Source organism: Mycobacteriales bacterium (assembly GCA_030697205.1).
Lineage (GTDB): Bacteria > Actinomycetota > Actinomycetes > Mycobacteriales > SCTD01 > JAUYQP01.
In genome coordinates this window covers 57672-115342 of record JAUYQP010000049.1, presented here as the reverse complement: position 1 = coordinate 115342, position 57671 = coordinate 57672, and the positions used below count along the sequence as shown (strand labels likewise).

Genomic DNA, 57671 nt, shown 5'->3' with positions numbered 1-57671 from the left:
TCGACCTGCTCAAGAACGCCAACATCGCGGCCGGCGGCGTGCTACCGATGTGCCAGGACACCGGCACCGCGATCGTCATGGGCAAGCGCGGCATGTCGGTCCTCACCGACGGCCACGACGAGGAGCACCTGTCGCGCGGGATCTACGACGCCTACACGCAGCTGAACCTGCGGTACTCGCAGCTGGCGCCGCTGACGATGTGGGAGGAGAAGAACACCGGCAACAACCTCCCGGCGCAGATCGAGCTCTACGCGAGCGCGTATGCGTCGTACGACTTCCTGTTCATGGCCAAGGGCGGCGGCTCGGCCAACAAGAGCTACCTCTTCCAGGAGACCAAGGCGGTCCTCAACGAGCGGTCGATGATGGCGTTCCTGGAGGAGAAGATCAGGGCGCTGGGGACGGCCGCGTGCCCGCCGTACCACCTCGCGATCGTGGTCGGCGGGACGAGCGCGGAGCACGCGCTGAAGACCGCGAAGTACGCCTCGGCGCACTACCTCGACGCGCTGCCGACGAGCGGGTCGGCGGCGGGGCATGGCTTCCGCGACCTCGACCTCGAGCTCGCCGTCCATGAGATGACCGCGCGGCTCGGCATCGGCGCGCAGTTCGGCGGGAAGTACTTCTGCCACGACGTGCGGGTCGTGCGGCTGCCGCGGCACGGGGCGTCCTGCCCGGTCGCGATCGCCGTCTCGTGCAGCGCCGACCGGCAGGCCCGCGCCCGCATCGACCGCGACGGCGTGTGGCTGGAGCAGCTCGAGACCGAGCCGGCGCACTACCTGCCGGAGGTGACCGACGAGCACCTCGACGACGACGTGGTGCGCATCGACCTTCGGCAGCCGATGAACGAGATCCGGGCCACGCTCTCGCAGCTGCCCGTCAAGACGCGGCTGTCACTGTCCGGCCCGCTCGTCGTCGCGCGCGACATCGCCCACGCCAAGATCGCCACGCTGCTCGACGAGGGCCAGCCGATGCCGGACTACCTGAAGGACATGGCCGTCTACTACGCCGGGCCGGCGAAGACGCCCGAGGGGATGGCGTCCGGGTCCTTCGGGCCGACGACGGCGGGGCGGATGGACTCCTACGTCGACCGCTTCCAGGCGGCCGGCGGCTCCCTGGTGATGCTCGCGAAGGGCAACCGGTCGACGCAGGTCACCGACGCGTGCGCGAAGCACGGCGGCTTCTACCTCGGGTCGATCGGCGGTCCCGCGGCGCGGCTCGCGCAGGACTGCATCAAGAAGGTCGAGGTGCTGGAGTACCCCGAGCTCGGCATGGAGGCCGTCTGGCGGATCGAGGTCGAGGACTTCCCCGCCTTCGTGGTCGTCGACGACAAGGGCAACGACTTCTTCACCGGGCCGGCCGAGGCCGACGCGGGCCCGACACCGGTGACAATCGCCAGCCGCCGCCCGTCGTAGAGGCCCTTGCGTCCTAGGCCTTGGCGCGTGCGGCTCGCCAGCCGCTCTGACGTCATGCGGCAGCAGGAGCCCAGCCGCGTGAGCGGAACACGGCCTCCACCCCATCGAGCACGCGAGCCTCGTCGAGCCGCCAGGCAAGCAGTGGCACCCGCATCACGACCTTGCCCTCCGCGAGGGTGCCGAGGTCGCGCAAGGTGTCCGACAGCTGCATCCACGGCAGGTCGTGCTGGACTCCGTCGACCTCGAGGGTGAGGCCCCAGACGTCCCAGGCCAGGTCGAGGAAGACCGTGCCGTCGGGGCGGGAGCGCTTGACCTGACGGTCGGGGCGCGGGAGACCTCGTCGAGCGAGCGCGCGGCCGATGTCGAGCTCGCCGACGCTGCGAGCCCCCTCGGCGATGTCGGCCACGGCGCGCCAGAGGGCCGCGCGGAACCGATGTCGGCGTACCCGCTCGAGAGCTTCGGCCAGGTGCGCTGCTGTGCACCGGCCCTGCTGCACCGGCAGCACGAGGAAGAAGACCGCTTGGCGCTCCGTGACTGCCCACAGCGCCGCGAAGACCGCCGACACGGCGGGAGTGGTGCGCCTCAACCCGGTCGTGACGAGGTCCTGCTCGCGCAGCCGCCTCGTCTCGTGACGCACCACCCCCGGCAGCCGGCGACGCTCCGCGCCGTGGGGGACCGCGATGTGGATCGCGTCGTCGGTCAGGGCGTCGATGCCTTCGTGCTGGAGCGCGCTGACCCCCGACAAGGCGGCCCGCGGGCCTGACTCCAGGACGGCCACCCAGCGACGAGCCCCGACATCGAGCGGTCCGTTGTGCAGCGCCAGGGTCGATCGCCCGGTCCGCTGCCATCGCCCCGCCCTCAGCTCACGACGCACCACCCAGCGGGCCACGCCCGCGGCGTAGAGCTGCCGGCGATGCGCGATGAGGGCCTGGTCCTGCGCGATCCGGCGAGCGCGTCGCAGCGAGGACTCGAGGAGGAGGGACACGGACACGCCGACATAAGACACCCACCGAGCACCCCCTGCAGGCGCCCCTGTGGACGACGTGGCCGGCGCCCCGTCGCAACTGTGGACGACCCGGCCGTGCGCCCCGTGACGTCATAGCAGCTCAGGAGATGCCCCCGCTCAAGGGTTATGACGTAGCGACAGGGGAGGGGCAAGGAAGGGGTGGGAGGGGTGGGGGAGGATCAGGACCATGACGCAGATGCGCACGGAGCACGACACGATGGGTGAGGTGCAGGTCCCGGCGGACGCCCTGTGGGGGGCCTCCACACAGCGCGCGATCGACAACTTCCCCGTCAGCGGTCTGCGCCTCGAGCGCGCCCACCTCGAGGCACTCGCCCGGGTCAAGGCCGCCGCCGCCCGCACCAACGCCGAGCTGGCCGTCCTCGACGCCGAGACCGCCGCCGCCATCGCGACCGCTGCCGACGAGGTCGCGACCGGCGTCCACGACGCGCACTTCCCGGTCGACGTCTTCCAGACCGGCAGCGGCACCTCGAGCAACATGAACGCCAACGAGGTCATCGCCACCCTCGCCACCCGCGCGCTCGGCCGCCCCGTCCACCCCAACGACCACGTCAACGCGAGCCAGAGCAGCAACGACGTCTTCCCCACGAGCATCCACGTCGCCGCCGCGACCGCCCTCACCCGCGACCTGCTCCCGGCGCTCGCCCACCTCGAGGCCTCCCTGACCCGCAAGGCCGCGGAGCTCGCCGACGTCGTCAAGGCCGGCCGCACCCACCTCATGGACGCCACCCCGGTGACCCTGGGCCAGGAGATGAGCGGCTACGCCGCACAGATGAGGTACGCCGGGGAGCGCCTGTCCGGCGTACTCCCCCGGTTGTGCGAGCTGCCGCTCGGTGGGACGGCGGTCGGGACGGGGATCAACACCCCGCCCGGCTTCGCCGCCGGCGCGATCGCGGAGCTGGCGCGCGCGACCGGACTGCCGCTGACCGAGGCGCGCGACCACTTCGAGGCGCAGGGGGCGCGCGACGCGCTCGTCGAGACGATGGGCCAGCTCAAGGTGCTCGCGGTGAGCCTCACCAAGGTCTGCAACGACCTGCGCTGGATGGGCTCGGGGCCGCGGGCCGGGCTCGGCGAGGTGCACCTGCCGGACCTGCAGCCGGGCAGCAGCATCATGCCGGGCAAGGTCAACCCGGTCGTGCCCGAGGCCGTGCTCATGGTCTGCATGCAGGTCGTCGGCCACGACGCGACGGTGACGGCGGCGGGCGCCAGCGGGGCCTTCGAGCTCAACGTCGCGATGCCGGTGATGGCCCGCTGCCTGCTCGAGAGCCTGCGCCTGCTGAGCACCTCCACCCGACTGCTCGCCGACCGCTGCGTCGACGGGATCGTGGCCGACGTGGACCGCTGCTACGAGCTGGCCGCGGGCAGCCCGAGCATCGTGACGCCGCTGAACCGCTGGCTCGGGTACGAGGAGGCGGCGAAAGTCGCCAAGCAGGCCCTGGCCGAGCGGCGGACGATCCGCGAGACGGTGATCGCGCGTGGGCATGTGCCCGCGACCCTCACCGAGGCCGAGCTCGACGACGCCCTCGACCTGCTGCGCATGACCGGCCGGGCCTGACCCCCTCCCGACCGAGGGGTGCGTACGCCGGAAGGCCCGCTCCTTCCACCCAGCAGGAAGGAGCGGGCCCCCGGGGCTCGCGGGCGACCTCTCGGCCGCGCCTCACCCTGCAGAACGTGGTTCGTCCCCGATCCTCGCGCACCTCCTCAAGAGGAACCAAGGATTGTCAGATGCAGCGCCCCGCCTGCGCTGAGCAGGCGGGACCGCGCCGGGACCGGCTTACGCCCTATCTCTCCAGCAGGTCGGTGACCAGCGCCGCGATCGCGGAGCGCTCGGACCGGGTCAGCGTGACGTGGGCGAACAGCGGGTGCCCCTTGAGCGACTCGATGACCGCGGCCACGCCGTCGTGGCGGCCGACCCGCAGGTTGTCGCGCTGCGCGACGTCGTGGGTGAGCACGACCCGCGAGCCCTGGCCGAGCCGCGACAGGACGGTGAGCAGGACACCACGCTCGAGCGACTGCGCCTCGTCGACGATGACGAACGCGTCGTGCAGCGAGCGGCCGCGGATGTGGGTGAGCGGCAGGACCTCGAGCAGGCCGCGGGCGAGGACCTCTTCGACGACCTCGGGGGCGACGAGCGCGCCGAGGGTGTCGAAGACCGCCTGAGCCCAGGGGCCCATCTTCTCGGCGGAGTCGCCGGGGAGGTAGCCGAGCTCCTGGCCGCCGACGGCGTAGAGCGGCCGGAAGACGACGACCTTCTTGTGGGCGCGGCGCTCGAGCACCGACTCGAGGCCGGCGCACAGCGCGAGCGCCGACTTGCCGGTGCCGGCCCGGCCGCCGAGGGAGACGATGCCGACCTCGGGGTCGAGGAGCAGCTCGATCGCGATCCGCTGCTCGGCGGAGCGGCCGTGGACCCCGAACGCGTCGCGGTCGCCGCGGACCAGCCGGACGCTCTTGTCCGGGGCGACCCGGCCGAGGCCGGAGCCGCGCTCGGACAGCAGGACGAGGCCGGTGTGGGTGGGGAGCTCGCGGGCCTCGGCGAGGTCGAGCGAGCCGGTCTCGTAGAGGTGGTCGAGGTCGGCCGCGGCGACGGTCAGCTCCGTCATGCCGGTCCAGCCGGTGTCGACGGCGAGCTCCGCGCGGTACTCCTGCGCGACCAGCCCGATCGAGGCGGCCTTGACCCGCAGCGGCAGGTCCTTGGAGACGAGGACGACGTCGGCGCCCTCGGCGGCGAGGTTGGCGGCGACGGCGAGGATGCGGGTGTCGTTCTCGGCGACCCGGAAGCCGGCGGGCAGCACCGAGCTGTCAGTGTGGTTGAGCTCGACGCGCAGGGTGCCGTCACCGTTGGGCAGCGGCTGGTCGAGCCGGCCGTGCTCGATGCGCAGGTCGTCGAGCAGCCGCAGCGCCTGCCGGGCGAACCACCCGAGCTCCGGGTGGTCACGCTTGCCCTCGAGCTCGGTGATGACCACCAGGGGCAGCACCACCTCGTGCTCGGCGAAGCGGCCGATCGCCTGGGGGTCCGACAGCAGGACCGAGGTGTCGAGGACGTAGGTCGTGCGGTCGGCCGTCGTACCGGTCGTGGCGGTCTTCGAAGCGCGTGCGGTCACGTCACAGCCCCCAGCGGAGTGTCGACCGGGACCGGGCCACAGGGCCGGGTCGCGGCCCCTTCCGTGCGACTGCTCGCAACCGGGCCTCCCGAGCGGCCGGCGGAGTGCCTGCCGCTGACCTCGACGGTAGGCGCGCCCGACCGCGGGGGTGGGACCGACACGCGGGCATGACGGGTGACCGGCGTGAACATCGCGTGACGTCCGCTCGACCGGACCCGTCCACGCCAGGCCCGAGCGGACGTAAGAGCAGGGAGGGGTACGCCGGGAGCGGTTTCGTCGGCGTTGCGGGTCAGGTGCCGAAGCGGCGCTGGCGAGCGGCATAGGCGCGCAGGGCCCGCAGGAAGTCGACGTGGCGGAAGTCCGGCCAGTAGGCGTCGCAGAAGTAGAACTCCGAGTGCGCGCTCTGCCAGAGCAAAAAGCCCGACAGCCGCTGCTCGCCGCTGGTGCGGATGACGAGGTCGGGGTCGGGTTGGCCGCGGGTGTACAGGTGCTCGGCGATGTGCTCGACGTCGAGGACGTCGGCGACCTGTTCGAGGGTGGACCCGGCCGCGGCGTGGGCCTGCAGCATCGCGCGGACCGCGTCGGCGATCTCGCGGCGCCCGCCGTAGCCGATCGCGACGTTGACCTCGACGCCCGGTCGACCGGCCGTCCCGGCCGCCGACTCCTTGAGCCGCGCCGCGGTCTCGTCGGGCAGCAGGTCGAGGGCACCGACGACGTTGAGGGTCCAGCGGTTCTCGGGGCGGGCGAGGTCGCTGACGACGCCCTCGATGATGCGCAGCAGCTGGGCGAGCTCGCCCTCGGGGCGGTTGAGGTTGTCGGTCGACAGCAGCCACAGCGTGACCAGCTCGACGCCCGCCTCGTCACACCAGCCGAGCAGATCGGCGATCTTGTCCGCGCCGGCCTGGTGACCGGCCTTGGCGGTCGTGCCGACGGACTTCGCCCACCGCCGGTTGCCGTCGAGGATGACGCCGACGTGGCGCGGGACGGGGGCGCCCTGACGGGTCAGGGTGTCGGCGAGCCGTCGCTCGTAGACGCCGTAGACCACGTCGCGCAGACCCACGTCGCCTCCTCTCGCCGGACCGGCCCCGACAGTACCGACCAGGGACCCCTCCCCACGTGCCGCTCATGTGCGGGTGCTGTGTCAGCCCACGGGCCGGCGCAGCACCGAGGCGTCGTCGCTGGGGTCGTAGCACGCCCCGACGTCGGCGAACTCCTGCATGAGCTGCTCGAGGAACGCGAGCAGCTCGGGTACGCCCACAGCCGCGCGGACCCCGGTGCCACCGGTGCCCCACGCCTCGACGACCGCGCAGTGCTGCAGGTCCCAGGTGCCCGGGTCGCTGCCGAACCCACCCGACCAGTGCCGCACGACCTCGAGGCGCACCCGCAGCTCGCCGACGGCGGTGAGGTCGTCGGGGTCGCGCGAGCGGAAGGCGAACAGCTCGCGGTCGCGCGGCAGGTAGCGCGACAGCGACGCCCAGGTCGCGTCCGGGTCGACGGCGACATCGCGCGCCCACGCCCGCACCCCCGCCTCGACACTGCTGTCGGGGAAGCCTCCGACCGCGCGCCGCAGTCGCGCGGCACTCGCGGCGAGGAAGTAGCCGCAGCGCTCGCCGACCTCGCCGAAGGGCATGCCGTCGCGGGTGAGCCGCAGCGTCACCTCGTAGGGCACCCCGTCGCGGTCGCGCACCGGCACCGGGTGCACACCGAGCACCGAGTCGTCGGCGCACCGCAGCTCGGCCATGTCGTGATCATGCTGTGCTGCAACGGCTCGATCAACTCCTGCCGCAGGGATACCCTTCGCGACGTGCCCCGTCGTCGCGCAGGTGTGCTGCTCCCGCTGGAGCTCGACGTCCTCGACGCGCTGTGCGGCACCCCCGACCTGCACGGCTTCGCGCTCGCGCAGGAGCTCGCCGCTCACGGTGGCCGCACCCTGCTCGGTCACGGCACGCTCTACAAGGCGCTCGACCGGTTGGAGCGCGGCGACCTGGTGACGAGCGCCTGGGAGCAGGGCGATGCCGCGACCCTCGGCCGGCCGCTGCGACGGCTCTACCAGGTGAGCGCCGCGGGTCGGACCGCCCTCGCCGCTGCCCGCGCGGAGGCGCCAGCGACCGCACCCGCACGACAGCTGGCGACGTCGTGACGCTGAGCGAGGCCTGGTGCCGCACCTACACGTCACTCGTGCCCGAGCAGGAGGCCGGGCGACGGCAGGCCGAGGTCGCGAGCCACGTCCACGAGGCGCGGGCCCACGGCGTCTCCGTGCTACGGCTCACCGCCGAGACCGTCGTCGGCGCCGTGGCCGACCTGGTCTGGAGCGACCGCGCGCGGCGACGCGCCGGCGGGGCGCCGCTGCTCGTCGCACCACTGCTCGACGCGTCGGTCGGCGCCATCGTCGCGGGGGCGATCGTGGTGTTGGCCCTGGGCCTGTCGATGCTGCCGGGCGAGCCCTTCGGCCCGCACGACCCGACCGCGTGGATGGCGCTGGGCATCGCCCTGTCGGGCCACGTCGTCGCGCTCGTGCGCCGCGTCCGGGGCAGCCGCTCCCGACGAGGTCGTTGACAACCTGACCCTATCTTCCTATAACGGTGGGACACACCACCACCTGGGGGAGACATGCCAGCACCGAAGAAGACCTACGCCGTTCTCGGCACCCTGCTCGTCGCGTTCTGGTTCCTGGCTGGCATCGGCCAGGGCGAGAACGACAGCTCCACCGCGTCCGACGTGGGCTCCGCGTTCTGGCTGTGCTTCGGCCTGACGATCCTCGCCACCGTCGGCTTCAGCCTCGCCCTCGGCGTGCGCGCCCTGATCCGCAACCGCCGCACCGCCTGACAGGACAGCGAAGAGCCCGTCACCCCAGCGCGGGGTGACGGGCTCCTTTCGTCGTACGAGGGAGGTCCTACTTCTCGAGGCGCTCCACGAGGGCGGCGTGCTGCTCCACGAGCGCCTTCGGCATGTGGTCGCCGAACTGCTCGAAGTACTCCGGCAGCATGCCGGCCTCCTGCTTCCAGATCTCGGTGTCGACCGAGAGCAGGATGTCGAGGTCGCGGTCGTCGATCTCGAGGCCGTCGAGGTCGAGCTCGGCCTTGGCCGGGACGGTGCCGATCGCGGTCGCAACACCCTCGACGCGACCCTCGAGGCGGTCGACGATCCAGGACAGGACGCGGGAGTTCTCGCCGAAGCCGGGCCACAGCCACTTGCCGTCGGCGTCCTTGCGGAACCAGTTGACGGCGTAGATCTTGGGGAGCTTGTCGGCGTCGGTCGCCTGGCCGATCTCGAGCCAGTGTCCGGCGTAGTCGGCCATGTTGTAACCGCAGAACGGCAGCATCGCGAACGGGTCGCGACGCAGCTGGCCGATGGCGCCGGCGGCCGCGGCGGTGGTCTCGGAGGAGACCGTCATGCCCATGAAGACGCCGTGCTCCCAGTCGAAGGACTCGGTCACGAGCGGCACCGCGGTGGCGCGGCGGCCACCGAACAGGATCGCCGAGATCGGGACGCCCTTGGGGTCCTCCCACTCCGGGGCGATGGTCGGGCACTGACCGGCCGGGGTGGTGAAGCGGGCGTTGGGGTGGGCGGCCGGCGTCTCCGACGTCGGCGTCCAGTCGTTGCCCTTCCAGTCGGTGAGGTGCGCGGGCGCCTCCTCGGTGAGGCCCTCCCACCACACGTCGCCGTCGTCGGTGAGCGCGACGTTTGTGAAGATGGAATTGCCGTAGAAGGTCCGCACCGCGTTGGCGTTGGTGTCCTCGCCGGTGCCGGGCGCGACGCCGAAGAAGCCGGCCTCGGGGTTGATCGCGTAGAGGCGGCCGTCCTCGCCGAAGCGCATCCAGCAGATGTCGTCGCCGACGGTCTCGACGGTCCAGCCGGGGATGGTCGGCTGGAGCATCGCGAGGTTGGTCTTGCCACAAGCGCTCGGGAAGGCCGCGGTGATGTACTTGACGTCACCCTGCGGGGACGTGAGCTTGAGGATGAGCATGTGCTCGGCCATCCAGCCCTCGTCGCGGGCCATGACCGACGCGATGCGCAGCGCGAAGCACTTCTTGCCGAGCAGCGCGTTGCCGCCGTAGCCGGAGCCGTGGCTCCAGATCTCGCGGGTCTCGGGGTAGTGGACGATGTACTTGGTGTCGCTGCACGGCCACGGGACGTCGGTCTCGCCGGCGGCCAGTGGGGCGCCCACGGTGTGGACGGCCGGCACGAAGAAGCCCTCGTCACCGATCTCGTCGAGGGCGGCCTGGCCCATGCGGGTCATGATCTTCATGGAGACCACGACGTAGGGGCTGTCGGTGATCTCGACACCGAGCTGGCTGATCTTCGAGCCGAGCGGGCCCATGCAGAACGGGACGACGTACATCGTCCGGCCCGTCATCGAGCCGTCGAACAGCGGGCGGAGCGTCTCGCGCATCTCCGCGGGGGCCATCCAGTTGTTGGTGGGGCCCGCGTCCGCCTCCTTCTCGGAGCAGATGTAGGTGCGGTCCTCGACCCGGGCGACGTCGCTCGGGTCGGACGTCGCGTAGAAGCTGTTGGGGCGCTTGGCCTCGTCGAGCTTGACGAAGGTCCCGTTGTCGACGAGCAGCTGCGTCAGCCGCTGCCACTCCTCCTCGGAGCCGTCGGCCCACTCGACGCGGTCGGGCTTGGTGAGCTCGGCGACCTCCCGCACCCACGCCAGCAGCTTGGCGTTCTTGGTGGGGGCTGTGTCGAGCCCCGGGATCGTGGAAGCGGTGGTCATGGGATCCTCTCCATCGAGGGTGCGAGACGACGTCCGGGCGCGAGCCAGGCGCGATCCGATCAGTGTGCCGTGGACCTACCCGGTCGCGACACCCTCCCACCTTGTGAGATCGCGCACCGTTGCGCAACTCTCGCGAAGCAGGCGCATGATGGTGGTGGGGGCAGGACAGGAGGTACGACGTGGAGCGCACCGTTCCCGAGCGCCCGAGCGACCGTGCCGCCGACCGTCCCTCCCACCGGGCCTCCGACCGGGCCTCCGACCGGGCCCGTGACGTCGCCGAGCGGGCCTCCGAAGCCGCCCACGACGTCGCGGACCGGGCGACCGAGGTCGCCCATGACGTCGCCGAGCGGGCCCACGAGCTCGCCCACGACCTAGCCGTGGCGATCAAGCCGAGGCTGCGCGGGGTCCTGCACGAGGCGGCCTTCGCCATCTCTCTGGTGACCGGCACGGTGCTCATCTGCCTGGCCGACACCGGGCGGGAGCGCGCCGCGGTGAGCGTCTACGCCGCCTCGGTCGCGCTGCTGTTCGGGACGTCGGCGGCGTACCACCGCGGCTCCTGGAGCCCGCGGGCCCACGCCGTCATGGCTCGGCTCGACCACTCGATGATCTTCGTACTGATCGCGGGGACCTACACGCCCTTCGCGGTGCTGCTGCTCGACGGTGCGACCCGCTGGACCGTCCTCGGGGTGGTGTGGGGCGGAGCGCTGACCGGCATCCTGCTGCGCAACGCGCCGCACCGCCCACCGCAGTGGGTCTTCGTGCTGCTCTACCTCGCGCTGGGGTGGGTCGCGCTCGGCTTCCTGCCCGCGATCCTGCGCTCCGGAGGGGTCGCGGTGCTCGTGCTGCTGCTCGCCGGCGGGGCGCTCTACTCCGCGGGCGCGGTCGTCTACGCCACCCGCCGGCCCGACCCGTCACCGCGCTGGTTCGGCTTCCACGAGGTCTTCCACGCGCTGACGCTGGCCGCCTTCGCGACCCACTACGTCGCGGTGTCGTTCGCGACGTACTCGTCCTGATCCTCCCGGCGCCTCCGTAGACCCCCTCCCCTGTGTTGCGTCCTGCAGCGCGAGCGTCGAGGTACAACGCCGGCTGCAGGACGCAACCAGGGGGCGGGACGGGCTACTGCGGAGCGGCGCCGCGGACGCGCTGCACGGAGGTCGTCGCCTCACGCAGCTCCTCGAGCCAGTCCGCGCTGCGCCGGACGACCGGGCGCACGCACCAGGCGAGCGCCTCGGAGCGGCTGCGCCACCCCGCGTCGACGAGCGTGTCGAGCACCTGCCGCTCGGGCTGGCGCAGCCGCGTCATCGCCGGCACCGACAGCGTGAACACCTCGGGGATCACCACACCGCGCAGGACGTTGTCCAGGAGAGCCTGGTCAAGCTGTGCGCCGCCGCGCGGCGAGACGACAGGGAACTGCGGGTCCGACCGTGGTTGTCCGTCGTCGTCCGCAATGCGTGCATGGATGAGCACCGCCGCCGACTGCCCCAGCCGGTCCCCGATGCACCGGACAGTGCAGTGGAAGACGCGGACCCCTTCGGCTCTGATCCGTACCTGGACCAGGCCTGGGAGGCGGGCGATGGGCAGCCTCAGCCGTCGCCGTCGGAGCGGCCGACCGCGATGCCCTCCTCACCGCCGACCGCCGCCTCCTTCCCGACATCCTTCCGCTGACCTCGACGGAAACCGCGTTGACCGCGAGGTCCAGGTGGGAGCGCTGCGCCGGCTGCGGCCTCGTCGGTGGCGGCCCGGCCCTTCTCCAGGTCGAACGTGGGGAGGCGGCGATCGAGCGTCGGCGGGAGCCACCAGTTCGTCCGGCCGCAGAGCACCATCACGGCGGGGACGAGCATGCACCGCACGACGGTGGCGTCGAGCAGGATCGCGATGGTGAGTCCGAGCCCGAAGATCTTCAGCAGCGGGTCGTCGCTGAGGACGAAGCTGCTGAAGACGGCCATCATGATCAGCGCTGCGGAGGTGATGACCCGCCCGGTCCGCGCCAGTCCGGTGGTGACGGCCTCGCGGTTGTCGTCGCTGTCCAGCCATGCCTCTCGCACAGCGGAGAGCAGGAAGACCTGGTAGTCCATCGACAGGCCGAACAAGATGGCGAACATCATCAGCGGAACGAAGCTGATGATCGGGACGGGCTCCTCGAGCCCGACGAGGTCGAGTCCTACGCCCTTCTGGAAAACGCCGACGACGACGCCGAGCGCGGCGCCGATGGACAGCACGTTCATGACCGCGGCCTGCAGCGGGACCAGCAGAGAGCGGAACACCATGGCCAGCAGGACGCAGGACAGCAGCACGACCGCGCCGATGAACCACGGCAGCCGTTGGGCGACGCGGTCGGCGAGATCGACGAAGATCGCGGTCTGTCCACCGACGTGGACCTCGTCACCGGGCGCCGTGACGGTCGGCAGGACGTCTTCGCGCAGTCGATGGATCAGCGCCTCGGTGCCCGGGTCCTGGGGCGACGTCGTCGGGATGACGACGACGATCGCTGCGCGTCCGTCCGGCCCGACAAGAGGAGCCGCGACGCTGGCCACGCCGGGCAGCGCCGCGACGGCATCCGTGAGCCGGGCCAGACGCGGGTCGCTCCCCCGCGGGTCGGTTGAGGCCGCTGCTGCCTCGCCGTCGGCGGGCTCCGGTCCGGGTCGCGCCGGACTGGCCAGGTCGACCGCCAGGAGCAGAGGTCCGTTCGTCCCTGGGCCCAACCCGGCGGCGAGCAGGTCGTACGCCCGGCGCTCGGTAGTGCTCGTCGAGGCGCTGCCGCTGTCGGGCTGCCCGAGACGCAGGCTCAGCGCAGGCGCGGCGAGCCCGAGCATGATGGTCAAGCTCAGCACGACGGACACCCACGGGTGGCGGCCGACCCGCTGCGACCACCGCTGCCACCCAGCGCCCGTGCTGCGGCCCGTCCATGGGAGCCGCAGCCGGTCGATGCGTGTGCCGACCAGGCCGAGCAGAGCCGGCAGCAGGGTGATCGCCGCCAGGACAGCCAGAGCGACAACAAGGCTGGTGGCGTACCCGACCGCCGCGAGGATAGGGACGCCGGCGATGGCCAGGCCGCAGATGGCGATCATGACCGTGACGCCGGCGAACACGACCGCTGCGCCGGAGGTGGCGGTGGCGCGGGCGACCGCGTCCAGGACCGGCATCCCCGCGGCGAGCTGCGTCCGGTAGCGGGTGACGACGAACAGGGCGTAGTCGATCCCCACGCCGAGCCCGATCATCGTGGCGAGGCTCGGCGCCAGGGACGGGATGCCGAAGGCGGGTCCGAGCGCGCTGAGCGCAGCCAGTCCGATGCCCAGCCCCACGAGCGCCGTCACGAGCGGCAGCGACATCGCCACGGCGGAACCGAACGCGATCAGCAGGATCAGCGCGGCGGCCGTGAGCCCGACGACCTCCGCAGCGCCGGTCTCCGGCTTGCTGGCCGCGACAGCGACCGCTCCGCCGACCTCGGTCCGGATGCCCGCTTCCCGCGCGGCCGCCGCCGCCTCCAGGACCCGCTGGACGTCGTCAGGATCGACGTCGCCGGAGGCCTTGTCGAGAGCGAACGCGATCACCGCCGTCCTGCCGTCAGCGCTGATCCTGCCGCCGGCCCGCTGGTCCTCGGGCAGCGCGACCGAGGTGACGTCGGGCGCATCGTCGAGCCGCTCCGCGACGTCAACGATGGCGGCCCGCGGCCCAGGTGCTCGCAGATCGCCGTCGTCGGCGTGCAGGACCAGCAGACCCTCCACCCCGGCGCGGGCGGGAAAACGCTCGGCGAGCAGGTCGAGCGCCTGCTTGCTGCCCGAGCCCGGGACGGTGAAGTCATCGCTCGTGCTCGAGCCGACGGCCACCGCCAGGCCCACGACCAGCAGCAGCACCTGCACCCACACCAGGACCACCGGCCAGCCGTGCGCGGCGCACCAGCGACCGAGCCGCTCCAGCGGCGTCACCGCTGGTGCTGGAGATCGTCGGCTGCGACCTGCAGAGCGTCCGCCGCGACGCGCTCGAGCGAAGGCAGCGACTGCGCCACCGCAGCGGCATCACGCGCGCGCCTGGTCAGCGAAGCGGGTGACACAGCCGCGGCGCCGAGCTCACTCCACGCCGCGGAGCACCGGTCGTAGGCCTCCGCGGCGACCCGGACGGCGTGACTGCCGGTCCGGCTCGCGACGTCGTGGCAGGCCGCTGCCTGGAGCCGTCGGAAGAGCCCGCCGCCCGTCCCGGCCTTCTCGACGAAGACCGGCAGCGCGCGCAGCGCCGAGGTCAGGGTCTCGTCGTCCCACAGCTCGGACCAGCGGGCGACGTCGTCAGCGAACAGCTGGACGCCGTCGAGGCCGGTGCCCATCACCGAGCCGCCCGGCAGCAGCGTCGGATCGACCAGGTCGGGGCCGCCGCTGCGCAAAGAGAGGGCGGAGGCCGCGAACGCCTCGGCAGCGGTGGCGCCGAGGTCGGGCGGCTCGCTCGGCCACTCGACGACGAACGTCGCGTGGCGGGTGGGCATCGGGAACGCTCTGGAGCTGCGGGCGCGAGCGAGCGCGTCGTACGGCACCTGCTGCACGTCGTCGCGGTCGTTGTCGACGACGTACGCGATCTGCTCGTCGTCGTCGTAGCCGACGACCACGATGTCGTGCCGGCTCATCTGCAGCCGCACACGCAGATAGGGCAGCTCGGCGATGTCGGCCCAGACCATCACCGGCCGACCGGCGTCCAGCTCATCGCGCACCCACTGCCATCCGAGGACCGGGTCGTCCGTACGGCGCAGGTCGACCCTCGCACCCAGGCGCCCAAGCAGGTCGACCTCCAGGTCACCGCCGCGACCGACCAGGTACACGGGCGGGACGAGCCCCGGGACGCGCAGGTAGGAGAAGTCGAGCCCGCCTCCCAGGCCGAACACCAGCCCTTCGGCCGGTGGCCCGCCCCAGCCCAGCCCGGCCCAGTCCATCAGGTCGCGAAGAGCCCCGGAGCCGCAGTGACCGGCGCTGCGGTGCCGGTAGTCCAGCAGCACGTGACTCACGAGGCAGCCCCTCTGGAGAAGTGTCCCAGCTCCACCACGATGAACACCGCCTTCGCCTCGACCACCAACGCTCCGTCCTGGTCCACCCCTCGGCCCGAGACGAACAGCTTGCGACCCTCACGCCGGTCCAGGCCGGCCTCCAGCAGGTACGGCACTCCGAGGAGCACCGGCGCTAGGTACCCGACCTCCAGGTGCCGGGTGACCGCGAGGTCGCCGACGATGTACAGCACGAAGCCGAACAGGTCGTCCAGCACCGTGGCGACCGCGCCACCGTGTGCGATTCCGGGAGCGCCGACGTGTCGGGGGTCGAACACCTGGCGGGTCCGCACCCGGTCTCCGTCCCGCCAGACCTGCATGTGGTGACCGTGCGGGTTGTCCGGTCCGCAGCCCACGCACTGCGGGTGGTGTGCCGGTAGCCGGTCCCCCGGCTCTCCGGACACCGCAGAGGAGGCCGAGAAGCCCTGCGCCCACTGCTGCACGATCGGGTCAGACGCCATCACGACCGACCTCGCGCCGCCACGACGCCGGCCCAGGCGTCCAGCAGCTGCCGCTGTCGTTGCGGACGGACCGGGCTGAGCAGCGAGCCGACGCCTCGACCGAGCAGGAGGTCCAACGTCAACTGCACCAGCACCGGGTCGTCACTGACGTACTCCCGGCAGAGGCGGCGCAGCTCCCTCGTGAGCTGCTGCTCGACGGGCACCAGCGCCTCGTGGAGGGCGCTGTCCACGCGGGCGGCGACGTACAGCTCCAGCGTCGCGGCGTACAGCGGCCCCGACAAAGCCTCGGAGAGCAGGTCGAGCGCCCGGCGCGGGCGGGTGCTGTCGTCGGGCAGGCGGCCGGCCTTGTCCTGCACCCACTCCAGTCGGCGGGCTGCCAGGTGCTCCACCGCCGCGCCCATCAGGCGCTGGCGCGTGCCGTAGTGGTGCAGCTGCGCGCCGCGCGAGACTCCCGCCCGTTCGGCCACCGCAGAGGTCGTCGTGCCGCCGTAGCCCAGCTCGACCAGGCAGGCCACCGTGGCGTCCAGCAGCAGGCGCTGCGTCGTGGCTGAGCGCTCCGCCTGCGTCCGCCGCACCGTCTTCAGAGTCATCCGGTGAACATACAATCACGACGGCATGCATCCTCCGCTTGGCGCGCTATGTTGCCGTGGTCACACCGGCCGACGAGACAGGATTCTGCGCGTGCGCTTCACCGAGGAGCACTCCGCCTTCCGCAAGGTCGTGCGCGACGTGGTGGAGCGCGAGATCACGCCGCACGTCGACGACTGGGAGCGGGACGGCACGTTCCCCGCCCACGACCTGTTTCCCAAGCTGGGTGAGCTGGGACTGCTCGGGCTGGAGTACGACCCGGAGTACGGCGGCCAGGGTGCCGATCACCTCTACACCGTGATCCTGTGCGAGGAGCTCACCCGGGCGGGGGCGGCCGGCATCCCGATGGCCATCGGGGTGCAGACCTGCATGGCCACGCCGTCGCTGCACGAGTTCGGCAGCGACGACCTCAAGCGGCGCTACCTCGCGCCTGCCATCGCCGGCACGCAGGTCTGCTCGATCGCGGTCACCGAGGCCGGTGCCGGCTCCGATGTCGCCTCCATCCGCACCCGCGCGGTCCGGGACGGCGACGAGTGGGTCATCAACGGCAGCAAGCTCTACATCACCAACGGCACGCAGGCCGACTGGCTGTGCCTGCTGGCCCGGACCTCCGACGACGGTGGCTACCGCGGGATGTCGCAGATCGTCGTGGAGACCGCCACGCCCGGGCTCGCCGTCTCCCGCAAGCTGGACAAGCTGGGCAACCGCTCGTCCGACACCGCGGAGCTCTCATTCGTGGATGTCCGGGTGCCGGTGGCGAACACCATCGGCGTCGAGGGACGCGGCTTCCAGCAGCAGATGTCGCAGTTCGTCGTCGAGCGCATGTTCGCCGCATACGGGGTGCCCACGTCGGTCCGGAGGGCGCTGCGCCGGACCAGCGACTACCTCAAGGAGCGGGAGGTGTTCGGCAAGCCGCTGATGAGCAACCAGTACCTCGCCTTCCGCCTGGCCGAGCTCTCCGCGCAGGCCGACCTGCTGCAGGCACAGAACTACGCGTGCGCCGAGGCGTACATGGCCGGTGAGGACACCACCCGGCTGGCGACGGTGGCCAAGCTCGTCTCCGGCCGGCTGATCCGCGAGGTCGCCGACACCTGCCTGCAGTTCCACGGCGGCGTCGGCTACATGGAGGAGACCTGGACGTCGCGGTTCTTCCGCGACAGCCGCCTGCTGTCGATCGGCGGTGGCGCGGATGAGGTGATGCTCCAGGTGCTCGCCAAGCTCGACGGCTTCGACGCGTGACGGCGCCCGCCGAGAAGCGCGCGCTGTTGCACGCGCTGCTGGATGACCTGGCGGCGGAGTCCGCCGACCTCGACGAGCGTGTCGCGGGACTCGACGAGGCTGTCTGGTCGACGCCGACGCAGCGCGGACGTGCCGGCCACCAGCAGCGAGGCGCCGGTCCAGTCGATCGCGTGGTTCTGCCGCTCCAGGCGCAGGTGCAGGGCCGGCTGCACGACCACCATCGCCAGCAGGCCGATCGGCACGCTGATGACGAGCACCAGCGCCAGGAGGCGTTGTCGACCAGGCAGCCGCCGAGCAGCGGCCCGCCGATCGTGGCGACGCCGAAAGCCGATCCGATCAGGCCCTGGTAGCGGCCGCGCTCGCGCGGCGGGACGACATCGCCGATGATCGCCTGCGACAGCGCCATCAACCCGCCGACGCCAAGGCCCTGCAGGGCCCGGAAGGCGACCAGCTCGGTCATGTTCTGACTGAGGCCCGCCAGAGCAGAACCAACGACACACACACTGCTGCCTGCGGGCGCGCGTCGTCTGGACGACGCGCTGTCCGTCGTCGGTCAACGCCAGCAGGTGCGCGCGGCGGTCGGAGTGGTCCGGCCGGCGCTCCACCAGCCCGCGCTGCTCCAGTGCGGCCAGCTGACGGGAGACGGTGCTGCGTTCCAGTCGCACCACCTCGGCCAGCGTGGACAGTCGTTACGGGCCGTCCGCGCGCAGGCTGGAGAGCAGCGCCTACGACGTGCGCTCGTCGGCCGTCGCGGCGTCAGGTCGTTGCATGCTGCACACAAGCTGCTGTCGTCAGGGGATGTTCCGTGACCTGCATCACCCTCGTCGGGCCACGTGGCCGGCAGGAGAACGCTCTCTCACGTGGAAACAACAGGTGAACGTCCCGGCAACAGTCCCCGACTTCCGCAGGAGCCCCCACATGCGCGCCAGCCGCCGCACCATCCTCGGTCTGGTCACGGCGCTCGTGGCCGGCGCGGCCGCCGCGCCCGCTCTCGCCGCTCCGGAACCCACGATCCGCACCCAGGTCGTGCGCTCCTTCGACGGCACGCCGATCAAGAGCACGCTCTTCCTGCCGCCGGGGGCGTCCCGGACGTCGCCGGTCCCGGTGGTGCTGCGCACGCACGGCTGGGGAGGTGCCGGCGAGACCGCCGTGGGCACCGGCACGCTGTCCAAGCTCGTCGCCGCTGGCTACGCGGTGCTCACCTGGGACGCTCGCGGGTTCGGCGAGTCCGGTGGCGAGGTGCACGTCGACAAGCCAGAGTACGAGGGCCGCGACGTGACCGCCCTGCTGGACTGGCTGGCGCGGCGTCCGGAGATCAAGAAGAACGGCCCCGGTGACCCGCTCGCCGGCTTCTCGGGCATCTCCTACGCCGGCGGCATCCAGTTCTCCACCGCCGCGTTCGACGACAGGTTGGACGCGCTGGCTCCGGAGATCGCCTGGAACGACCTGCGCTACTCGCTGTTCAGTCACGGTCCCACGAAGCTGTGGTCGCAGCTGCTGTTCGTCGCCGGAGTCACCTCGGTGACCGGCGGTGTCCCTGGCGGCGCCGCAGGGGTCCAGACCGGCGGCTACTCCAGCGGCCTGGTCACCTCGGAGGTCACCGGGCTGCTGCAGAACGGGTTGACCCCGCAGGCGGACGAGTTCTTCGGCGGCTCCAGCTTCGGGGTCTACGGCAAGGACAACCCGGTGGCCGTGCCGACGCTGGTCATGCAGGGCAGCGTCGACACCCTGTTCAACCTCAACGAGGGCCTGGCCAACTACCGCCAGGTCGCGGCGACCGGCGCCCCGGCGAAGTTCATCGCCTTCTGCGGTGGGCACGTGAGCTGCCCGGCCAGCTACGCCAAGGCCGACGACCGCGCCCACCTGGACCGGGCCATCCTGACCTGGTTCGACCGCTACCTGCGCGGCAACAGCAAGGCCCGCACCGGAGCGGCCGTCGAGTACCGCACGAACCAGGGCGTCTTCCGTTCCCTGAAGCAGTGGCCGACGAGCGGTGGCCTCACCGCGACCGGCCGTGGCGCCGTCACCGCGCTCGGCGTCGTGCCCGGCGCGGTCACCGACCCGGCCGGCCTGCTGGCCTCCCCCGGCCGGGGCCTGGGCGCCCTGACCACCGCGCGGGTCGTCCCGGCCGGGCCGACGACCTTCAGCATCCCGATCACGAAGGCGGGCAAGCAGCCGCTGGAGGTCGTGGGCACCCCGTCGGCCTCTCTCTCGGTCACCGGTATGGGCGGCGCCGACCTGTTCCTGTCGCTGGTGGACAAGGAGTCCGGCGCGGTGCTCAACCTGCAGGACGTCGGGGTGCGGCTAACGGGCCTGTCGGCCGACCCGCAGGAGCTGACCGTCGACCTGCCCGCGGTGGCCTACACCCTGCCGGCCGGCCACACGTTGGAGCTGCAGGTCACCACCGACAGCACGGCGCACCTCACCCAGCGGCTCCCGGGCACTGCGGACGTGGCCGTGAGCCTGCGGGTCCCGACCGTCACCCCCGGCCGGGCGGTCGCGAAATAGGACTCTCCTGACGGAACCGTGGGTCTCTATGTCCGGCCGGGGAGGTCGGGGCGGTGGCCGCCGAGGCTGAGCATGGCGAGGGCGATGAGGGCGTCGGCGGAGTGGAAGCCGAACGCGACGCGGGTCAGGACCCGGATCTTGGTGTTGGTCGATTCGACGAGGGCGTTGGACAGGTCCTCGCGGATCGATGCTTCGATCTGGGGTCGGTGTCTGCGGATCTTGCGGCCGAGCTCGACGAAGGTCGGGATGCGGCAGCGGGCCGCCCAACTCAGCCACGTGTCGAGGGCTTCGATCCCGGCGTCGGGCCCGTCGCTGTGGCCCAGGACGAACACGGTCCGCAGGCCTTCCTTGAGCAGGTAGCCGCGGTGCAGCCGGGGGTCGGTGGTGGCGATCCAGTCGAGCTTGGTCTGCTGCGTCTCGGTGAGGTTCTCCGGGTTCTTCCACAGCGCGTAGCGGGCACCCTTGAGCGCCTTCGCGAGGTCGTGTCCGGGACGGGGTCCGGACGCTTGGGTGCCGTCCTTGCGAGGCCGGCCGGCGCGTCCCTTCGGTTCGGTTCTGGCGATCGCCCGGGCCTCGTTCCAGGCCTGCCGGCGCAGCACGTCCAGAGCCTCGGTCGCCCACGCCACGACATGGAAGGGATCAGCGCAGCGGATCGCCTGCGGTGCACGGACTTTGACTACGTCAGCGATCCACTCCGCTCCGTCGGCGGAGACGTGCGTGAGGAGCTTGCTGCGCTCCTGTCCGAGGTCGTCGAAGAACTTCCTGACCGTGGCCTTGTCGCGGCCGGCTGCGGCCCAGACCAGCCGCTTGCTGTCATGATCAATCACGACGGTGATGTAGCGGTGGCCCTTCTTGTAGCTGATCTCATCGATCCCGATCCGGCGCAACCCCTCGAGCCGGTCCACGCTCGCGTCGATGTCCGCGACAACGCGGGTGATGATCGCCCCGACGGTGCGCCACGCGATCCGCATCAACCGCGTCACGGCCGTCTTGGAGGTCTGCACCGCCAACCACGCGACCTGATCGTCGAAGAAGCGAGTATGACCGGCGTGATGCCGCGCCCACGGCACCGCCGCGACCAGCCCGCCATGGTCGCAGCCCGAGATCCGGGGCGCATCGGCCTCCAGTTCCGCCACGACCGTCCCGAGGTCCAGCGCCCGCCACCGGCGACGGCCCTCGCCTCGGTCATAGGCCGGGCAGCGACGACGGCACTGCGGACAGCGTCGCCGTTCCCGCTCATGCGGCTTCACGTGCGCCGTGATCACACCGGCTTGTTCGTCGTACTCGACCCGCTCGACCGTGGTCTTCTCGACCCCGAGCGGCCGAGCCCATACCGTTGCTGAACGCACGCCGTTCTCCCGCACTGTGGTTCTGGCCTTCGACAGCAAGAACCGTAGGCGGGGAACGGCGTGTCAGCGTCTCCGGCTCAGATCGCGACCCACGGAAGCGTCAGGGGAGCCGAAATCTGGATATTCACTCTTCCCTGATCCCGGAGGACCCTGTGCCCCCTCGCCGCTATCGCTCTCCCCTCGTCCTGGCGGCAGCCGTAGTCGTCGCCGTTCCCGGCGTCGGCTACGTCAACGCCTCTGCCGCCGACCCGAACGATCCCCGCCTGATCGGCCGCCTGTCGACGCTGTTCGACGAGGGGTTCGGCAAGAGCCCGCGCTGCGAGCTGGAGGCCGACGGCAACGTGAGCTGTCGACCGACCGCCGTCAGCACCGCCGTTCTTCCGGACGGCCGGGTCCTGTACTGGAACGGGATCGACAACACCGAGGGCAACGTCGACACCGCCGTGCTGCTCGAGGCCGGGCGCGTGCTGCGGGACTCGCAGGCCCGCTTGCTGGACCTGTCCGGCAAGGCGCCCGAGTTCACCGTGCTGGCGCCCGGCACCAACGGGGCCAACCCGGCGGGGGAGTACGAGGTCCCCCTGCTCGAGAACCCGGGCGGCACGATCGGCACCGGTCGGCCGGGCGACGGCCTCGTCGGCTCGATCGTCGGTCAGGTCCTGCCGACCGACCCGACCGCGCCGACCGCCGACAGCGCCGCGAACGACGACGACATGTTCTGCTCGGACCTGTCGCAGCTGCCGGACGGCACCATCCTCATCGCTGGCGGGACCGACTTCTACGGCACTGGGGCGATCGTGCCGGAGGACGTGGCCGGCGTGGGTGGCCTCGGTGTCGGCGAGCTCGAGGGGCTCCGCACCACCCGCATCTTCGACCCTGAGACCAGCGCCTTCCACACCGTCGACCCGATGAAGTACGGACGCTGGTACCCGACGCTGACGACGCTGCCGGACGGCGACGTCCTCACCGCCTCCGGCGTGACGCGGCTGGTCGCCAACAGCCGCTGCTCCCGGTGCGCCAGGTAGTGCGCCGCAGCGGCGGAAGGCAACTCAGGGCCATGGCCCGGTAGCACGGCGAGCTCGCCGAGCTCCTCCAGCCGACGAAGCGACATCAGGTAATCAGCGAGCACGCCGTCCGGATGCGCAACGACCGTGGTCCCCCGGCCGAGTGAGCATCCTGACGATAGGCGGGACAGGCGCTTGGGCGGGGCGCACCGGGGGTTCTGGTGGTACAGCGCGTTGATCTCCACGAACGGCAGCTGCGCCGGGCCGAGCGTGCCGGCCGGGGCGATCGCCGCGCCGGCCGTCAGTCCTGCGGAGGGATGCGGGGGCTTGTCGGTGGTGGCGGGCCGGTCTTGCGGTCGAGGTTCGCGACGTGCTGCTCGACCCGGGCCATCGTGGCCGACAGCGCAGCGAAGAAGGCGGGCAGGTCCTGCAGGACAGCGGTCGAGTCGTTCAGCCGCTCCAACGCGCCCGGAAGCGGTCCGGCGGTGTCGGCCAGCTGCTGCACCGGCTGCTGGAGCTCCTGCAGCGCCGCGAGATCCGCGCCAAGACTGTCCAGCCGCGCCTGCAGGCCAGCGAGGTCGTCGCCCAAGGCGGCGAGCTGGGCAGCACTGTCGGTCAGCGGGGCGACACCGGTGCGCAGCCGTTCGACGTCGCCGCGCAGCCGCTCGGCGAGCTGGTTGAGCTCGGCGAGCTGCGGGGACAGAGCTGTGAGGTCCTCGGTCACGGCGACCACGGGCGGGACGACACGCTGCACGTTGCCGTCGATGCGCTCCACCTGCTCCAACGTCTGTGGAGCCCGTTCGACCAGTCGCACGGCGTCGGGCAGGGCTGCGCCGGCGCGGGCCAGCTGCGGGACGTAGGGCAGCAGGAGGGCCAGCCCGACGAGCACGAGCAGCAGGACCGCCGCGACCAGGCCGAGCAGCGCGCGCGGGGCCCAGGCCGGCACCGATACGGGCGAGCTAGCAATGTTCGCTTCCCTGTCCTCGTTCATGCGGCGGTGAAGGACATCGCGTCGCTCCAGGCGGACCGGCGGCCGATCATCGCCCGGTACTTCATGATCTTGCCGGGGAGGTTGAGGGCCAGCGCGCCGACGAGGGCGTCGCCGCGTCGGTACAGCGCGACCCACCGCTCGTCGTCAAGGTCGCCGACCACGTGCACCTCGTCCGCGGCGGTGATGCCGACCATCTGGAGCTTGTCGGTGTACCAGTCGGACCAGAAGTACGGCACCGTGCTGTACGGGGTGGCGTTGCCCGGATCGAGCGCGTTGCGGGCGGCGGCGGCGCCCTGCTCGGCGGCCGAGGTCCAGTGCTCCAGCCGCATGACCCGGTCGAACTGCGGGTTGGTCCATCGCGCGACGTCGCCCGCCGCGTAGACACCTTCGGCCGCGCGCAGCGTCGCGTCGCACACGATCCCGTCATCGAGCTCGAGCCCGGAGTCCTGCAGCCACCCGGTCGTCGGGTCCGCGCCGATGCCCACGACGACGAGGTCCGCCGCCAGCACCTGCCCGTCGGTCAGCACCACCCGCTCGACGTGGCCGTCGCCCTCCAACGTGGCGACAGCGACCCCGCAGCGCAGCTCGGTGCCGTGCCGGGCGTGCAGGGCCGCGCAGGCCGGTGCCATGTGCTCGCCGACGGCGCGGACCAGCGGCATCGGGGCGGCTTCCAGGACGGTGACGGGCAGGTCGCGCTTGCGGGCGGCCGAGGCGACCTCGGAGCCGATGAACCCGCCGCCGACCACGACGGTGCGGCAGCCGGAGTCCATCGCGGACCGGATGGCCCGGGCGTCGTCGACGGTGCGCAGCGTGTGCACGCCCGGAAGCTGCTCGCCCGGCAGCTGCCGCGCCTGCGCCCCGGTCGCGATCACGAGCTGGGCGTAGCGCAGCCGCTTCCCGTCGGCGAGGACGACCTCGCGCGCCGAAGTGTCGAGCCCGGTCGCGGCGCTACCGAGGCGCAGCTCGACGTCGAGCTCGCGCAGTTGCTCGTCTGTCCGGTGTTGCGGGACGGGTGGCGGGTCGCCGGGGTCCAGGAAGGCCTTGGACAGCGGCGGCCGGTCGTAGGGCAGGTGCTCCTCGGCTCCGACCAGCACCAGAGGTCCGGTGTAGCCAGACTTGCGCGCCGCCTCGACGGCACGCAGCCCGGCCAGCGACGCACCGACAACGACGAACGCAGGCTGCTCGGTCACCGGGCGGTCAGTCCTCGATGCTCAGGGCGCTGGTCGGGCAGGCCGCAACGGCCTCCTCCATCAGCGCCCGCTGGTCCTCGGACGGGGTCGCGTTCAGCACGTTGAGCGCGCCGTCGTCGCCGACCTCGAAGACCTCCGGGGCGACGGACTCGCACATCCCCAGAGAGGAGCACTTGCTCTCGTCCAGCACGATCTTCATGACGGGTCCTCTCGCAGTCCGGGTTCAGCGGGCGGGTCAGCGGGCCGGGGTGAAGCGCACCGGCAGGTGGTTCACGCCGTGGAAGAAGGTGCTGTAGGTATAGGACGGCTCGCCGGACACCTCGATGTCGGGCAGCCGGGTGAGCAGCTCGCGCCAGATGGCGCGGAGCTGGGTGCGGGCGAGCTGGTTGCCCAGGCAGTGGTGGATGCCGCCGCCGCCGAAGGAGACGTGCGGGTTGGGGCTGCGCGAGAGGTCGAAGCGGTCGGGGGAGTCGAAGACCTCGGTGTCCCAGTTGGCGGAGGCGTAGAACATCACGACCTTGTCGCCCTGACTGATCTGCTGGCCGTTCAGCTCGCAGTCCCGCGCCGCGGTGCGCCGGAACGTCATGATCGGCGTGGCCCAGCGGACCATCTCCTCGACCGCTCCGGGCAGTCGCCCGTCGAGATCCTCCATCAACCACGCCCGCTGGTCCGGGAAGTCGGTCAGGGCCTTCATCGCGTGACTGGTGCTCTGCCGGGTGGTGTCGTTGCCGGCGATCGTCAGCAGCCCGAAGAACGAGACGATCTCGTCGTCGGTGAGCCGCTCGCCGTCCACCTCTGCCTGCACCAGGCTGGTCAGCAGGTCGTTGCCCGGGTGGGCGCGTCGGTGCTCGATGTGCTTGCCGGCCAGCTCGCGCAGGTAGAGCGTCGCCTCGAACAACCGGGTGAGCGGGTCCAGGTCCCCCATGAGCTCTGGGTCGTTCCAGCCACCGGCGTACTGCGACTCGTGCGACATCTTGGCGCGGTCGGCCTCGTCGTCGATGCCCAGCATGTCGCAGATGTTGTGCAGCGGGACCAGCGCGGCGCAGTCGGTCACGAAGTCGGCCTCGCCCTTGGAGGACAGGTCGTCCACGATGCGGCGGGCGTTCGCGGCGATCTGGTCGTTGATGCGGGCGACCTGCTTGGGCGTGAACGCCGAGCTGAGCAGCCGACGGATCTTGGTGTGCCGCGGCGGGTCCATCGCGATGAACCCCTGGCCGGCGTCCAGCAGCTCCTGCGGCATCGACTCCATCACGATGCCCTCGCCGGACAGGAAGTCGTCATGCCGCTTGGTGACCTCCACCAGATCGGCATGCCGGGTGACCGCCCAGAAGCCCCGGTCCTCCGGGTCCTCCATCAGCATGTCCTCGACCGGCGGGTGCCAGCTGACCGGGGCCTCGGCCCGCAGCACGGCGTAGGTCTGCTCCCGCTCGGTCGCGGTCTGGGTCCAGAACGCCTTGGAGGAAATGTCCCGGGCGTCGTACGGACGGCTCGTGCGCGGATGGTCGACGGTGGTCATGACGGCTCCAGAAGGTGGGGCAGGCGGCGGCACATACGTTGACATATATCAGCAGAATGTCAAGACTACGACTTGAAATCACACACTGTCACAAACGGACGTTCTCACAGATTCCGTCAACAGCGTGCCGTCACGACAGCAATCGCCAACGACGCGACAACAGGGCAGACTGACTGGATGACCGTCGAGCCGCTGCGGCTGAGCTTCCGCCGCCAGGTGCGGGAGCAGGCGCTGCACACCGCTCACGCACTCACCGTCGACAAGGGGTGGTCGCAGGTCCGGATGAGCGAGGTCGCCGCCCAGACCGGGGTGTCCCGGCCGACGCTGTACAAGGAGTTCGGCGACAAGCAGGGCCTCGGCGAAGCGCTCATCCTCCGCGAGACCGAGCGCTTCCTGACCGGCATCGCACAGGCGCTCGAGCAGCACCCGACGGACATCGCCGCCGGGGTCCTCGCCGCGGTGGAGTACATGCTGGCCGAGGCGGATGCCAGCCCGTTGCTGCGCGGGATCCTGACGTCCGCCCGAGCTGGCGACAACGATGCCTTGCCTCTGCTGACCACGCGCTCCGCGCCGATCCTGTCGGCCGCGACCGACACCCTCCTGGTGTGGTTTCGCGGCCACGTCCCTGAACTGGACGCAGAAGACCTCGCCGACAGCGCCGACGCCCTCGCCCGGCTCGCGGTCAGCCACCTCGTCCTTCCGGCGGAAGACCGCGCCGGGACCGCCCGCCGGCTCACACGAGTTGCTCTGCGCTGCCTGCGCCTCGACCCGCCCTGACCTGCGGGAGAGGCGCAAGCGGCGCGAGGCGGTCCTGCGTCTCACCCGGAGACGGGCAGCCGGGAGTAGCCGCGGATTGCTTCCTCTCCCCGCCTGACCCACACTCGGCTTGGACTTGCAGTCTGAACCAGAAGTCGGAGGGTGCCACGTGCGCACGGTCCCCACCCAGATGGAAGCCCGCCTTGTGCCGAGCCCTGGTCGGCGACCTCGGCGGGGTCGGGCGGATCCCGGAGATCGCGACAGCTCGCTCGCACCCAACGGCGATCCGCCTACCGCGGCTGCGGCGCTGTTCGGAGCCGTGACGATCAGCGGCCTGTCACGGTGAGCTCGTCCGGAGCAGGACCTCGTGCGGAAGGCGGAGGTTCGCTCGTCGGGGCTGTGCAACGCCAGGCGTGGGCAGCCGGTCGGCTGCCCCCGCTCGAGCAGGTGCGTCCAGACCTGTGGAGCATCCCGGTGCCGCTACCGAACAACCCGCTGCGGTACGTCCTGGTGTACGCCCTCGCTCACGACGACGGGCTGGCGCTCATCGATGCCGGCTGGGACACCGACACGGCCTGGGGCGCGCTGCTCGACGGGATCCGCACGACAGGTCACCAGATCAGCGACGTCACAGCCGTCGTCGCCACCCACGTGCATCCGGACCACTACGGCTTGGCGCACCGCGTTCGGAAGGCCTCCGGCGCCTGGGTCGCCCTGCACCCGGCCGACGCCGAACTGCTCGACGCCGACGCCGACGTCGGCCTGCCGGCACTGGTGGGCGCCGCTCGCGAGCTGTTCGCCAGCGCTGGCGCCCCAGACCTGGAGGTCTCACCTGCGCTCATCGCCAACGCACAGGACTACCTGACACCTGCCGAACCGCCCGATCGATTGCTGAGCGACGGCCAGCAGCTGACGTTCGGGGGGCGCAGCCTGACCGTCATCCACACTCCCGGACACACACCTGGGCACGTGTGCCTGCACGACCGTACGGACGAGCTGCTCTTCACCGGCGACCACGTCCTGCCGCGCATCACCAGCACGGTCGGATTGCACGGCAGCCCCGACCACGACGCGCTCGGGGAGTTCCTGGCCTCGCTCGCCCGCATCGCTGCGCTGGCCGAGAACGTCCGCGAAGTGCTCCCCGCCCACGAGCACCGGTTCACCGGCCTCGACCTCCGAGTGGCGGACCTCCTCGCGCACCATGAGGAACGCCTGACAGCCACCCACCGAGCCGTGGCCACCCATCCCGGCAGGAGCGCCTGGCAGGTGGCGCAGCACCTGGAGTGGTCCCGCCCCTGGGACGACATCGACCCGATCATGCAGCGGCTCGCAGCAGCTGAGACGCTCGCCCACCTGGTCCTGCTGCGACACCGTGGGCAGCTCCGCTCGACGGCCGGCCCAGCCCGGACGTGGAGCACCGCGAGTGCATCCCCCGGCGGCGGTCCCGCGACGTCAGCCCGACCAGCTCGCTCCTGAAAGGGGCTCGTCTGACGTCCATGTCGGCAGTTGCGGCCGGTGGCTGTCACAAGAAAGTACTGCCGGTGCAGCAGGAGACGGGGGCCCTCGGCGCGAAAAAGACAAATCATGATAAACCGCCCAGCCGCCGGGTCGACCGTTCTCCGCCTCTGCATCGCAGTCGGCCTCATCGCGGCCGGCGCGGCCGCGCTCCCCGCCGCTGCCGCGACCGGGGCCTGCGCGCCTGCCGAGCATTCTGGCGGCGAGTGGGCGACGTTCGGGGCCGACCTGTCGAACACGCGCACCCAGCCGGCGGAGACCACGATCGGCATAGCCGAGGTGCCACTGCTGACCCCGGTGTGGTCGTTCTCCACGGGAGGTGCGTCTCTCGGCTTCGGGGACCTCAACGGAACTCCCATCGTGTCGTCCGGCTGCGTCTACCTGAACACCGCAGCCGGCGATGTGATCGCCCTCAACGCCGACACCGGCGAGCTGGTCTGGCAGCACCACGAGGAGGTCCCCCTGGCCGGCCTCGGCGGCGACTTCGTCAGCTCGCCGGTCGCTGCGGACGGCCTCCTCGTGGCACTGGTCAACCGCGACAGCGGTCCCTACGCCATCGCCTTCGACCAGGTCACCGGTGCTGTGGCGTGGCGCAGCCGGCCGGTGGAGACGTCGCCGGGCTACTACACCAACGCCACTCCGGTGGTGCACGACGGGATCCTGGTCTTCGGCTTCTCCGCACCCGAGGGGAACCCGGCGTCGCGAGGCGGCTACGCGCTGCTCGACCTGCGCACCGGCCGGATCCTCGACCGGAGCTACGTCGTCCCGGACGCCGACTTCGCCGCGGGCTACGCCGGTGGCGGGGTGTGGACGGCACCCGCGATCGACGAGGAGCAGGGCTTCGCCTACATGGGCACGGCCAACCCCTACAGCAAGAAGATCGAGCACCCGAACACCAACGCGATCATCAAGGTCGACCTCAACCGCGGGCCGACCTTCGGCGACATCGTGGGGTCGTACAAGGGCAACATCGACCAGCTCTCGCCAGCGTTCCGTGATCTGATCGATCCGGTGTGCGACGCCGTCGGCGAGGAGCCCGCGCTGCAGCTGGTGGTGGGCAACAGCGCGCCGTGCCTGCAGCTGGACCTCGACTTCGGGGCGCCGCCCAACCTGTTCCGGGACAGCTCCGGTCGGCTGCTGATCGGCGACCTGCAGAAGTCCGGGATCTACCACGTCGCCGACGCCGACTCGATGGCGCCGGCCTGGCAGGCGGCATTCGGCGCATCGTGTCCCGCGTGCAACGCCGCAGCGACTGCCTTCGACGGCAGCTCGATCCTCGGTGTCGGGACCCCTGGCGGCGTCATGCTCTCACGGGGCCGTGACGACGGCGCGCTCGGCTGGGCCAGCCCCGTCGCGGACGGCGTCCACTACCAGTCGACAACGGTCGCCAACGGCGTCGCCTACACCGTCGACGGCAACGGCTTCGTCGACGCGTTCGATGCCTCCACCGGCCTGCCCCTGCTCCGCCGTCCGGTCCTCGCGGACTCCGGGCAGCCAGCCGTCGCCGTGACCAGCAGCGGAGTCGCCGTCGCCCGGAACACCGTCTACGTCGCAGCGGGCAACGCGCTGGTCGCCTACCAGCGCTGAACGGCTCGCGCCAGCGCTGCTGCCTGGCCGCTACCGGCGTTGCGGTTGCCGAGCTCGACGGCCGGCACCGTGCCGTCTGCTTTGGCGCGAGTTCACCAGGTGAGAGGGAGGGCGGAGTAGCCGCGGATGGGTCCGGACCGCAGCCGGGTTGCGTTGTCGAGGTCCACCTGCCAATCGGGGATCCGGCGGAGCAGACCCTCGAGTGCGATGCGGGCCTCCAGCCGGGCGAGGGAGGCACCGAGGCAGAAGTGGATCCCGCGCCCGAACGCGACCTGCCGGTCGCTGTGCCGCGTGATGTCGAAGGTGTCGGGGTCGGCGAACGCCCGGTCGTCGCGGTTGGCTGATCCGAACAGGAGCAGGACGGTGTCGCCGGCGTCCATCCGGGTGTCGTGCACCGTCACGTCTCGGGTCAGGGTCCGTGACAGGCCCTGGACCGGTGAGTCGTAGCGAAGGAGCTCTTCGACGGCAGGATCGATCATGGCGGGATCGGCGGCCATGGCCCGGCGCGCATCGGGGTGCTGGGCGAGCACGACGGCGGCGTTGCCGAGCAGGTTGGTCGTGGTCTCGTGCCCGGCGACGAGGAGTAGGAGGCAGAAGCCGAGCAGCTCCTCGTCGGTGAGCTGCTGGCCGTGCACGTCGGCGGCGACGAGCGCGGACAGCAGATCGTCCTGGGGTGCCCGTCGGCGTTCGTTCAGGAAGCCGGTGAAGTACTCGTACAGCGATGCCGCTGCAGCCAGACCTGGCCCGAAGGTGCCGTGGACCGGACTGGACTGCACCAGCGTCGAGGACCAACCCCGGAACTGCTCCCGGTCGTCCCGGGGGATGCCCAGCAGGTCTGCGATCACCATCGCTGGGAGTGGGCCGGCCAGCTGCGCCACGACGTCACCGGACCCTTCGCCGGTCAGGTCGTCGAGGAGCTCGTCGGCCAGGAAGCGGACCGACTGCTCCAGCCCGGCGATCCGCCGCGGGGTGAACGCGCGGCTGACGATCGTCCGCATCCCGGTGTGCCGCGGCGGGTCCATCATGATCATCATCGGCAGGAACAGGTCGGTCAGGTCCACCCCCGGCGGGGTCGGGAAGATCCCCTTCGCGGACGAGTACGTGCCCGGGTCGCGCAGGGCGGTGTCGACGTCGTCGTACCGACTCAGCACCCACGACCGCCCCGGCGCCGATCGGTAGACCGGCTGCTCCTCGCGCAAGGTCCGGTAGACCGGGTACGGGTCATCCTGGACATCGGAGTCGAACGGGTCGTACAGAGCGGTGTCAACTGCCATGCTGGCGTCCCAACTCAGCGAAGGTTTGTACTCGCAGTCTGAACACGACGAGCAGGGAGTGTCAATGCGTCCGGTGCCGGGACAGATCGCGGGGAAGCTGTCCGCCGCCGCGGAGCTGTTCGCCGACCGCGGGGTCGACCAGACCAAGATCGAAGACGTGGCCGCGGCCACCGGCGTGCCCAAGGCGACGCTCTACTACTACTTCGCGGGCAAGGAGGAGATCCTTGCCTTCCTGTTCCAGGACCTGCTGCGGCGCATCGCCGACGAGGTTGCCATCGGCGTCGAGAGTGAGGGCACAGCCGCTGAACGGTTGCGCCGTGTCGTCACGGCCCAGCTCGGCGTGATGGCCGAGCAGCCTGCCGTCTGCCGGGCGCTGACCGGGGAGCTGGGACGTGCCGGCCGGATGCCGGCGATCGCCGCTGCCATCAGGGACGCCTACCACGCACCCGTAGCGCACCTGCTCGCAGAGGGAGCCGCCGACGGATCCCTCGCTGCGGTCGCCGACGCCGACGCGGTGGCGCTGGTGCTGTTCGGCGCGGTGACGGTGACCGGCCTGGCCAAGCTCCTGTCCAAGGAGACGATGGCGGTCGACGACGCGGCCGGCGCCGTCATCGCCGTCCTGCTCGACGGGCTGCGCCCCCGCTGACACCCACCCCACCGGTCCTCCAGCCTGGACGCCCATATTGTACTTCTAGTACAATATGGGCGTCCAGCCGGTCGTCGCGAGGAGGTGGATGCGTGGCCACCAGCGAACGGTTGGCGGGGGCACTGCCTCGCCTGTCCGGGTTCGCGCAGCGACACGCCCGCTGGGTGGTGCTGGCCTGGGTAATGCTTGCTGTCGGCCTGGTAGCGGCCTCTCCGTCGCTGGCCAAGGTGAGCGTGCAGGACCAGGCCGTCTTCCTGCCGCAGGGGTCACCCTCCCAGCTGGCCACCGAGCAGCTGGGGCGGCTGTTCCCGCAGGACCCGTCTGTCAACTCCGCGGTCGTGGTCCTCGCCCGGCCCGGTGGGCTGACAGCCGCCGACCGCAGCTACGCCGCCGATCTCGGCCGCCGGCTGCGGACCGCGTCGCGCGCGCCTGACAGCGGGGTATCCCAGGTCCTCGCCGTCGGCGAGGACAGCCGGCTCGCATCGTCGCTGCGCTCCCCGGACGGTCAGGCCGAGCTCATCGTCGTCGGCTACCGAACCGGGGCCTTCGCCGACACGACGATCGAGTCGGTGCGCCAGCTGCGCCGCGAGCTGCGCGCGGCACCGGCCGGACTCACCCACCAGGTCACCGGCCTGGCCGGGGTGGGCGCCGACCAGGACAGCGCGTTGAAGACGACGTTCCTTCGGGTCGGAGTCGTCAGCGTCTTGCTGGTCGTGGCGATCCTGCTGCTCGTCTACCGCTCGGTGGTGGCGGCCGCCATCCCGCTGGTGACCATCGGCCTGGCCTTCCTCGTTGCCGAGTCAGCGGTCGCGCTGCTGGCCCAGGCCGGCCTGCAGGTGGCCAGCCTGGCCGCAACGTTCATGCTCGTGCTGGTCTTCGGCGCCGGCACCGACTACTGCCTGTTCCTGGTGTCCCGGTATCGCGCCGAGCTGTCCGAGTCCGAGACACCAACGGCAACCCTGCGCCGTACGACGGACGTCATGACGGGCGTCATCGTGGCCTCCGGCGCTGCCGTGGTGATCGGGTTCCTGGCCCAGTTCACCGCGAAGTTCGGCTTCTACCGGACGATGGGGCCCGCCATCGGACTGTCGGTCGTCATCACCGTGCTGGCCGCGCTGACGCTCACACCCGCGATCGTGCAGCTGGCCGGCCGGCATGCGTTCTGGCCGGCGCCGATGGACACCGTCCGGTCCGCCCGACCGGTCCCGCACCCCCGCTGGGAGCGCCTGGGCCGGCTGGTTCGACGCTGGCCGGCCGAGGCCGCCCTCGCCGCCGTCATCCCCATGGTCCTGCTGTCCGCCGGGATGGCCGCGATCCACACCTCGACCGATCTGCTCGCCGAGCTGCCTGCTGGCGCAGAAGCCAGGACCGGAGCGAGCACCGTCGCCCGGCACTTCCCCGCCGGTGCCTCCGCCCCGTTGTCGGTCATCGTGTCCGGTGCCGAGCCGATCAGCAGCGGCAGTCGGCTGTCGGCGGTGGACCGGCTCACCGACGCCCTGCGGGCCACCCCAGGCGTCGCGCAGGTGCGGTCAGCGACCCAACCCGCCGGCGAACCGCTGACCGGCCGTGCCTCACCCGGCGGGCCGAGCGGCGACCTGCGCGCCCTCGGGCTCGACCCGAACAAGGTGGACGTCACCCCGCTGTACAACGCGCTGGCCTCCGCGCGCGGGCTGCGGCTGACCGAGGACGTCCTCGCGCGTTATCCGCAGCTGGGCAAGACCGTGTCGCTGTTCAACGGCGCGGACGGGCAGTCGACCCGGTTGATCGTGCTTCTGGACGAAGCGCCGTTCGGGGAGGGGGCACAGCAGACCGCCCGGCGTCTGAGCGCCGTCACCGAGCAGACACTCGCCGGGTCGGCGCTCACCGGCGCGCAGGTCGCGGTCGCGGGTCCGGCCGCGGTGTTCGGTGACATCCAGAGGACCGCGACCCAGGACTTCCTGGGCATCGCCGTAGTCCTGAGCCTCGCCATCCTGCTCGTCCTGGCGTTCCTGCTCCGGTCACTGCTGCTGCCCGCACTGCTGGTCGGCACGGCGCTGCTGTCCTACACGGCGTCGCTGGGGGTGGCAGCGCTCGTCGGCCGGTTCGTCCTCGGCCAGGACGGCGTCGCGTTCTACCTACCGGCGTTCCTCATGGTCATCCTGGTTGCGCTCGGCTCGGACTACAACATCTTCATCACCAGCCGCATCCGCGAGGAACGCGACGCCGGCGCCACCATCACCGACGCGGCCGTCCGCGGGCTCATCGCCACCGGACCGGTCATCAGCAACGCCGGCCTGATCCTGGCCGGCACCTTCGCCGCGCTCGCGTTCGCACCCATCCCCACCCTCCAGCAGGTCGGCATCGCCGTCGCCTTCGGCGTTCTGCTCGACACCTTCGTCGTCCGCCCGCTGCTCGTGCCGGCCCTGGTCATCCTGCTCGGGCGGTGGGCGTTCTGGCCCGAGGGCAGCCCCGTGCGCGCCGGCCGCAGTTGGACACCACGTCGACTGCAGACCACGGGGGTCACGGCCCTGGCGGCGATCCTCGCTGCCACGTTCGGGCTCGTACTCGTGTCCGGCACTCCGGCGGGTGGGCTGCCGACGGTCGCCGCAACCCGACCGTCGGCGGGGGCCGTGACACCGACCCCCACGACGGCCGCACCGATCGCGCCAAGCGGCGGCACTGCAGGCCAGCCGACCCGCATCGACCCGTCGCCGACCGAAGCGGCCCTGGCCGCCCCGCGTTCCGCTACCACAGCACCGACGCGCACCACCGCTGCGTCAGGTCCATCGCCAGTCGGCCCGTCCCGTCCCACCCGCATCGCCGTGCCGGCCACCGGCGGATGGGTCTACGACGCGCGGGGCACCCGCAAGGTCGGTGCCGCGGGAAGCGAACAACCGTTCCAGGAGCAGGCCACTACCCAGGTCAGCCGGACCGGCGGCAGCGCGGACAATCCAGAGCTGCGACTGCGCACAGAGACCAACGGCGGGACCTCCCAGTACGACCGTCGGTACTCCGCCGCGCGGGTCCAGCTCCTCGCCACCGACATGTCCTCAGCCGGGCTGTCCTACGGCGGACAGTTCGACCCGCCCCAGGACCTCATTCGATGGCCGGTGCAGCAGGACGCCACCTGGAGCAGCGACTGGACACTCGGCAGCGTCCAAGGCCACACCGACACGACAGTGCTCGGCACGAAGAGCCTCACCGTCTCCGGCATGACCCACACCTGCTACGAGCTGCACTCCCGTTCCACCTACCGCGGTGATGCGCAGGGGACGCAGGACACCACGTCCTGCTGGATCGCCGAGCTCGGCATGGTCGGCACCGAACACCAGGTGTTCAAGGGCAGCTACAACGGCGTGCCCTTCGACAGCGACGTCACCACAACCCTGCAACGCACTCCCTGATCCCTCAGCACCTCGACGCGCAGCCGCCGAGGTCGGCCGGCCGGTCTCGAGAAGAAGGACGTCGGCGACGGAGAGGGCGTCGCGGTCGGTCGCCCTGAAGGGGACGACTGAGGTTGCCAGCCGCCGTTCCATCCCTCCGGGTCGCGCGGCTCAGGCGACGCGCCGGCCTTCGCGCTGCTCCGGAAGGCGATGCACGGGACAGGCCATCGAGCTCCCTGTGCCGGAGCTGATGGAACGCGTCGTGATCGGAGGGTGGCCGGGCCTCCTCGGCGTCGGTGAAGCGGAAGCCAGGGCGTGGCCCGGCGACTACGTGCAGCACATCAGCGAGGTGGACGTCCCTGCCATGGGCCCCCAGCGGAACCCCAGGAACGTCAGGCGCCTGCTGGAGTCCTTGGCCAGATCCGTTGGCCAGCCAGCCAAGCGCACCGAGCTGGAGCAGGACGTCGGGGGCGATCGTGGACCCGTTGCCCCCGAGACCCTGCACAACTACCTCGACGCCCTCGAGCGGCTCATCCTGACCGAGGCCAGCGAAGCCTGGCGTCCGCACATGCGCTCCCGCACCCGACTCCGCAGCGCGCCGGTCCGGTACTTCGTCAACCAACGTGGCGCTCAACACCCCGCGGCTCTCGGCATCGGCAGCGCCGAGCTGCTCGCGGACCTCGAGGCGGCTGTCTTCCACTTCGAGGCGATGGTCATACGCGACTTGGGGTCGACTCACAACCACTCGGAGGCATCGTCGAGTCCTGGCGCGACGCCAACGGCCGCGAGGTGGACGCCGTCGTCACGCTGCCCGGAGGACGGTGGGCGGCCTTCGAGGTCAAGCTCAACCCCCAGGCGACAGACGTCGCTGCCGCCTCCCTGCTGAAGTTCGCGTCGAGTGTGTACACCGCCCGTCACGGCGAATCGGCTGCACTCGCTGTGATCACGAGCACCGGCCATGCCGGGCGCCGGCCTGACGGAGTCCACGTCATCCCGATCACCTCACTCGGGCCTTGACCCATGTCGGCCAGCCTGTCAGGTGGCGTCCTGGGCCCAGGGGGAGCACCCAGACCGATGGCAGCCGCGCGGGAGAGGTGACCTGAGTCGCACCCGTTGCTCAACATCTGCCGACGACAGCCGATGGGGACCTCTCGTCGTAGGCGAGTCGCTTCCCCACCGTCAGAGGTCGTCGCCGTCATGAGTCGGTTCGTGGCAGTGCCGCAGCCGACCTGGGCGGTGCGACCGGAGCGGAGAAGCCCACGCCGAACCGGGGGCCGATGGCCGCCCCGGCACGGTCGACCCGTGACGCGCACGCGAGCATCCCGGCTCGAGCTGGCACGACGACTCATGGCCGTCTCCACCGTGCTGCTGGTGATCGCGGTCACGTGCGCTCACCTGACCGATCAGGTCGGTCCAGCCGTCGATGACCTGAGCCAGTTGCTCGCGGCACTGCTCGCCTCGGTCAGCTGTGCCTTGGCTGCCATGGCAGCGACCGGACGGCTGTGCTGGGGATGGGCCGCCTTGGCCGTCGCCTGTCTCTCCTGGACGATCGGGCAGGCGATCTGGTCCACGTACGAGCTCGTGCTGCAGAGTGAGACGCCCTTTCCCTCTGCCGCCGACATCGGGTTCCTGGGCTTCCCTGTCGGCGCCATGATCGCCCTGGCTGTCTTCCCGAGCGGCGCCTCCCAGACGGACCGGCGACGGATGGCCATGGACGGGTTGATGGTCGCGACCGCCATCGGACTCGTCTCCTGGACAACTGCGCTCGGAGCCGTGGTCCATGCAGGTGGCGACTCGCGGCTGTCGACGATCGTGTCGGTGTCCTACCCGCTGTCCGACCTGGCGCTGCTCGTCCTGTGCGTGCTCGTCATGTCGCGGTCGAGGTCTCACCGCGTACCGCTCGGCTGTGTCGCGGCCGGGCTGGCGCTGATGGCGCTCTCCGACAGCGGCTTCGCCTACCTCACGGCTCAGGGGACCTACGAGTCGGGCAACCCGGTCGCCCTGGGTTGGATCCTCGCCTTCAGCGTGCTGGCCCTCGCACCGCAGGCGCGAGGGGCGACCTGCAGCGCGGTCGAGGAGCACGCGGTCGCGGTCGCCGGCGCCGCACTGCCCTACGTCCCGCTCGCGACCGCGCTCAGCTTCATCGGCTGGAGGTACGCCAGCGGCCTTCGCCCCTCGACAGTCGAGGTGTCACTGACCGCGTTCCTCGTGGTGCTGGTGCTCTCCCGGCAGTTCCTGACCGTCCGTAACAACCAGCAGCTAGCCGTGGCACTCGCCGGCCGGGAGGCCGACCTGCGGTACCAGGCCTTCCACGACGGCTTGACCGGCCTCGCCAACCGGGCGCTCTACGTCGATCGGGTGACGCACGCCCTGGAGCTGCACCGCCGGGACAGGCGAAGCCTGGCCATCTGCTTCCTGGACCTGGACGGCTTCAAGGCCGTCAACGACGCCAGGGGCCACGCAGCTGGGGACGAGCTCCTCAAGCTGGTCGCCCAGCGCCTGTGGGGGGAGCTCTCCGAAGCGGACACCCTCGCCCGGCTGGGCGGGGACGAGTTCGCCGTGCTGCTCGAGGACGGGTCAGGGCCCGTCGATGTCGCGCGGTCGATGCTGGACAGCCTTCGCTCGCCCTTCGTGATCACTGGCCATGAGGTCTGCGTGCTGGCGAGTGCGGGCGTGGCCGTCGTCGAACCCCGTGACGACACCCCCACGGTCGACGAGCTGCTGACGCGCGCAGACGTGGCGATGTACGCCGTCAAGCGCCAGGGCAAGGCTGACGTCCTGCTGCACACCGCAGGCCTCCAGCTCGACGAGCTGGATGACCTGGACCTGGGGCGTTCCCTCTGCGCGGCACTGCAGGCACGGCAGCTCACCGTGGTGTTCCAGCCCATCGTCGACCTGGCCAGCCGTCAAGTTCACACCCTCGAGGCACTCGCCCGGTGGGAACCCGAGGGCAGATCCATCTCACCGGAGGTGTTCGTCCCCGTCGCCGAAAAGTGCCATCTCATCGGCCAGCTGTTCCAGTTCGTGCTCGAGACGACCTGCGAGCAGCTGGCGCGATGGACCGCCCTACCGGGTGGTTCGAAGGTGTGCGGAGCCGTGAACCTCAGTCCGACACAGCTGTCGACGCCCGGCCTCGTCGAGATGGTCGTCACGACGTTGCGACGGCACGGAATCCCGGGCGACCGTCTCGTGCTGGAGATCACCGAGACCGAGGTCCTGGCGGACACGGTCGTCAGCCATGCCGCGTGCGTCCGGCTCAGGCAGTTCGGGATCCGGCTGTCCGTCGACGACTTCGGGATCGGGCTGAGCTCCCTGGCTCGACTGAGGGACCTCCCGATCGACGAGGTCAAGATCGACCGATCGTTCGTGACCGGGGTGGACCAGGACGGCGGTAGCCGTCGCTTCGTCCGCGGGGTCCTCGCCTTCGCCGCCGAGATCGGCATCACGGTCGTGGCCGAAGGGGTCGAGCGCGAGACCGAGCGCAACGTGCTCGCGGAGCTCGGGTGCCACCGGGCCCAGGGCTACCTGTTCTCCCGACCGGTTGCGGCAGCGGCCGTCGACGCGCTCCTGCAGACCTTGCCGGCGCTCCCCACACCGCGGGGCGAGGCCGTCCGGCAGGTGCCTCGGTAGATCGCAGCGGCTGACGGGACATGCCGTCTCGGGTCCCGGGACCCCAGACGGCCGTCCGGGCCGTGGGACCACGGCTCGGGAAGGCCACGACCTGGCAGGCGGTTGGCCCGGGGGTGACCGCCCTGCACCCGCTGCTCGCCGCCCGCTGGAGCCCGCGCTCCTTCGACGCGACCCACGTCCTCACCGATGACGACGTCGGGGCGCTGCTGGAGGCGGCGCGCTGGGCGCCGAGCGCCAGCAACAGCCAGCCCTGGCGCTTCGCCGTGGCACATCGAGGTATGCCGGAGCACGCGGCCGTCGTCGACGCCCTCGTCGGCTGGAACCAGCAGTGGGCGCCGGCCGCGTCGGCGCTGCTCGTGGCCGCCGCGGTGACCGTCACCGACGAGGGCAAGCCCCTGCGCTGGGCGGCCTACGACACCGGGCAGGCCGTCGCGCACCTGTCGTTGCAGGCACAGGCGATGGGCCTGGCCGTCCACCAGATGGGCGGCTTCGACACCGAGGTGGTGACGCGCCTGCTCGGGACCGACCCGGCCGGCGCTCCCCAGGCCCTCGTGCCCCAGACCGTCGTGGCCGTCGGCCGCCACGACCCCACCGCAGTCCTGCCCGAGAAGCTCGCCGCCCGCGAGACCGCTCCGCGGGAGCGGCTCGACCCGGCGACGCTGCTGCGACCGGTCCGGTCCCAGTGGGCTCAGACCGTGGTGGCGATCCCACCGTCGACCGGGATGACCGCACCCGTGACGTAGGAGCCCGCGCGGCTCGCGAGGAAGACCGCGACGCCCGCCATGTCGTCGGGTCGGCCAATCCGTCCCAGCGGTGCCGCGGACGCGATGGCGTCACCAAAGACGTCGAGGGTGGCGGCCATCATCTTCGATTCAAAGGGCCCCGGGGCCACGGCGTTGACGGTGATCCGCTTGGGCCCGAGCTCCTTGGCGAGGACCTTGGTGAGCATGTGCACCGCAGCCTTGGACGAGGAGTAGGAGTACGTCGGCAGGGCCGGCACCCGCAGCCCGTCGATGGAGCCGATGTTGATGACGCGCGCCGGGTCGTCGTCGCTCGCGGCCGCCTCGAGCAGCGGCAGGAAGGCCCGGGTGAGGAAGAACGGCGACTTGAGGTTGAGGTCGATGACCTTGTCCCAGGCCGACTCCGGGAAGGTTGCGAGCGGCTCGCCCCAGGTCGCGCCGGCGTTGTTGACCAGCACGTCGACGCGGTCGGTGGCCGCGCCGACCTCGGCCGCGAGCCGCAGGCACTCGGCCTCCTGCGCGAGGTCGGCCGCGACGGCATGCACCTCGCCGTACGCCGAGAGCTCCTCGCGCGCCGCCTCGCAGGCGTCGGCCTTGCGCGAGCTGATCCACACGGTGGCGCCGGCCTGCAGGAGGCCGCGGGCGATCATCAGCCCGATGCCGCGGGTGCCGCCAGTGACGACGGCCTTCTTGCCGGTGAGGTCGAAGAGGTCCATGCGTCGACGCTAGCGCCGCGACTGAGGGCGGCCCCGGCGACCCGACAGGTGAGCAGCGTCACCCGGATCCGCCTTGCAGCGCGGCACGTCGTGCCACATGCTTGCAGCACACAAGCATCTGGGGGAAGTGGTGAGCGAGGCGCTCGACGAGGTGGCGCGGCAGATGGTCGACGTCGTGCGCGTGCTCAAGTCGTTGCACGAGGAGGCTACCCGCGAGATCGGGCTGCGCCTGGAGATGCCGGGCATGGGCGTGCTCGCCCAGGTCGAGCGCGGCGGCCCGGCCCGGCTGTCGGCCGTCGCCGACGAGCTGCGCCTCGACCTGTCGACCGTGAGCCGGCAGGTCGCGTCCCTCGAGCGGGCCGGGCTGCTCGCCCGCTCCCGCGACCCCCTCGACTCCCGCGCATCGCTGCTGGACCTCACCGCCACGGGCCGGCAGACCATCGACGCCGTCCGCGGCGCGCGGATCGCCGCGATGGCCCGTCGCCTGCCCGACTGGGACGAGGCAGAGCTGTCCGAGCTCGCCGGATTGCTCTCCCGCTTCACCCGCGACCTGCGCGCGGAGCTGCCCCTGGAGCTGTCCCGATGACCACCCGCACCGACGCGCCACCCGTGACACCGACCGGCTCCCCCACCCACCGCCAGGTCGTCGCGGTCATCTACGGCCTCATGCTCGGGATGCTGCTCGCGAGCCTCGACCAGACCGTCGTGTCCACCGCCATGCGCACCATCGCCGACGACCTCAACGGCCAGACCGCGCAGGCGTGGGCGACCACGGCGTACCTCATCGCCTCGACCATCTCGACGCCGCTCTACGGCAAGCTGTCGGACCTCTACGGCCGCAAGCCCCTCTACCTCTTTGCGATCGCGGTCTTCGTCGTCGGCTCGATGCTGTGCGGCACGTCGAGCTCCATCTACGAGCTCGCCGTCTGGCGCGGTGTCCAGGGGGTGGGCGCAGGAGGCCTGCTGTCACTGGCCTTCACGATCGTCGCCGACCTCGTCAAGCCCCGCGAGCGCGCCCGCTACCAGGCCCGCATCATGAGCGTCTTCGCCACCTCGAGCGTCCTCGGCCCGATCCTCGGCGGCTTCCTCGCCGGCCAGGACACCCTGCTCGGCACCGCCGGCTGGCGCTGGATCTTCTACGTCAACGTGCCGCTCGGCATCCTCGCCTTCGTCGTCATCACCAAGGTGCTGCACCTGCCGCACACCCGGCGCGAGCACCGCATCGACGCGGTCGGCGCCGGCCTGCTGTCGAGCGCGATCGTGCCGCTGCTGCTCGTCGCCGAGCAGGGGCGCACCTGGGGGTGGGGCTCACCACTGGTCGTGGGGCTGCTCGTGACGAGCATCGCGTCGCTCGTCGCGTTCGTGCCGTGGGAGCGCCGGATGGGCGAGGACGCCGTCCTGCCGCTGCGGGTCTTCTCCTACAAGACCTTCCGCGTCAGCACCGCGCTGTCGCTGCTCATCGGCACCGTGATGTTCGGCGGCCTGCTGCTCGTCCCGCTCTACCTGCAGATCGTGCGCGACGAGTCCCCGACGCGGGCCGGCCTGCTCATGCTGCCGCTCATGGCCGGCATGCTCACCACGTCGATGGCCGTCGGTCGCATCACCTCACGCACCGGCCGGATGCTGCGCTACCCGATCCCCGGCACGCTGCTCATCGGTGGTGCGCTGCTCGGACTGTCCTTCGTCGAGTACGACACGGCGCTATGGGTCCCGCTCACCTGCGTCGCCGTCCTCGGCTGCGGGCTCGGCCTGTCCATGCAGACCCTCGTCATCGGCGTGCAGAACGCCCTGCCCGCCAGCGACATCGGCGTCGCCACCTCGTCGGTGACCTTCTTCCGCTCGGTCGGCGGCACCCTCGGCGCGGCGATCAGCCTGTCGATCCTGTTCGGCACCGTCGTCGGCCGCATCCAGGACCGCGCCGTGCAGGCCGGCCTGCCGCAGGCCGTCGTCGACCGCTTCGGCGAGAGCTCCGCCCTCGACGACACCACCGTCATCGCCACCCTGCCCGACGCGGTGCGCACCGCCGTCCTGCAGGGCTTCACCGACTCGATGCAGACCGCGTTCCTCGTCGTGGCCTGCCTGATGGTGCCGGCGTTCCTGCTGTCGCTGCGCCTCGAGGTGACGCACCTGCGTGAGATGTCGGGGCTCGAGGCCCGCGAGGCCGAGCAGGCCCGCGCCGAGGCCGCCCACCTCTAGCTGGCTCCCGCTCACCGCGCGCCGCCCGCCCAGATGTGGCGATCACGCCGCGGGACCTCAGCGTGCGTGATCGCCACATCCCGGGAGTGACCGGCGGGCGTCGTGCCGATGTGGCGATCACGCCGCGGGACCTCAGCGCGCGTGATCGCCACAATCCCTTGGCGGCCGCGGGCAGACTGCTCTCGTGCCCGGTCCGCTGCAGGTGACGTCGAGCCTCGTCGTGCCCGAGTCCGAGCTGTCGTGGCGCTTCAGCCGGTCGAGGGGCCCGGGCGGTCAGTCGGTCAACACCAGCGACAGCAGGGCAGAGCTGTCGTACGACGTCGCGCGCTCGACCGCGCTGACCGACCTGCAGCGCACCCGCGCCCTGGCCCGCCTGGCGTCCCGGCTCGTCGACGGCGTCCTGACCGTGGCCGCGAGCGAGCAGCGCAGCCAGCTGCAGAACCGCGAGGCCGCCGAGCGCCGGCTGGCCCAGCTGCTGCGCGAGGCCGTCGCACCACCGCCGCGGGCGCGGCGCCCCACCAAGCCGACCCGGGGGTCGCAGGAGCGGCGGCTGCAGGAGAAGAAGCAGCGCGGCCAGGTCAAGCGGACCCGGCGCGCGACGGACGACTAGTCCGTCGTACTAGGGCGTGTCCTTGTCGCGGGAGCGCAGCCCGCGCGGGTCGTCGGGGAACTCCTCAGGGAGGTTCTTGATGCGCCCGCCCATGTTCTTGATGAGCAGCACGGTCACGACCAGCATCGCCAGCACGATGAACAGGGCGAAGGGCCCGGCGCTGACGGCGTCGGCGTCCAACGCGAAGGGGAGGGTCATGCCCCCACGCTCTCACGGACCCCGGCGAACAGGTCGTCCTCGGGCAGCTCGCTGTCGACCAGGCTGCGGGCGAGCTGGAAGTCCTCGAAGGGCCAGGTCTCCTGCTGCAGCTCGACGGGGACGGCGAACCAGCGCCCGGTCGGGTCGACCTGGGTCGCGTGCGCGATGAGCGCGGCGTCGCGGACCGGGAAGAAGGCGGCGCACGGCACCGAGGTCGTCAGCCGCTCCGCGTCGCCGGGCTTGTCCTCCCAGTTGACGAGCCACTCGGCGTAGGGCGAGCCCATCTTCGCGGCGAGCATCGCCTGGTGAAGGCGCTCCAGCCGGCTCTTGTGGAAGGTGAGGTTGTAGTAGAGCTTCAGCGGCTGCCAGGGCTCGCCCGCGTCGGGGAAGCGGTCGGGGTCACCGGCCGCCTCGAAGGCCGCGACCGACACCTCGTGGCAGCGGATGTGGTCGGGGTGCGGGTAGCCGCCGTTCTCGTCGTAGGTCGTCATCACGTGCGGGCGCTGCTCGCGCACGACGCGCACCAGCGCCTCGGTCTGCGCCTCGAGGTCGCCGGCCGCGAAGCAGCCCTCGGGCAGCGGCGGCAGGGGGTCGCCCTCGGGCAGGCCACTGTCGACGAAGCCGAGGAAGACCTGGCGCACGCCGAGGATCTCGCGGGCCCGCTCCATCTCGGCCGCGCGGATCGCGGTGATGTCGGCGAGCACCTCGGGGGTGTCCATCGCCGGGTTGAGCACCGACCCGCGCGAGCCGTCGGTGAGAGTCACGACGAGGACGTCGACGCCCTCAGTCGCGTAGCGCGCCATCGTGGCCGCGCCCTTGCTCGACTCGTCGTCCGGGTGCGCGTGCACGCACATCAGCCGCAGCTGCTCCTGACCCGCCGTCACGGCCGGCCCCTCTCTCCTGGGAACATGGACATGCCCACCACCAGGCAACCACCCACGCGATCGGAGTAGTCCCGTGACCACCCCCGGCGAGCCCCGCCGACCCGAGGGCAGGTACGACGAGCAGCGCCCCCCCAACCGCTGGTTCGTGATCACCGGTGCCGCGCTGTTCGGCGTCGGCGTGACGTTCGGCGTCGTGCGGCTCTACGACGACTTCGGCGGCCGGGTCGACGTGCAGGTGCAGCGGATGATCATCGCCGACCGCTCGGTGACGCTCGAGTTCGACGTCGTGAAGCAGACCGACCGCGCCGCCCAGTGCTACCTGCGCGCCCAGGACGTCGACCGCAACCTGCTCGGCGAGCTGCGGGTCCTCGTACCCGCCGGCGAGCGCACCACCCGGCTGACCGAGGTCGTCCAGACGACCGCGCGCGCCAACCTCGGCGAGGTGCTGCGCTGCCAGCTGCTGCCCGAGGGAACCACCACGCTGCCGCCCGCCCCGTAGCATCGAGGCGTTCCCACTCCCCCTATCCGGAGGCACCCCGTGAGCAGCGAGACCGGCACCCAGACCACCTGGCTCAGCCAGGAGGCCCACGCCCGGCTCACGGCCACGCTCGCCGAGATGACCGGGAGCCGCCGCGACGAGGTCGTCGCGAAGATCGAGGCGGCCCGCGAGGAGGGCGACCTCAAGGAGAACGGCGGCTACCACGCGGCCAAGGAGGAGCAGGGCAAGCTCGAGGCCCGCATCCGCCAGCTCACCGCGCTGCTGCGCGACATCCGGGTCGGCGAGACACCCTCCGGCGAGCGGGTCGAGGAGGGCTGCGTCGTGCGCGTCGACTACGGCGACGACGACGTCGAGGAGTTCCTGTTCGCCAACCGGGAGAACGCCACCGACGACGGCGGCAAGATCGGCGCGCTCGACGTCTACTCCCCCGAGTCGCCGATCGGCCAGGCCATTGCCGGCCACGCGGCCGGCGACACGGTGACCTTCGGCCCGCGCGAGACCAAGGTGCGCATCGTCGAGATCACGCCCTACGTCGAGGCCTGACCAGCCCGGCCCCTCCCCCTCCGAAGGCCTGATCAGCGCGAGCAGCTCTGCGGTTCAGGCCAACGAGCAGTGCGGTCTCCCTCGCGCTAGCCAAGGCGCAGCCGCACTCCCGCGACGCGTCCCGCCCCAGAGCGAGCCTTCCGATGCGACGCACATGCGTCGTGATCAGCGCGCCGATCCGCTCGGTACCCGCGGCTGGTGACGAGTCGCTCTGCGTGGTGATCACGGCTCGTCCCGCCGTGCGGCAGCGCGGGCGCGTGCGCCGGACCGGGTGCCGTGTCTCGGTTGATCAGGGTCGCTGGGGTGACCTCTACTGACCGAGACACTGCGGGCCCGGCGCGACCGGTGCTGTCTCGGTCGATCGGGGTTGCTGGGGTGACCTCTACTGACCGAGACACTGCGGGCTCGCGGCGAACGACACCGTCGATCTCGTGCGGGACCGCCGGGGAGGTGCTCCTCTGCGCGCCTCGGTCGGGCGGCGCGCCCGGCGCTCAGCCCTCGTAGGTGTTGGTGGGTGGGCTGACCGGCGTCGCCTCGGTCACGTCGAGCACGGGCAGACCGATCAGCCCGGCGTCGGAGCGCTCCCCGTCGCGCAGCACGCCTTCGACCTCGAACCACTGGTCGTCGCGCGGGGCGCCCGGGATGCCTTCGAGCCGCACGCGCATCGCGATCCCGTCGGCAGCGCAGCAGCTGACACGGAAGCGGTTGAGCGCCACGCCCTTGCCGTCGGTCGTGGTGAAGCCGGTGATCCTCACCGTGCGCCCCACCAGCTCGGTGCCGTTGATCGCCCGGACCAGGAAGTTGCGCATGGTCAGGGGGACCGCCCCGTCGACCTCCGCCGGCAGCGGCGAGGTGATCGCCTTGCGCTCGATGGCGCGCGAATCGCTCTGCCGCTCGGCGGCGTAGGACCCGAGGGGTGCGGGCGCGACGAGGAAGACGGCGACCACAGGCAGCACCAGCAGCCAGGCGGCCGACGGCGCGCCGTGCTCGTCGGCCTGCTCGTCGGCATCTACGGCGCGACGCCCGCGCAGTCCCGCGATGCCGACCACGACCAGCACCACCCCTGCGACGACGAGCAGCGGTCGCAGAGACGGCTTGACGTAGGCCAGCGCCGCGTCGCTCGGCCCGAGCCGCAGCGCCGTCGCGCCCAGCAGCAGGCAGACCCCGCTCTGCGCCTCGCTCCTCATGCCTGCCCTCACAGCAACCACCCTCCGACTGCGACCGCGGCGCCGACGGCGACGAGGAAGACCAACGGTGCGAAGCGCAGGGCGAAGCCGCGCCCGAACGTGCCGACGTGCAGGGCGATGAGCTTGACGTCCACCACCGGCCCGACGACGAGGAACGCCAGCCGCGACGTCAATGAGAACTGCGTCAGCGATGCCGCGACGAAGGCGTCGGCCTCGCTGCAGATCGCGAGCGCCACGGCCAGCACCGACAGCGTGAGCACCGCCGCGACGCCAGAGCCGGCGACGGAGTCGAGGAAGGTCGCGGGCACCAGCACGTTGAGGGTTGCCGCCGTGAGACCACCGATGACGAGGAAGCCGCCGGCGTGGGCGATGTCGTGACGGACGCTGTCGAGCAGCACCCGGGTGCGGGTCGCGCCCTCGTGGTGGTGGCGGTCGCGCAGCCGCATCCACGCGGGCAGGCCGAAGCGCGCCCAGGCCCAGCCGACGACGACCGCGACGATCAGCGACGCGACCAACCGCGACACCACCATCTCCGGCAGCGTCGGGAAGGCCACCGCGGTCGAGACCAGCACGATCGGGTTGACCGCGGGGGCGGCGAGCATGAAGGCCAGGGCCGGCGCGGTCTGCACGCCGTCCTTCATGAGCCCCGCCGACAGCGGCACGGACGAGCACTCGCAGCCGGGCAGCAGGAACCCCGCGGCCGACGCGACCGGGACGGAGGCGACCGGGTTGCGCGGCAGCGCCCGGGCCAGCGCGCCCGGGGGCACGAAGGCCGTCAGCGCACCGGACAGCAGCACGCCGAGGACCAGGAAGGGCAGCGCCTGCACGCAGATCGAGACGAAGACCGTCGACCAGGTCTGCAGCACCGGCGCGTCGACGAGGTCCTGCACCAGCGGTCGTCCGAGCCCCGCCACCACCAGGCCGAGAGCGAGCAGCTCCAAGGTCGGCAGCCGCCGACGGGACGTGCCCGCCGGCGGCTGCGTGACGTGCTCCTGCTGGGTGGTCAGGTGGCGATCCCGAGCCGGGCGCGACGACGACCGACGATCACCGTGGTGCCGAACAGCGCGAGGCCGAGCAGGGCGAGCTCGGTGCCGCCACCGGTGGCGGGCAGGCTCGGTGCAGCGGCCGGACCGGTGGGCGCGGTCGGGGCGGTCGGGTTGAAGCCCGCGGGCGCGGCCACGCCGAGACCGGCGGCGTCGTGCTTGAGGACGTTCTCCATGATGAACAGACCGGAGTAGGTCAGCGCGTAGTCACGCAGGCCGAAGCGGTGGTCCTGGTCCTCGGACTGCGTCGGCAGCGCCCCGCCCACGACCTGGATGCGACCGGCACCGAGCTCGAGGTGGCCCAGCGTCACGAGGTCCTCGGTCGTGCCGATGACCTTACCGCCGGCGCCGGTGAAGGCGTCGGGGGCGATCGCGGTCATCGGCGAGGCCGTGTCACCGATGCCGTAGCCGAGCACGGCGGCCTCGACGAGCTGGCGGGCGTTCTTGCGCAGGCCCGCGACCATCGGGTCGTCGAAGGTCGCGAACTCCGCGAACGGCTGGTAGACGGTGATGTCCTCGACCGCGTCGGCCTCGACCACCCCGAGGTCACCGAGGGCGTGCAGCGCCCGGTCGGTGAGCACGAGGTTGCCGCCCTTCTCGACCCACGTCTTGATGTTGGCGTAGTAGGCCGTCGCGTCCACCGGACGACCCTTGTTGTCCTGGGGCAGCTTGTTGTCCGCGATGACGAGGGTGTCGAGCTGGTCGAGGTTGCTCGCGGACGCCGCGATGTCGGCAGCGCCGAGCGCCTTGAAGGGCTTGCTCATGAGCCGTGAGGTGTCCTTGAACCACTGCATGCGGCTCGCCTTGTAGGGCTTCTGCACGACGGGCAGCCCGTTGGCCCCGACGTTGTCACCCTCCGGGCCGGCCTTCTCACCGACGCCGTTGGCGTCGTCGCTGCGGACGAAGACCGGGTCGTCGACGTAGCCGGCCTGACCGCCGGTTTCAAGCCGGACGTTGTCCTCGTTGAAGTCCTCGGACTGGGTCAGCGCGTAGGCCATCGCGGTCTTGATGATCGCCCGGCTGGCGTTGATGTGGTTCTCCTGCAGGTACACGTTCCAGACCTTGTCCGGGACCGTGTGGTTGAGGAAGATCTCGTAGTCCATGCCGGTCACGGACACGTCGGCCGCGAGGTAGTCGCCGATGAAGCCGGTGTCGGTGTAGCCGAGGGTGTCCCAGACGGTGCCCCAGTGGGCCGGCATCGTCGGGATGGTGTTGGCCGGGAAGCCGGGGACGATATCCTCGATGCCCTCGCCCTCGTTGCCGCCCGAGGCCTCCTCGATCTGGTTCTGGATACCCGCGTAAAGCGTCTCGTCGATGACGGACTTGGTGCGCTCGGCGATGGCCATCAGCTGGCGGTGCTTGACCGAGTCGAACTGGCCGGCGGGGTACATGATGTCGACGTAGGCCCGGCTGGTGAGCTCGCCGTGGATGTCGGCCCCGTAGGCCATCAGATCGCCCGGCGAGCCCGCCGCGACCTCGTCGATGAGCTGCGTCCCGAACTTCATCTCGCTCTCGAACAGCGGGTTGCGCGTGGTGTTGATGCTGCCCTGGGTCGGCATCTGGCGGTTGAGGTCGACCCCGCGCCCGTTGGTGCGGGCGAAGATGTTGGTCGCCCCGGGCGGCGCGACGTCACCAGCGGTCCAGCCGTCGGGGTTGAAGGACGTGAAGTAGACGTCCTCCTTCGCGAGCACGTCGCGGACGGGATACTGGTGGAACTCCGGCTTCTTCCCGGTGTTGCTCGTGTAGTTGTCGATGCCGTCGGGCATCAGCACGTCGCCGGCGGTGGCGTCACGGGCGAGGTCCTCGATCGCGCGCAGACCGCCTTCGAGACCGCCGCGCTCGTTGCCGTGGACCGACAGGCTGAAGAACAGCCGCTCCTTGTCCTTGTCGGCGACCTCCTTGTCGGTGAGGCGGGCGACGTAGATCTCCTTGCCGTCACCGGTGTCGCCCTCGTCGCCCGCGCGGATGCCGTCGGGACCGGCGGAGACGGCGTTCTTGCCGTACTTCTCCGACAGCGTGAAGACCTCGACGTAGCGCGGGTAGAGCTGCTCGAGGAAGAGCAGGCCGTCGCGGTACTCGCTGAAGCCCAGCGCGTCCTCGCGGAACTGCACGTAGGTGCGCGCGACCGCCGCCTCGGGGAAGACCCGGTTGCCGCAGACGGCCAGCGGCGGCCCGCCCTTGAAGCCGTCGGTGCAGACCGGGCCGGCCTGGGCCGCGGGCGCGACGCCCACCAGCCCGGCGCCGAGGGCGAGCGACAGCCCGCCGGTCGCGACAGTTCGCTTCATCGTGCGCGTGACAGCCGCCACAGCGGGTCCTCCGGGTCTCTGGGACGTGATTCCGCCCTCCTTCGACACCGGGTGAGCGACTCCTGCCCGCTTAGCAAGGTTTGTAAGGAGCGGCTGCAGACCCGACTACAGGGGCGAGACGGTGTACGACGACGACGTCAGCTGGGCGACGACGTGCTCGCCGTGCTCCGGCCCGCGGGTCTCGAGCTGCAGCTCCACCTCGACCTCGTCGAGGTGCAGGCCCCGCCCGGTGCGCTGGTGCTCGACGTCGAGCACGTTGGCCGATGCCGCGCCGAGGACGGCCAGCAGGCGGGCCAGCTCACCGGGTCGGTCCGGGATCCGGACCCGCAGGCTGAGGAAGCGGCCGGCCGCGATGAGGCCGTGGCGGATCACCTTCGCCAGCAGCAACGGGTCGATGTTGCCACCGGACACGACCGCGACGACCGGGGGCTCGAACGCGCCGGGGTCGTCCATGACCGCCGCGACGGCCGCCGCGCCGGCCGGCTCGACGACGAGCTTGGCCCGCTCGAGGCACAGCACCAGCGCCCGGGCGAGGCTGTCGTCGGAGACGGTGACGACGCGGTCGACGAGGTCGCGCACGTGGGCGAAGGTCACCTCGCCGGGCACCCCGACCGCGATGCCGTCGGCCATCGTCGCCATCGACGCGAGCGCCACGGGAGCCCCGGCGGCGAGAGAGGGCGGGTAGGCCGCAGCCCCCGCCGCCTGGGCCGCGACGACCTGCACGTCGGGGCGCAGCGCCTTGATCGCGACCGCGATCCCCGAGACCAGGCCGCCTCCCCCGGTGCACACCACGACGGTCCGCACCTCGGGGCACTGCTCGAGGATCTCCAGCCCGACCGTGCCCTGACCGGCGATCACGTCGGCGTGGTCGAAGGGGTGGATCAGCACCGCCCCGGTCTCCGCCGCGAAGGCGGCCGCCGCAGCAAGGGCGTGCTCGACGGTCGCGCCGACGAGCCGCACCTGTGCGCCGTACGCCTTGGTCGCCGCGACCTTCGGCAGCGGCGCGGACTCCGGCATGAAGACGGTGGCCGCGCAGCCGAGCAGCTGCGCTGCGAGGGCGACGCCCTGCGCGTGGTTGCCGGCGCTGGCGGCGACCACCCCGCCTGCGCGCTCCTGCGGGGTCAGGCCGGCGATGCGGGTGTAGGCACCACGGATCTTGAACGAGCCGGTGCGCTGGAGGTTCTCGCACTTGAGCAGCACCTCGCCGCCGACGCTCGCTGACAGTGCGCGCGACCCCTCGAGCGGGGTCGTGCGCGCGACCCCTTCGAGCAGCACCCTCGCTGCCTGGACGTCGGCGAGGGTCACGAGCGGCACAGACACGCGCGCAGTCTCGCACCGGCCGACGCAGGTGCGACGCCGCGCCGCGCGGGGCAGGATGGGCGCATGACCCGGGTGGTGCAGCGACGGCCCGTCCTGCGCCTCACCGCGGGCGAGCCAGACCGCCGGGCACCCGACTCCCTCGCCGGCGAGGAGCCGCTCGAGATCCGCGTCGCGGGCCGTCCCTTCGCCGTGACGATGCGCACTCCCGGCGCCGACCTCGACCTCGCCGCCGGCTTCCTCGTGAGCGAGGGCGTCGTCAGCCGGGCCGATCAGCTGCGCACGATCCGCTACTGCACCGACAACCCCGACACCTACAACGTCCTCGACGTCACCCTCGCCGACGGGGTCGACCTCCCCCCGCACCTCGAGCGCAGCACCTACGTCTCGTCGTCGTGCGGGGTCTGCGGGAAGGCCAGCGTCGACGGGGTGAGGACCACCTCGGCGTACGACGTGGCGCGCGACGACGTCCGCGTCCCCGCCGACGTGCTGCGCGCGCTGCCCTCGACCCTGCGCGCCGCGCAGGACGCCTTCGACGCCACCGGCGGCTTGCACGCCGCCGGGCTGTTCACCGCTGACGGCACGCTGCTGTGCGCCCGCGAGGACGTCGGCCGGCACAACGCCGTCGACAAGGTCGTCGGGTGGGCGCTGCGCGAGCAGCGGCTGCCGCTGATCGCGACGGTGCTGCTCGTCTCCGGGCGGGCATCGTTCGAGCTGGCCCAGAAGGCCGTGATGGCAGGCCTTCCTGTGCTGGCCGCGGTCAGCGCGCCGTCGTCGCTCGCGGTCGACCTCGCCGTCGAGAGCGGGCTCACCCTGGTCGGTTTCCTGCGCGGGCCGTCGATGAACGTCTACGCCGGCCACGAGCGGCTCACGTGAGGGACGCGCCCCGCGACGACGTCGGTGACGCCGACCTGTCGGTCGGAACGCCCAAAGAATGGGCGGCCGGCGTACCCGGTGTCCTGCACTCCCTCGGGCACGCCCGCGACCACCTCGGGCCGGTGCGCACGGTGCGGACCCTGCTGCGGCTCAACCAGGTCGACGGCGTCGACTGCCCCGGCTGCGCCTGGCCGGAGGGCCACGACCGCAAGAAGGCGGAGTTCTGCGAGAACGGCGTGAAGGCCGTCGCCGAGGAGGCGACCCTGCGCCGCATCCCCAGCGGCTTCTGGGCCGAGCACGCCGTGAGCGAGCTCGCGCAGCGGTCGGGATACTGGCTCGGGCAGCAGGGCCGGCTCGTCGAGCCGCTGCTCAAGCGGGCCGGCAGCGACCACTACGAGCCGGTCGACTGGGACACCGCGCTCGACGTCGTCGCCGAGGAGCTGCGGGCCCTCGGCGACCCCGACCAGGCGTCGTTCTACACCTCGGGCCGCACCTCCAACGAGGCCGCGTTCCTCTACCAGCTGCTGGTCCGCGCCTACGGCACCAACAACCTGCCGGACTGCTCCAACATGTGCCACGAGTCGAGCGGCCTCGCGCTGACCGAGACAATCGGCATCGGCAAGGGCTCGGTCACCCTCGACGACCTCGAGCAGGCTGAGGTCATCCTCGTCATGGGCCAGAACCCCGGCACCAACCACCCGCGGATGCTCACCGCGCTGCAGGCCGCCAAGAAGGCGGGCGCCACGATCGTCGCGGTCAACCCACTGCCCGAGGCGGGGCTGCTGCGCTTCAAGGACCCGCAGAAGCCTTCGGGGGTCGTCGGTCGCGGCACGGACATGGCCGACCAGTTCCTCCAGATCCGGGTCAACGGCGACCTCGCGCTGCTGCAGGCCGTCAACAAGCGCCTCGTCGAGACGGGCGCGGTCGACGAGCGCTTCGTCGCCGAAAAGACAGAGGGCTACGCCGCGCTCGTCGCGCACCTCGCGCAGGTGGACGACGACGTCGTACGCCGTGCGACCGGTCTGCACGACGGCGAGATCGAGGAGCTGGTGTCACGGCTCGCGGGCGCCGAGCGGATCGTCGTCTGCTGGGCGATGGGCCTCACCCAGCACAAGAACTCCGTCGCGACGATCCGCGAGGTCGTCAACCTGCTGCTGCTGCGCGGCGCGATCGGCAAGCCGGGCGCGGGCGTCTGCCCGGTGCGCGGGCACAGCAACGTGCAGGGCGACCGGACGATGGGCATCTGGGAGAAGCCGCCGCCGGAGCTGCTCGACGGTCTGCGCGCCGAGTTCGGCTTCGAGCCGCCGGCCGCGGACGGCCTCGACACCGTCGACACGATCCGGGCCCTGCGCGACGGCCGCGTACGGGCCGTCGTCGCGATGGGCGGCAACTTCGTCGCGGCCACCCCCGACTCCGCCGTCACCGAGGCCGCGGTGCGGTCGGCCCGGCTGACCGTGCACGTCGCGACCAAGCTCAACCGCTCCCACACCGTCACCGGCGAGGTCGCCGTCCTGCTGCCATGCCTGGGCCGCACCGAGCGCGACGTGCAGGCGAGCGGCGAGCAGGTCGTGACCGTCGAGGACTCGATGTCGTCGGTCCACGCCTCCCGCGGTCGGCTCGAGCCGGCGTCACCGCTGCTGCGCTCTGAGGTCGCGATCGTCTGCGGCCTCGGTGAGCGGCTCGCGCCGGCCCTGCCGTGGGCGCGGTTCCGCGACGACTACTCCTCGATCCGCGAGGCGATCGAGCGAGTGGTGCCGCACTGCGAGGGCTACGCGTCCCGGTCGGTCGCCCCGGGCGGCTACCTGCTGCCGCACGCCTCGCGAGGCCGACAGGTCTTCGCGACCCCGTCGGGGCTCGCGCAGTTCTCGGTCAACGAGCTCGTCGTCGTCGAGGTCCCTCCGGGTCGGCTGCTGCTGCAGACCGTGCGCTCGCACGACCAGTACAACACCACGATCTACGGCCTCGACGACCGCTACCGCGGCGTCACCGGAGGCCGCCGCGTCGTGTTCGTGCACCCCTCCGACGTCGCCGCCCTGGGGCTCACCGACGGTGCGATGGTCGACCTCGTCAGCGAGTGGAACGACGGCGAGCGCACCGCCCCGGGCTTTCGCGTCGTGGCCTACCCGACGGCCCGCGGCTGCGCGGCGGCGTACTTCCCCGAGACCAACGTGCTCGTGCCGCTGGACTCCACCGCGGACGGCTCGCAGACCCCCACGTCCAAGTCCGTCGTCGTCCGCCTCGTCCCCGCCTGAGGGCCCGCCGCCCCGCCCGCGTGATCAACAGGGGATCTGCACGCGACACTCCGACGCGTCCCGTGCAGATCGCCTGATGATCACCGGGGTCGGAGCGTGGGCCGAGGGGCGGCGAGCCCCTCAGGGGAAGACGAGCAGGGACGCGGTGAAGCCGTGCAGTGCGTTGCGGCCGGCCACCGGGCCGATCTCGCCACCGGCGAAGAAGCCCGCGACCCCGTCGACGGCGAGCGCCTCGCGCACCACCGTGACGTCGTGCGACGCCCCGCCGTGGGCGCTGCCGAACAGATGCGCCCCCCGGCCGTTGCAGCTGAAGACCAGCGCGCCACCGACCGGTGCCGGGACCTGCTGACGTAGGTGCCACAGCATCGTGCGCAGCTCCGCATCGGCGGCATCGGCATCGCGGACCTGCAGCCGCACGGTCTGGCCGACCTCGACCTGGTCGCCGACCACCAGGCCACCCGACGACGGGTCCACGCCGAGGATGCCCCGCACCAGGTAGTCGTGCTCCTCGGCGTACTCGTCGGCGGCGATGCCCAGCTGCAGACCGCCGCTGGCGAGCGCCTGGTCGGCGGGGTCGAGGGTGGTGAGGACCTCCTCGACCTTGCGGACCGCGGGCACCCCGGCGAGGGCGTGCACGACCCCGCCCTCCGACGCCGTGACGGTCATCGCCGGGCCTACCGGCCGGCAGCCCTGCGAGACGAGCGTGCGGACCTCGACGCCACCGAGCAGGATCCCGACGGCGCCGCGGTCGACGACGCGGCCGTCGACGAACAACCGCGTCGACCCCTGTCCCGCGGGCCCGGTGGCGACCCCGCCCACGATCGGGAGCCCGGGCAGCGCGGTGTTGGCCTGGTCGACGAAGCCGTCGACGGGGAAGCTCCACGGATCGGCGAGGAGTACGACGACCTCGTCGCGGTCGCGCTCCGGCATGCCGACGACGGCCATCCCCGCGTCGGCTCGCATCACCTCGAGGTGGAAGGTCCGGACCCGGGCCTCGGGCAGGACGGCGGCCCACGCGCTGACCGCGCTCGAGCCCTCGACGCCCTGTCCGCCACCGATGACCCCACCCGCGGTGCAACCGAGGACCGCGGCTCCGGGCACCAGGGCGGCGACCCGCTCCCCCGCGGCCGCGGCGTCGTCGGCAGTCGCCGCGGTGACGAAGAAGACGACAAGGTCGGGGGTGCGGCCCTGCAGCGGGGCGAGCGCCTGCGCGACGGCCGTCTCGGCCGCGCGCACCACGTCGGCGTCGATGCCGATGCCGTCTCCGAAGCGCGCCACCCCTCCATCCAACCCTGCCCGCGCGAAGACCTCCTCGTGGTGGTCCTCGACAGCAGCGCCCGGACTGCGCATGGTCGACGTCGCAGCTGGCGGGTCCGCCACGGCCTCGTGTCCGTCCACAGATCCGGGCTGACCCCTGTCGCGCACATCGGACTCGGCCCACGCTGTCGCCATGACGCGTGACACCGACGCCGAGGAGGCGCAGCATGAGTGCCATGTCCGCCACGATCCCTGACCGACCGCTGCTCCCACCCGGGCCGTGGACGGTCGACGACCTCGACGACTTCCCCGAGGGCGACACCACGCGCTACGAGCTCATCGACGGGGCGCTCATCGTGAGCGCTGAGCCGTCGCTGCAGCACCAGCGAGTCAGCGCCGCCCTTCTCCGGCAGCTCGAGGACGCCGCGCCCGACGACCTCGAGGTGTTCCTGCCCGTCGACGTCAGGCTGTCACCGACCCGCCTGATCGCGCCCGACATCACCGTGGTCCGCCGCGACGACGCGACCGGCCGGCGCATCGAGGCCGTCCCGCTGCTGGTCGTCGAGGTCCAGTCGCCGACCACCCGCGCGATCGACCTCGTCCTCAAGCGGCAGGCGCTGCAGGACAGGGGTGTCCCGTCGTACTGGCTGGTCGAGCCCGACGCCCTCGAGGTCACCGTCCTCGAGCTGCAGGACGGGGCGTACGTCGAACGCGCGCGCGTGACAGCGGGCGAGTCCGTCGAGCTGACCCAACCCTTCCCCGTCACCCTGTCACCGGGCGACCTGGTGCGACGTCGCTGACCCGGACGTAGGGTCGGGGAGTGAACGTCCCTGACCCCACCTCCCTCGGCGCGCTGCGCGACAGCGGTCACGTGCACAAGACGGTCAAGCAGGAGGTGCGCGACAACCTCCTCCACAAGCTGGCGAAGGGCGAGACGGCCTTCCCGGGCATCCTCGGCTTCGACGCCACCGTCATCCCGCAGGTCGAGCGGGCGCTGCTCGCCGGTCACGACCTCGTGCTGCTCGGCGAGCGCGGCCAGGGCAAGACCCGGCTGATCCGCACCCTCACCGGACTGCTCGACGCGTGGACGCCGGTCATCACCGGCTGCGAGATCAACGACCACCCCTACGACCCGGTCTGCGTGCGCTGCCAGCGGCTCGTGGCCGAGCAGGGCGATGCGACGCCGGTGTCGTGGAAGGGCCGGTCGCAGCGCTACGGCGAGAAGCTCGCGACGCCCGACACCTCGGTCGGAGACCTCATCGGTGACGTCGACCCGATCAAGGTGGCCGAGGGGCGCACCCTCGGTGACCCGGAGACCGTCCACTACGGCCTCGTGCCCCGCACCAACCGCGGCATCTTCAGCGTCAACGAGCTGCCCGACCTCGCCGAGCGGATCCAGGTCTCGCTACTCAACGTCCTGGAGGAGCGCGACATCCAGGTCCGCGGCTACACCCTGCGGCTGCCCCTCGACCTGCTGCTCGTCGCAAGCGCCAACCCCGAGGACTACACCAACCGCGGCCGCATCATCACCCCGCTCAAGGACCGCTTCGGCGCCGAGGTCCGCACCCACTACCCCGTGCGGCTCGAGGACGAGGTCGCGGTCATCCGCCAGGAGGCGGTGCTGTCGTGGGAGACCACACCGTGCGTCGTCCCCGACCACCTGCTCGACATCGTCGCCCGCTGGACCCGACTGGTCCGCGAGTCGCCGCAGGTCGACCAGCGCAGCGGTGTGTCGGCCCGGCTCGCGGTCGCCGCAGCCGAGACCATGGCCGCCTCAGCAGTACGCCGCTCCGCCGTCACCGCCGAGCCCGCCGTGGCCCGCGTCTGCGACCTGCCCGCCGTGGTGCCGGCCGCACGGGGCAAGGTGGAGTTCGAGTCGGCCGAGGAGGGTCGCGAGCTCGAGGTGCTGGCGCACCTGCTGCGCAAGGCCACGGCCGACACCTTCCGCGCGCTGCTCGCCGGCGTCGACCTGACCGGCCTGCAGGCCCGCTTCGAGGAGGGCGCGACCGTCGAGTCCGGCGACCTCGTCCCGGCCGCCGACCTGCTCTCCCGCCTCGGCCCAGTGCCGGGCCTCGCGGCGATCCTCAGCCGGCTCGGCGTCGAGGAGGAGTCGCCCGGCCTCGCCGCCGCGGCGCTGGAGCTCGCGATGGAGGGCCTGCA

49 protein-coding genes and 4 pseudogenes (2 of these 53 cut by a window edge) are annotated in these 57671 nt (G+C 71.7%); 26 read left to right on the top strand and 27 right to left on the bottom strand.

Features of this window, described 5'->3' with window-relative positions; genetic code table 11:
* A protein-coding gene (locus Q8R60_16475) for a fumarate hydratase (GenBank protein ID MDP3714069.1) crosses the window boundary here: on the top strand, window positions 1-1409 show its 3' portion. Its footprint begins 259 nt before the window's first position; only the last 1409 of its 1668 coding nucleotides appear in the window; the start codon falls outside the window, past its left edge; the stop codon is at window positions 1407-1409.
* Window positions 1410-1461: 52 nt separating this feature from the next.
* Here Q8R60_16475 and Q8R60_16470 read toward each other — a convergent pair whose 3' ends face one another.
* On the bottom strand, window positions 1462-2400 hold the full coding sequence (locus Q8R60_16470) for a hypothetical protein (protein ID MDP3714068.1): 939 nt from the start codon (window positions 2398-2400) through the stop codon (window positions 1462-1464).
* 202 nt (window positions 2401-2602) lie between these two features.
* Here Q8R60_16470 and Q8R60_16465 point away from each other — a divergent pair, with 202 nt between their 5' ends.
* Window positions 2603-3988, top strand: coding sequence for a class II fumarate hydratase (locus Q8R60_16465; GenBank protein ID MDP3714067.1), 1386 nt, complete (start codon window positions 2603-2605; stop codon window positions 3986-3988).
* Between the two features lie 226 nt (window positions 3989-4214).
* Here Q8R60_16465 and Q8R60_16460 read toward each other — a convergent pair whose 3' ends face one another.
* The 3 genes from Q8R60_16460 to Q8R60_16450 all read right to left on the bottom strand — a co-directional run bounded on the left by Q8R60_16460 (window position 4215) and on the right by Q8R60_16450 (window position 7275).
* Window positions 4215-5534, bottom strand: a complete 1320-nt coding sequence (locus Q8R60_16460) for a PhoH family protein (protein MDP3714066.1) — start codon at window positions 5532-5534, stop codon at window positions 4215-4217.
* 289 nt (window positions 5535-5823) lie between these two features.
* Window positions 5824-6594 (bottom strand): isoprenyl transferase, encoded by a 771-nt coding sequence (locus Q8R60_16455; GenBank protein ID MDP3714065.1) that lies wholly within the window; start codon window positions 6592-6594, stop codon window positions 5824-5826.
* Between the two features lie 81 nt (window positions 6595-6675).
* Window positions 6676-7275: a hypothetical protein gene (locus tag Q8R60_16450; GenBank protein MDP3714064.1), complete on the bottom strand. Its 600-nt coding sequence runs from the start codon at window positions 7273-7275 to the stop codon at window positions 6676-6678.
* 63 nt (window positions 7276-7338) lie between these two features.
* Between Q8R60_16450 and Q8R60_16445 the strand changes: the two genes are divergently transcribed.
* Genes Q8R60_16445 through Q8R60_16435 form a run of 3 tightly spaced genes read left to right on the top strand, consistent with a single transcriptional unit; the run spans window position 7339 to window position 8360 of the window.
* Entirely contained in the window at window positions 7339-7674 is a 336-nt protein-coding gene (locus tag Q8R60_16445) for a helix-turn-helix transcriptional regulator (GenBank protein ID MDP3714063.1), read from the top strand.
* The gene (locus Q8R60_16440) at window positions 7671-8090 is read left to right on the top strand and encodes a hypothetical protein (protein MDP3714062.1); all 420 of its coding nucleotides are present in this window, start codon (window positions 7671-7673) and stop codon (window positions 8088-8090) included. Before Q8R60_16445 ends, Q8R60_16440 begins: the two co-directional genes overlap by 4 nt.
* A 54-nt stretch (window positions 8091-8144) precedes the next feature.
* Complete coding sequence (locus tag Q8R60_16435; GenBank protein ID MDP3714061.1) at window positions 8145-8360, top strand: hypothetical protein; 216 nt, start codon at window positions 8145-8147, stop codon at window positions 8358-8360.
* Window positions 8361-8427: 67 nt separating this feature from the next.
* Here Q8R60_16435 and Q8R60_16430 read toward each other — a convergent pair whose 3' ends face one another.
* Window positions 8428-10251, bottom strand: a complete 1824-nt coding sequence (locus tag Q8R60_16430; GenBank protein ID MDP3714060.1) for a phosphoenolpyruvate carboxykinase (GTP) — start codon at window positions 10249-10251, stop codon at window positions 8428-8430.
* 179 nt (window positions 10252-10430) lie between these two features.
* Between Q8R60_16430 and Q8R60_16425 the strand changes: the two genes are divergently transcribed.
* Window positions 10431-11264, top strand: a complete 834-nt coding sequence (locus tag Q8R60_16425; protein MDP3714059.1) for a hemolysin III family protein — start codon at window positions 10431-10433, stop codon at window positions 11262-11264.
* Between the two features lie 103 nt (window positions 11265-11367).
* Here the strand turns inward: Q8R60_16425 and Q8R60_16420 are convergent.
* From Q8R60_16420 to Q8R60_16400, 5 genes and pseudogenes are all read right to left on the bottom strand, one after another.
* Window positions 11368-11577: pseudogene (locus Q8R60_16420) on the bottom strand (hypothetical protein).
* Between the two features lie 257 nt (window positions 11578-11834).
* Window positions 11835-14177, bottom strand: coding sequence for an MMPL family transporter (locus Q8R60_16415; protein MDP3714058.1), 2343 nt, complete (start codon window positions 14175-14177; stop codon window positions 11835-11837).
* Window positions 14174-15238, bottom strand: coding sequence for a BtrH N-terminal domain-containing protein (locus Q8R60_16410; protein MDP3714057.1), 1065 nt, complete (start codon window positions 15236-15238; stop codon window positions 14174-14176). The genes Q8R60_16415 and Q8R60_16410 overlap by 4 nt, the downstream gene beginning before the upstream one ends.
* Window positions 15235-15735, bottom strand: coding sequence for a PaaI family thioesterase (locus Q8R60_16405; protein ID MDP3714056.1), 501 nt, complete (start codon window positions 15733-15735; stop codon window positions 15235-15237). The genes Q8R60_16410 and Q8R60_16405 overlap by 4 nt, the downstream gene beginning before the upstream one ends.
* Window positions 15735-16325, bottom strand: a complete 591-nt coding sequence (locus Q8R60_16400) for a TetR/AcrR family transcriptional regulator (GenBank protein ID MDP3714055.1) — start codon at window positions 16323-16325, stop codon at window positions 15735-15737. Before Q8R60_16400 ends, Q8R60_16405 begins: the two co-directional genes overlap by 1 nt.
* Window positions 16326-16416: 91 nt before the next feature.
* Here Q8R60_16400 and Q8R60_16395 point away from each other — a divergent pair, with 91 nt between their 5' ends.
* Both Q8R60_16395 and Q8R60_16390 read left to right on the top strand, forming a co-directional pair.
* Window positions 16417-17562: an acyl-CoA dehydrogenase family protein gene (locus Q8R60_16395; GenBank protein ID MDP3714054.1), complete on the top strand. Its 1146-nt coding sequence runs from the start codon at window positions 16417-16419 to the stop codon at window positions 17560-17562.
* The gene (locus Q8R60_16390; protein ID MDP3714053.1) at window positions 17559-17912 is read left to right on the top strand and encodes a hypothetical protein; all 354 of its coding nucleotides are present in this window, start codon (window positions 17559-17561) and stop codon (window positions 17910-17912) included. The genes Q8R60_16395 and Q8R60_16390 overlap by 4 nt, the downstream gene beginning before the upstream one ends.
* Here the strand turns inward: Q8R60_16390 and Q8R60_16385 are convergent.
* Window positions 17876-18064: pseudogene (locus Q8R60_16385) on the bottom strand (MFS transporter). The gene Q8R60_16390 and the pseudogene Q8R60_16385 overlap by 37 nt on opposite strands.
* A gap of 52 nt (window positions 18065-18116) precedes the next feature.
* Window positions 18117-18239: pseudogene (locus tag Q8R60_16380) on the bottom strand (MarR family transcriptional regulator).
* 241 nt (window positions 18240-18480) lie between these two features.
* On the opposite strand from Q8R60_16380, the gene Q8R60_16375 reads away from it, so the two are divergent.
* Window positions 18481-20070 (top strand): CocE/NonD family hydrolase, encoded by a 1590-nt coding sequence (locus Q8R60_16375; protein MDP3714052.1) that lies wholly within the window; start codon window positions 18481-18483, stop codon window positions 20068-20070.
* Window positions 20071-20096: 26 nt separating this feature from the next.
* Here Q8R60_16375 and Q8R60_16370 read toward each other — a convergent pair whose 3' ends face one another.
* The 6 genes and pseudogenes from Q8R60_16370 to Q8R60_16345 all read right to left on the bottom strand — a co-directional run bounded on the left by Q8R60_16370 (window position 20097) and on the right by Q8R60_16345 (window position 26117).
* Window positions 20097-21419 carry an ISL3 family transposase gene (locus tag Q8R60_16370; GenBank protein ID MDP3714051.1) on the bottom strand — a complete coding sequence of 441 codons (1323 nt, stop codon included), beginning with the start codon at window positions 21417-21419 and terminating at the stop codon, window positions 20097-20099.
* A 941-nt stretch (window positions 21420-22360) separates the two neighbouring features.
* Window positions 22361-22608 (bottom strand): annotated as a pseudogene (locus Q8R60_16365) (MBL fold metallo-hydrolase).
* 113 nt (window positions 22609-22721) lie between these two features.
* Window positions 22722-23366 (bottom strand): hypothetical protein, encoded by a 645-nt coding sequence (locus Q8R60_16360; GenBank protein ID MDP3714050.1) that lies wholly within the window; start codon window positions 23364-23366, stop codon window positions 22722-22724.
* Between the two features lie 41 nt (window positions 23367-23407).
* Window positions 23408-24601 carry an FAD-dependent oxidoreductase gene (locus Q8R60_16355; protein ID MDP3714049.1) on the bottom strand — a complete coding sequence of 398 codons (1194 nt, stop codon included), beginning with the start codon at window positions 24599-24601 and terminating at the stop codon, window positions 23408-23410.
* A gap of 7 nt (window positions 24602-24608) precedes the next feature.
* Window positions 24609-24800 (bottom strand): ferredoxin, encoded by a 192-nt coding sequence (locus Q8R60_16350; GenBank protein MDP3714048.1) that lies wholly within the window; start codon window positions 24798-24800, stop codon window positions 24609-24611.
* 36 nt (window positions 24801-24836) lie between these two features.
* Window positions 24837-26117, bottom strand: coding sequence for a cytochrome P450 (locus Q8R60_16345; protein ID MDP3714047.1), 1281 nt, complete (start codon window positions 26115-26117; stop codon window positions 24837-24839).
* Window positions 26118-26294: 177 nt separating this feature from the next.
* On the opposite strand from Q8R60_16345, the gene Q8R60_16340 reads away from it, so the two are divergent.
* The 3 genes from Q8R60_16340 to Q8R60_16330 all read left to right on the top strand — a co-directional run bounded on the left by Q8R60_16340 (window position 26295) and on the right by Q8R60_16330 (window position 29975).
* A complete protein-coding gene (locus Q8R60_16340; GenBank protein ID MDP3714046.1) occupies window positions 26295-26894 on the top strand; it encodes a TetR family transcriptional regulator in 600 nt (199 codons plus the stop codon).
* A gap of 453 nt (window positions 26895-27347) precedes the next feature.
* Entirely contained in the window at window positions 27348-28349 is a 1002-nt protein-coding gene (locus Q8R60_16335) for an MBL fold metallo-hydrolase (protein MDP3714045.1), read from the top strand.
* Window positions 28350-28457: 108 nt separating this feature from the next.
* Window positions 28458-29975, top strand: a complete 1518-nt coding sequence (locus Q8R60_16330) for a PQQ-binding-like beta-propeller repeat protein (protein ID MDP3714044.1) — start codon at window positions 28458-28460, stop codon at window positions 29973-29975.
* 92 nt (window positions 29976-30067) lie between these two features.
* On the opposite strand, the gene Q8R60_16325 is transcribed toward Q8R60_16330, so the two are convergent.
* Window positions 30068-31249, bottom strand: a complete 1182-nt coding sequence (locus Q8R60_16325; GenBank protein MDP3714043.1) for a cytochrome P450 — start codon at window positions 31247-31249, stop codon at window positions 30068-30070.
* Window positions 31250-31313: 64 nt separating this feature from the next.
* On the opposite strand from Q8R60_16325, the gene Q8R60_16320 reads away from it, so the two are divergent.
* From Q8R60_16320 to Q8R60_16300, 5 genes are all read left to right on the top strand, one after another.
* On the top strand, window positions 31314-31895 hold the full coding sequence (locus tag Q8R60_16320) for a TetR/AcrR family transcriptional regulator (GenBank protein MDP3714042.1): 582 nt from the start codon (window positions 31314-31316) through the stop codon (window positions 31893-31895).
* Between the two features lie 92 nt (window positions 31896-31987).
* Complete coding sequence (locus Q8R60_16315; GenBank protein ID MDP3714041.1) at window positions 31988-35278, top strand: MMPL family transporter; 3291 nt, start codon at window positions 31988-31990, stop codon at window positions 35276-35278.
* Window positions 35279-35495: 217 nt separating this feature from the next.
* Entirely contained in the window at window positions 35496-36143 is a 648-nt protein-coding gene (locus Q8R60_16310) for a DUF4143 domain-containing protein (protein ID MDP3714040.1), read from the top strand.
* Between the two features lie 416 nt (window positions 36144-36559).
* On the top strand, window positions 36560-38887 hold the full coding sequence (locus Q8R60_16305) for a bifunctional diguanylate cyclase/phosphodiesterase (protein ID MDP3714039.1): 2328 nt from the start codon (window positions 36560-36562) through the stop codon (window positions 38885-38887).
* Window positions 38888-39000: 113 nt separating this feature from the next.
* On the top strand, window positions 39001-39630 hold the full coding sequence (locus Q8R60_16300) for a nitroreductase family protein (GenBank protein MDP3714038.1): 630 nt from the start codon (window positions 39001-39003) through the stop codon (window positions 39628-39630).
* On the opposite strand, the gene Q8R60_16295 is transcribed toward Q8R60_16300, so the two are convergent.
* Window positions 39576-40343, bottom strand: coding sequence for an SDR family oxidoreductase (locus tag Q8R60_16295; GenBank protein MDP3714037.1), 768 nt, complete (start codon window positions 40341-40343; stop codon window positions 39576-39578). The genes Q8R60_16300 and Q8R60_16295 overlap by 55 nt on opposite strands.
* A gap of 130 nt (window positions 40344-40473) precedes the next feature.
* On the opposite strand from Q8R60_16295, the gene Q8R60_16290 reads away from it, so the two are divergent.
* The 3 genes from Q8R60_16290 to arfB all read left to right on the top strand — a co-directional run bounded on the left by Q8R60_16290 (window position 40474) and on the right by arfB (window position 43149).
* Window positions 40474-40929, top strand: a complete 456-nt coding sequence (locus tag Q8R60_16290; protein ID MDP3714036.1) for a MarR family transcriptional regulator — start codon at window positions 40474-40476, stop codon at window positions 40927-40929.
* The gene (locus Q8R60_16285; GenBank protein MDP3714035.1) at window positions 40926-42539 is read left to right on the top strand and encodes an MDR family MFS transporter; all 1614 of its coding nucleotides are present in this window, start codon (window positions 40926-40928) and stop codon (window positions 42537-42539) included. The genes Q8R60_16290 and Q8R60_16285 overlap by 4 nt, the downstream gene beginning before the upstream one ends.
* 184 nt (window positions 42540-42723) lie before the next feature.
* A complete protein-coding gene (gene arfB / locus Q8R60_16280) occupies window positions 42724-43149 on the top strand; it encodes an alternative ribosome rescue aminoacyl-tRNA hydrolase ArfB (protein MDP3714034.1) in 426 nt (141 codons plus the stop codon).
* A gap of 9 nt (window positions 43150-43158) precedes the next feature.
* Here the strand turns inward: arfB and Q8R60_16275 are convergent, their stop codons facing one another.
* The gene (locus tag Q8R60_16275; GenBank protein MDP3714033.1) at window positions 43159-43347 is read right to left on the bottom strand and encodes a hypothetical protein; all 189 of its coding nucleotides are present in this window, start codon (window positions 43345-43347) and stop codon (window positions 43159-43161) included.
* Window positions 43344-44201 carry a mycothiol conjugate amidase Mca gene (gene mca / locus Q8R60_16270; protein MDP3714032.1) on the bottom strand — a complete coding sequence of 286 codons (858 nt, stop codon included), beginning with the start codon at window positions 44199-44201 and terminating at the stop codon, window positions 43344-43346. Before mca ends, Q8R60_16275 begins: the two co-directional genes overlap by 4 nt.
* A 103-nt stretch (window positions 44202-44304) precedes the next feature.
* On the opposite strand from mca, the gene Q8R60_16265 reads away from it, so the two are divergent.
* Complete coding sequence (locus tag Q8R60_16265) at window positions 44305-44730, top strand: DUF4307 domain-containing protein (protein ID MDP3714031.1); 426 nt, start codon at window positions 44305-44307, stop codon at window positions 44728-44730.
* A gap of 39 nt (window positions 44731-44769) precedes the next feature.
* Window positions 44770-45273, top strand: coding sequence for a transcription elongation factor GreA (greA, locus tag Q8R60_16260; protein ID MDP3714030.1), 504 nt, complete (start codon window positions 44770-44772; stop codon window positions 45271-45273).
* Between the two features lie 491 nt (window positions 45274-45764).
* Here the strand turns inward: greA and Q8R60_16255 are convergent, their stop codons facing one another.
* The 4 genes from Q8R60_16255 to ilvA all read right to left on the bottom strand — a co-directional run bounded on the left by Q8R60_16255 (window position 45765) and on the right by ilvA (window position 51129).
* The gene (locus Q8R60_16255) at window positions 45765-46472 is read right to left on the bottom strand and encodes a TIGR03943 family protein (protein ID MDP3714029.1); all 708 of its coding nucleotides are present in this window, start codon (window positions 46470-46472) and stop codon (window positions 45765-45767) included.
* Window positions 46469-47401: a permease gene (locus Q8R60_16250; GenBank protein ID MDP3714028.1), complete on the bottom strand. Its 933-nt coding sequence runs from the start codon at window positions 47399-47401 to the stop codon at window positions 46469-46471. Before Q8R60_16250 ends, Q8R60_16255 begins: the two co-directional genes overlap by 4 nt.
* 62 nt (window positions 47402-47463) lie before the next feature.
* Entirely contained in the window at window positions 47464-49809 is a 2346-nt protein-coding gene (locus Q8R60_16245; protein MDP3714027.1) for a M14 family zinc carboxypeptidase, read from the bottom strand.
* A 105-nt stretch (window positions 49810-49914) separates the two neighbouring features.
* Window positions 49915-51129: a threonine ammonia-lyase gene (gene ilvA / locus Q8R60_16240; protein ID MDP3714026.1), complete on the bottom strand. Its 1215-nt coding sequence runs from the start codon at window positions 51127-51129 to the stop codon at window positions 49915-49917.
* A gap of 63 nt (window positions 51130-51192) precedes the next feature.
* Here ilvA and fdhD point away from each other — a divergent pair, with 63 nt between their 5' ends.
* Both fdhD and Q8R60_16230 read left to right on the top strand, forming a co-directional pair.
* Window positions 51193-52002: a formate dehydrogenase accessory sulfurtransferase FdhD gene (gene fdhD / locus Q8R60_16235; GenBank protein ID MDP3714025.1), complete on the top strand. Its 810-nt coding sequence runs from the start codon at window positions 51193-51195 to the stop codon at window positions 52000-52002.
* The gene (locus Q8R60_16230) at window positions 51999-54254 is read left to right on the top strand and encodes an FdhF/YdeP family oxidoreductase (protein MDP3714024.1); all 2256 of its coding nucleotides are present in this window, start codon (window positions 51999-52001) and stop codon (window positions 54252-54254) included. Before fdhD ends, Q8R60_16230 begins: the two co-directional genes overlap by 4 nt.
* A gap of 120 nt (window positions 54255-54374) precedes the next feature.
* Here the strand turns inward: Q8R60_16230 and Q8R60_16225 are convergent, their stop codons facing one another.
* Window positions 54375-55604: an FIST N-terminal domain-containing protein gene (locus tag Q8R60_16225; protein ID MDP3714023.1), complete on the bottom strand. Its 1230-nt coding sequence runs from the start codon at window positions 55602-55604 to the stop codon at window positions 54375-54377.
* A gap of 143 nt (window positions 55605-55747) precedes the next feature.
* Here Q8R60_16225 and Q8R60_16220 point away from each other — a divergent pair, with 143 nt between their 5' ends.
* Both Q8R60_16220 and Q8R60_16215 read left to right on the top strand, forming a co-directional pair.
* A complete protein-coding gene (locus Q8R60_16220; protein ID MDP3714022.1) occupies window positions 55748-56311 on the top strand; it encodes a Uma2 family endonuclease in 564 nt (187 codons plus the stop codon).
* Between the two features lie 20 nt (window positions 56312-56331).
* Window positions 56332-57671, top strand: partial view of a sigma 54-interacting transcriptional regulator gene (locus Q8R60_16215; protein ID MDP3714021.1) — the 5' portion only. It continues 58 nt past the right edge of the window; the window shows 1340 of its 1398 coding nt (coding positions 1-1340); its start codon is at window positions 56332-56334; its stop codon lies off the right edge, out of view.

Bases quoted from the DNA above. Each gene is read 5' to 3' on its own strand.
- Q8R60_16465 (MDP3714067.1), top strand. From the start codon at position 2,603: ATGACGCAGATGCGCACGGAGCACGACACGATGGGTGAGGTGCAGGTC.
- Q8R60_16450 (MDP3714064.1), bottom strand. From the start codon at position 7,275: ATGGCCGAGCTGCGGTGCGCCGACGACTCGGTGCTCGGTGTGCACCCG.
- Q8R60_16435 (MDP3714061.1), top strand. From the start codon at position 8,145: ATGCCAGCACCGAAGAAGACCTACGCCGTTCTCGGCACCCTGCTCGTC.
- Q8R60_16430 (MDP3714060.1), bottom strand. From the start codon at position 10,251: ATGACCACCGCTTCCACGATCCCGGGGCTCGACACAGCCCCCACCAAG.
- Q8R60_16405 (MDP3714056.1), bottom strand. From the start codon at position 15,735: ATGGCGTCTGACCCGATCGTGCAGCAGTGGGCGCAGGGCTTCTCGGCC.
- Q8R60_16400 (MDP3714055.1), bottom strand. From the start codon at position 16,325: ATGACTCTGAAGACGGTGCGGCGGACGCAGGCGGAGCGCTCAGCCACG.
- Q8R60_16375 (MDP3714052.1), top strand. From the start codon at position 18,481: ATGCGCGCCAGCCGCCGCACCATCCTCGGTCTGGTCACGGCGCTCGTG.
- Q8R60_16350 (MDP3714048.1), bottom strand. From the start codon at position 24,800: ATGAAGATCGTGCTGGACGAGAGCAAGTGCTCCTCTCTGGGGATGTGC.
- Q8R60_16345 (MDP3714047.1), bottom strand. From the start codon at position 26,117: ATGACCACCGTCGACCATCCGCGCACGAGCCGTCCGTACGACGCCCGG.
- Q8R60_16340 (MDP3714046.1), top strand. From the start codon at position 26,295: ATGACCGTCGAGCCGCTGCGGCTGAGCTTCCGCCGCCAGGTGCGGGAG.
- Q8R60_16330 (MDP3714044.1), top strand. From the start codon at position 28,458: ATGATAAACCGCCCAGCCGCCGGGTCGACCGTTCTCCGCCTCTGCATC.
- Q8R60_16325 (MDP3714043.1), bottom strand. From the start codon at position 31,249: ATGGCAGTTGACACCGCTCTGTACGACCCGTTCGACTCCGATGTCCAG.
- Q8R60_16320 (MDP3714042.1), top strand. From the start codon at position 31,314: ATGCGTCCGGTGCCGGGACAGATCGCGGGGAAGCTGTCCGCCGCCGCG.
- Q8R60_16295 (MDP3714037.1), bottom strand. From the start codon at position 40,343: ATGGACCTCTTCGACCTCACCGGCAAGAAGGCCGTCGTCACTGGCGGC.
- Q8R60_16285 (MDP3714035.1), top strand. From the start codon at position 40,926: ATGACCACCCGCACCGACGCGCCACCCGTGACACCGACCGGCTCCCCC.
- Q8R60_16275 (MDP3714033.1), bottom strand. From the start codon at position 43,347: ATGACCCTCCCCTTCGCGTTGGACGCCGACGCCGTCAGCGCCGGGCCC.
- mca (MDP3714032.1), bottom strand. From the start codon at position 44,201: ATGTGCGTGCACGCGCACCCGGACGACGAGTCGAGCAAGGGCGCGGCC.
- fdhD (MDP3714025.1), top strand. From the start codon at position 51,193: ATGACCCGGGTGGTGCAGCGACGGCCCGTCCTGCGCCTCACCGCGGGC.
- Q8R60_16225 (MDP3714023.1), bottom strand. From the start codon at position 55,604: ATGCGCAGTCCGGGCGCTGCTGTCGAGGACCACCACGAGGAGGTCTTC.
- Q8R60_16220 (MDP3714022.1), top strand. From the start codon at position 55,748: ATGTCCGCCACGATCCCTGACCGACCGCTGCTCCCACCCGGGCCGTGG.